Source organism: Embleya sp. NPDC127516, from assembly GCF_044765325.1.
Classification (GTDB): Bacteria; Actinomycetota; Actinomycetes; order Streptomycetales; family Streptomycetaceae; genus Embleya.
The window spans coordinates 1-51,050 of sequence record NZ_JBIWJT010000053.1; the positions used below are offsets into that span (position 1 = coordinate 1).

Consider the following 51,050-nt stretch of genomic DNA (forward strand, 5'->3'; position numbering starts at 1 on the left):
TACATCTTCCCCGGCGGCCTGATCCCCTCCGACGACGCGGTCCGCAAGGCGACTTCGGCCACCCGGCTGCGGGTCGCCGACAGCAGGTCGTACGGTCCGCACTACGCCGAGACGTTGCGGCTGTGGCGCGAGCGCTTCAACCGGCGTGCGGACGAGGTCGATTCGTTGGGCTTCGACCATGTGTTCCGGCGTATGTGGAACCTGTATCTGTCCTGGTCCGAGGCCGGTTTCCGGTCCGGCTACCTGGACGTGCGGCAATACCTGCTGATGGAGGCATGAGCGACTCGGGCGGTAATGGTCGGCAGGCAAGGGCTGTTACTCGACCGACGCGAGAGTCGTTTCGTTTGTCGACCGAGATCGTAGGGTGCCTCGCTCAGCGGTGGGCACTTCTCCGCACGCCTGATCGACCGCGACGACAACGAGCGCGTGGGCAGCCGGTTGGGCAGCACCTTCTACGGCGAACACCGCATGCTCGACGGGGATGCCTTCCTCGTCACCGTCGTTCCCTGACGGAGCTGAACCGTGTGCGAAGGCCCAGGTTCTTCCGGGACTGTCGAGCCCGGCCCTGCTGGACGGGTCCCTTGCTTGCGAACGACGAGATGTTCGGTGAGCGTAGAGGTCGATGGGTCTTCCTGTGCCGAGGGTGTTGATCAGGGTCTGGAGTTCGGTGGGCGGGGGCTTGGTCGACCATGCCCGCCAGTAGCGTTGCAGCGTGGTCCAGGGTGCCAACCAGCCACGGACGGCCCGGATCGCTTGGGGCCGGGAGGCCGTTCGGGGCTGGTGGGACGTGGGAGTTCCCCCTCTCTGGGTGGTGCGGTTCCAACTCCTCGGCATCGACGCACGGGGGCGGGACGGGTTGGCGGCGAGATACCAGGTAGGTGGCCTCGGCCGGCAGTGTCGCCGGGTCGGCGGTGGCCACCACCAGGCGTGTCGTCCCGTCCGGACCCCACCACCCGAGCCTCGCGTCGGCGGCCACCAGGTCTCGGTGTGGCCGTCACGGAAGCGGCGGATCACCGCGTTCCAGTCGCCGGGATCGCCCGGCCCGCCCCAGGTCGGGACGCGGGCGGCGTCGACGGGGGTATGGGCCTGGTCGCCCTGGGTCCGGATCCCGTGGCGCGGCTTCAACGCCGTCACGAACGGCATTCCGGCGTCGACGAGTTCGCTGCGGAAGCCGTCCCGGTCGCCGTGGGCACAGTCTGCGGCGACCGCCTGAAAGGACACCCCGGCCTTGTCGGCCTCGCGGGCCAGGACGGCCCCGATCCGCAGTTTCGTGCGGAAGTCGGGGTCGTTCCCGCCTTGTGGGAAGTGGTGGGCCGGGGTGCAGCGGGTCGGGCGCACGCATCGCCACGACCCTGATCCACCACATGGTCGACCGCGGCATCCGCTACGGGCTCCAGACGATGTGCGAAGGCGGCGGTCAGGCCAACGCCACCATCTTCGAACTCCTGGCATGACACCGGCCGGGCACACCGGCATCGGCCCTGCCCGCACTCGGTTCCGCGGGACCACACGACCTGCGGAACCGCACACCTCAACAACACCGAGCAAGGAGCTGTATCGATGAGTCGTTACGACGGACGGGTCGCTGTTGTCACCGGGGCGGCACGGGGGATCGGGCTGGGCATCGCCACCCGGCTGGCGGCGGAGGGCGCCTCGATCGCGATCATCGACCTCGACGAGGCGGCGGCGAGCCAGGCCGTCAAATCCCTGCCGCTGGCCCCAGCGGCGAAGGCGTATGCGATCGGCGCCGACATCAGCGACGAAGCCGCGGTCGAGGCGGCGGTCGACGGTGTCGTCGACGAGCTGGGTGGCGTCCACGTACTCGTCAACAACGCCGGCATCACCCGCGACGGCCTGGTCTTCAAGCTGACCGAGAACGACTGGGACCTCGTCATGAACGTGCACCTGAAAGGCGCCTTCCTGATGACCAGGGCCGCGCAGAGGCACTTCGTCGCACAGAGGTACGGCAAGATTCTCAACCTCTCCAGCACCTCCGCACTCGGCAAGCGAGGGCAGGCCAACTACGCGACCGCGAAGATGGGGATACAGGGCCTCACCCGCTCCCTGGGCATCGAACTCGGGCCGTTCGGAATCAACGTGAACGCCATCGCGCCAGGATTCATCGTCACCGAGATGACCGACGCGACCGCGGCACGCCTGAAGATGGACGTCCAGGAGTTCCGCAAAATCGGAGCCGAGAAGAACCCGGTCAAGCGCGTCGGCTTCCCCGACGACGTCGCAGCGGCCGCCGCGTTCCTGTGCAGCGACGAAGCGTCGTACATCACCGGCCAAACCCTGTACGTCGACGGCGGCGCCAAGCTGTAGTCACGCCGGCGCGACTACCACCTCCCCTCGCCGAGACCGCCACGGCGACGCCCCCGACAGCCGTTGAAACCAACTTCTCGGCGGGCGGCTACCAGCTCGGCCCGTAGAACGGGGGTGTCCCCGATGCCTGCGGCAAGCCGGTGGGTCAACCCTGACCCCAGTGTGACGCTGGTGGGACGGTCAGCAAACGGGCCTTGTCGCCGGCCGCGATGGCAACACACCCCGGGGCTGGGGCCGTTGCCCTTGCGCCTGGGTCAAAGGCCTGTTCGGCACGATCACCGCCAGATTCTTGGACGCACAGGGCAGGGCAGGGCAGGTGGCACTCACCCGAGTCCAAGCGGCGATTCCGGGAGTGTCGCCGACCGGCGCCACTCGCATTACACGAGCAGACAGGGCCATCCAACGATCCAGCCGACCCCGGCGACCGCGTGGAACCGGGAACGGCGACCCCCCGCAATCAGGAGTGCCGACCGTGACCACAGCCCTCCACCCCGGAAGACAGACTGCCGCACAAGCCCTCGCCGACCACCTGGGCGCAGTCAGCCGCCCGGCCGTCATCATCGAACTCCCCTCAACACCCCAGGGCGGCCACGGCGCCCGAATCGAGGCATGGGCGGACATCGAAGGCGGCGGAGTCGCCGTATCCGTCATGCCCTACGTCAGCGTCGCCCGCAAGCCCGAATCCCACCCGATCGCAGAACTGTTCATGCCCTCCTGGGCGACCCGCGCGGAGATCCTGGGCCCGTTCGTCGAGGGCATCCTCACGCACGGCCCCCGCTTCGGGACCCGGCACGGAGGGACACACAAGGCACTCGGTGACCTCGATCTCCGAAAGGTCGCCGCACGCCTGGGCATCGGAACCACCGCCGCCGGCCTCCACATCGATGCCCCATGGGACGAACCCCTCTTCCTCGTCCAGCCGACCCGATGCCCGACGGCCACCCGGATCCCGTCTCCATCGCCCTCTACGGCTCATGGAACAACGCGTCGCTCACCGCTGCCCTGCGCCCACTCATCCACGCGATCCAGGCCCGGTGACCACACCACAAAGGGACCGCGCACACGCCCCGCCGTCCTCCGCACCTACTGTTGACCGACGGCGGCCGAATCCGAGGGGCGCTGGCCGGCCGGTTGGGAACAAGTCCGTGTCACCCTCGGAACCGCGCGCGGTCTTCGTGGATCCGCAGCAGCATGCCGGTGAGCGGTTCGCTGCCGTCATCGGGAACGAGCACCATCAGCTGCGCCGCGATGTCCCGATCGGCCCGCGCCCGTTCATCGGTCCCGCCGTGCTGCCACGTGACCTTCGGCTCGAACAGAGGACTGATCTCGCCCCAGCCCGGCCCCGGCTCGACCGGCAGTCCGTCCAGAACATGTCGATCTCTTCGAGAACCAACGTTCCGACGTGCGTGTCACCCCGTCTGAGCTGCCACGATCCCGGCGCCAACTCGACCCCCTCGCCATTGCACTGCCGGGAACGCCTGTACGGACGGCAGGACGGGATGCGTCCTTGCAGGGGTGGGCACGTTCCACGGGCGCGGCGCGAAAACATCCGGTATGCGTCCGCCAAGGCGTGCGATCTCGCCACGCAACCAGTCTCCGAGAAAGACGGTGGCGGCCCGGCTCGAGGCAAGGACATGCGCGACTCCTTCGTTGCCGACGTGGATCGTCGGACCCTCGGGCGTGTCTTCAAGCCCCCGTCGGGCTCCGCCTTCCGCGCGGCTTCCTCACGGCACCCGACGCACGCGCCGGCCGCGACGACCCCGTCGCCCGGTGGCCGGTCGACCGGCGACGTGGGCACAGTGGTGCGCCTGCACCTCGCAGAGAGGGAGCCTGACCGGCTCTGTTCGCGTGTCGTGGTTCCGGCTCGAGTTCTGTGTGCCCTATGCGCTCGGCAACTCCGTGTCATGGACGCGGGTTCCGGTGGCCGGCGCGGGCCGCGGACCTCTCGGAGTTTACGGGCGGTGCCTTTGCCCCAGAGCCGGTTGAAGCGACCTGTGTGTGTATCGCCCGTAATGAGGTCACGAGGCAGGTGTCGCCTTCTTGAAGACTTCGAACACGGCCAGGTAGTTCTTGCCGCCATGGCCCTCGGCGATCGCCTGCTCGGCGATCGCCTTCATCAGCCGCGGCTGGTCGGAGTGGATGCCCTGCTCCAAGCAGGTGCGGGTGATGTGGTCGAGCGCGTTGAGGTTCATCTCCATGGTGCCCACGTCGCCGGGGTAGTTGCCCTTGTCCAGGTCGGGAGCCTGCTCGGTGAGGGTTGAGTCCAGTATCGAGGGCATGAACCAGTTGAGTGCGAGATCGGCGAATGTGACCGCCGAGACGTTTGCCGACCCGACCAGCGCGGTGGCATGCAGAAAGCCGTTCATGGTCGCGTACATCATGTCGAGCAGTGCCGCGTTGTACAGCACCGCCAGGCTGGGGTCGGAGCCGAGGTACCGGGGAGCGCCCATGCCCGCCAGCGTCGCCCGATGCTTGTCGAAGACGTCCTGTGAACCGCTGTAGAGGAAGACGGAGTCGGGGTGCCCGACGAGGGGCGGCGGCACCATGATCGCGCCGTCCAGGTAGTCGATGCCTCGCTCGGTTGCCCAACTGACCGCTGCGCGCGCCTCTTTCGGAGTACCGGAGTTGAGGTTCACCAGTACGCGGCCCTTCAAGGCGTCACCAGCGGAGTCGAGGACCGCGTACATGGTCTCGTAGTCCTTCAGGCAGATGATCGTGACAGGGCTCGCGGACACCGCCTCGGCGACGGTCCCCGCGCGGTGGACGCCCCTGGTGACGAGGCTGTCGGCTTTCTCCGGGGTGCGGTTCCAGACGGTCGTGAGGTGGCCGTGCCCCAAAAGCGTCTCGGCGAGGGCGAGGCCCATGGGGCCAAGGCCGATGACGGTAACGGGTGCGTGCTGCGGGCTTGCTGATTCCTGGTTCGTCATGCGGCATAGACTGCTGTCTCACATCGATGTGAGAGTCAACTGAACGTGGTGGTCGTCACATGCGCATGGGAGAGTTCTCCCGGCGAACCGGGGTCAGCCAACGCCTGCTGCGCTATTACGAGGAGCAGGGGCTGCTCAAGCCATCGCGGCGGCCAAGCGGATATCGCGAGTTCACGGAAGCGGACATAGCCACAGTGCGGGGCATCCGCCTGCTGCTCGGCGCCGGTCTCAACACCGCCACGATCGCCGAACTGATGCCCTGCATGGTCGACGATGGGCAGACCCTGACCCCGGCCTGTTCTGGCATGCTGCCCGACCTCAACCGCGAACGTGAACGCATCAACGAGGCCGTGGCCGGCCTGCTGGCCGCACGGGAGACGCTGGACACCGTCATCGCCGCCACGGTGCAGGCCGGAGACGACGATCCGGAAGCCTGCTACGCGGCCGGTGCCGCAAAGCCGCCCGGCGACGCCACTGCGGAACCGCTCGGCATCAGGTCTGACTAGCGCCGGATCAGGCGACGTTCACCCTGTTCACGACGGCGCGGAGGCACCGGCCGTCGGCGCGGCGGTTTCGCCGTTTCCGGCCGCGGGGCCGGCGGTCGGCAGTTCACCGCGCGGTACGACCCGGAGACCGAGACCGCCCGCGCTCTCGCCGCGCTGAGCACCGACCCGGGGAGGCCCCTGGAAATGATCAGCGACGACTGGGACAGGCGGCTGTTCGCACGATCCGACATCGATGTTCCTCAGCCCCCGGTTACCGGAAGCGCTGGGGTAGGTGCCGTCCACGATCCGGCGGCATCTGCGAGCCCTGACCGCTCTGGGTCTGGTCGAACTCGGGGCCGGAACATCGATATCAGATCGTGCGCCAAGCCCGCGTCGGCCCTGGTGACGGGCCGACGCGCCATGCCTGGCCGGTGAGATCGGAGACTGAGGCGCAGCCAATCCCCCACTATCTGCGGCAACTCCGGATGCGAGCTGCGGAGACTGTTCCCGGGGCGGACGCGAAGCGACCCCGTTGTCTGTGGCAGCCGCGCGACGAGGTCATGGCGGAGGCCGTGGCGTTGCCGGTCGCGGCCGGGCCGACGGTGCGGGCGGCGGCGGTCGCGTTCCTCGACGCGCAGCCGAACCCGAACACCGCCCGCGCGTACGCCACCGCCGTCGGCAAGGTCGCCGAGCACCTGGGCGAGACCCAGCCGCTCGCGTCGGTCGCCGATGACGAAGTCTGCCAGGCGCTTGAATTCGAATGGAGCGGCCCCGCGGTCGACACATGGAGCGCGCGCGGCGGCGCTGTCCTGGTTCGCCTGGTGCCGGGAGCGCGTGCACGCGGCACCGTCGATGCCCGCGTGGGCGAAACGGCTGCCGCCGCCAGACTCGGCGACCCCGATGCGGTCGAAGACCGCGATCGACCGGCCACTCGCCCGCCGCGAGGTCGGTCTGCGGGAGAAATCGCTTACCGGATGCTCTACGAGACCGCGGCCCGCGCCGACGAGATCCTCGGGCTCAACGTCGAAGAGCTGAACCTTGCCCAACGTCGCACACCGATAGGGGAAACTCGGTACACGAGGTGGTCACCGGCACCGGGGGTCGGCTGATTGGGCATTTCCGGCGGCTTCATCGAGGCCGATGCCTGATTAAACTTGGCACCCTGCTTAGGGGGTTGCCTCACCCGACCCGCGTGACGACCTTCATCCCGGCCAGCTCCCGGCTGAGCCCGCGCCCGTCGCCGAGGGCGTCGTCCCCGCCCTCCATGTCGAGGCGGTGGACCGTCGGGTCGTCCGTGTCCTGCTCATCCAGGTCGGCGACGTACCAGTGGTAGTCGCCCTTTTGGCCGATGCCGTACCAGGCGCGCCGCTCGCGGAAGTACCCCGCCTCGATCTCCGTGCCATGGAAGTCGACGAGGGCGTCGGAGTAGTCGTCGACGCGGACGTCGCCGGCCGTGAAGACGACGGCGAAGAGCCGCTGCGCCCACTCCGGCACCTGCCGCTTGCCGGCCGGTGTGGCGACGACCCAGTCGATCGGCGCGAACCGATCCGGCATCTGCCCGCCGAGTCGTCCGAGCCGTTCGATGACGTGCTCGCCAGGGCCGCCGGCCGGCGGTGGTGGCACCGCGCCGGCGTCCCACAGCAGCTCCCGCAGCACCCGCTCGCTCTCGGAGTCCCCGTCGACGAGGGACAGCGGCGTCGCCTCGGACGACAGGGAGATGTCGGGGTTCGCGCCGGCTGCCAGCAGCAGCCGGACGCACTCGGTCTGAGCCGTCCTCAGGTCCTCGTCGAAGGTCAGGCACTGGAAGCAGACCCCGAGCGGGGTGTCGTCGCCGGAGTCCACGGCGCCGAGGTCGGCACCGGCGTCGATGAGGAGCCGTACGACGGCGGGGTCCGGGATGCTGCCCATCGTGAGGCTGTCCACGGCGACGTGCAGCGGCGTGGAGCCGGCGAAGACGTCGCCCCAGTCGGCGAACCACCGCCCGGCGGCGACCTCCTCGGTCGTCGCCGCCCTCGGGTCCGCGCCCGCTCCCAGCAATGCCGCGACGACCTCGGCGGACCTGGCCGCCGCCGCCAGATGCAGGGGCGTGACCCCGGAACCGTCGAGCGGCCCGAGCGCGGCCCCGTCCCGCAGCGCCCGGTTCACCGCTGCCGAGTCGCCGGCCGCACAGGCCGCCGCGAAATCCCCCGTGGACATCCAACTTCCCCTTCGTCGACGGATCCGCTCATCACCAGCGGCGACGCGATGGTACCGCCGCGGCGCAAACGCCTGGGTCGGGCGCCCCACCGCTTGAGAAGGCGTCTCATTTGGATGCGGTGACGCTTGTGGAGCGGTTGGTGCCGGACGAGTTGTGGGGGTTGTTCGAGCGGGTGGTGCCGTCGAGGCCGACTCGTCCGCAGGGCGGTGGGCGTCGAAGGTACGGGGATCGTGAGGTGTTGGCCGGGATCGTGTTCGTGGCGACATCCGGTTGTACGTGGCGACAGTTGCCGCCGGTGTTCGGCGCATCCTGGCAGACGATCCACCGCCGGTTCACGGAGTGGAGTCGCGCCCGCGTGTGGGCGAAACTGCATCGGGTCCTGCTGGATGAACTCGGTGCGAGAGGCCCGGTGGACTGGTCGTGGTGTGCGGTCGATTCGGTCAACATGCGGGCCTTGAAAAAGGGGAGTTGACGGGTCCGAATCCTTCTTTGCGGCGTCCGTTCTCTGGCTGGTCACGGGCACGTCGGTGGAGGTCTTCGCGCTCTGGGCGTCCATGACGGAGCCCGTGGGTTCGGGCTTGCGGCCCTCCTTCACACGGGCCGGCACGGTCAGGTCGTAGTTGAGTCGGGCGAAGATTCCCTCGTCGCGCCACGCCGCGTGGTAGGCGTGGGTCGGAAAGTCGTGCGGGAGATATTTCCAGGGAATTCCGGTGCGGTTCACATAGAGAATCGCGTTGAACACGTCGCGGAGCTGGACTCTGGCCGGCCGGTGGGTCTGCGGTCGAGCGGGCTTTTCTCCATGCCGTCAACGTCGGCTCGATCAGCGCCCATCGGGCGTCGGACAGGTCGCTCGGGTACGGCTTCCGCTGGCTCACGGAAGAGCTCCTACACGAACAACGGTGCCGAGGACCGTACTTGGCTGATAGGGAGTTTCCGTGCCATCGACAAGCCAGACGGAATCCGGGTGCGATGAGCGGAGCAAACAGGCATCCAAAGCCGGAGCTTCACGGATGCGAGGATGCATGTATGGCGCAAGTCCTGCCGAACGCCACTGACAGCCGAGCAACTTAACGCCTCAACCTGTAGCTGAATCCCCACTCGGAACGGTGGTGTCCCGGTGCCGGTGACGTGGGCCTGGCGGTCCAGGACATCGTCGGTGGTGAAGCGGGCCGCGTGCCGGCCGTAGCGCAGCACGCGGATCCAGGCCGTGGCGATGCGGTGCATGTCCGATGCGTCGACGGACCACACCTGTCCGCGCCACATCCCGTTCGGGTTGGCTTGCAGGCGTGCCTCCACGGGGACGGTGACGCCGTCGGCCACCACGAGGGCCGGTCCGTCATAGCGGTCGGGACGAGGTTCGCCCCCGCTCACCTGTTGGCTCCACCGATCGGCGTGAGGTGGCCCGCGTCGACGGCGAGGCGGCTTTCGATCTCGAGGTCGGGATCGTGGAGCGCTCGTACGTCTGTCGGGTGTCCATGGTCCGAATCTGCGTTGACCGATTCGGTTTCGCCGGCGACGGACTGCGTGTGACGCAGGCGATGGTCGGCCTCGGGCGCGTCGGTCAGGATCGCCGAGGCCGATTCTCGCGAAGGTCCCTCGTGAGGCACACCGCCGAGGCAGCCCTCGCCCCCCTGGGGTGACGGTCGGATCGGCCGCTCGGGTGGTCAGCTCGCCGGCCGTCGCGACGAATCCGCCGACAGCGGTTTCTGGTCGGCCCCGGGGCTGGGGGGTGTTGCTCCCAGGACGGCAGCCAAAAGCCCCGGGAAGCGGTGCTCGAGCTCGGCTCGACGCAGGTGGCTGGGACGGGAGGTGCCGTCGATGCGGGTCGAGACCACACCGCTCTCGCGCAGGATGCGCACATGGTGTGACGCCGTCGAAACCTTGACCGGTACGTCGAGCGAGCTACATGTGGCCTCGCCCACGATGTCGAGTTCGCGCACGATGCGGAGTCGGATGGGGTCGGAAAGTGCCTGAAGGACGGTGGCGATGTCGACCCGAGCGAGGTCGGGTTGCGGCAGCAGCGTGTGTGTGGGCGTATGCACGTCTTCGACTCCATGGAGATCCGGCCTATTACGATGTTCATCGGAATAGAGTTACGATGCTCGTCGTAGCTTACGTTGGCTGTCGAAGGAGTGCATGTGTCCAGCCCACATACCCCGCACCTGCCGCCGCACGCGACCGCGGCCACAGGGCCCGACGTCCCCGTCACCCGAACGTCCCGACCGAACCCGTCCGCCGACCGGATCGAACCCGACATCGCGCAGGCCCCGGGCAGCGATCACGCCTGGCGTCGGCACGCCGCAGTCCTTGCGATCGGCACGTTCGTGATGGGAACCGACGCATTCGTCATCTCCGGCGTCCTGCCCGATATCGCCGACTCACTCCACGTAGGGATCGGCGCGGCCGGACAACTGGTCACCGTGTTCTCCATCGCCTACGCGCTGCTCACCCCCGTGCTCACCGCGCTGACGACACGCTGGTCGCGACGGACCGTACTCGTGACCGCCCTCATCATCTTCGCGATCGGCAACGTGGCCACGGCCGTCGTACCCGGCTACTGGGCTGTTCTCGTCACACGCGTGGTCGCGGCGGCGGGCGCGGGACTGTTCACCGCGAACGCCAGCGCCACCGCCTCGACTCTCGCCGGACCCGCACATCGCGGCAAGGCCATCTCACTCGTCATGCTCGGCATCACCCTGTCGCTCGTCCTGGGTGCGCCGCTGGGAACCGTGCTGGGCAACGCAATGGGTTGGCGTGCCACGATGTGGTGCGTGGCGGCTCTGGGGCTCCTGGTCGCACCCGTCCTGTTGTTCTGCCTCCCGAACATCGATCGTGTCACCACCCGCACCGGACTGCGGGGCGGCTTCAAGCCGCTGCGTTCGCAAGGTGTACGGCGGCAATTGACCATCACCGTGCTCGCCTTCACCGGCATCTACATCCCGTACACCTACCTGAGCGCCATCTTCGAACCCGCCACCGGCGGCGGAGAGGGCGGCGAACTGGCTCTGCTGGTACTGGCGTTCGGAATCGCGGGGACAATCGGAAACCTGATGGCCGGACATCTCGCGGACCGTCGCGGCGCCCGCCGAGCCGTGCTCGGCGGGCTGTCCGCCATCGTCGCGGTCTTCCTCGTCCTGCCCGCGCTGCGCGGATCGATGGCCCTCGCGGTTCCCGCGGCGGCCCTGACCGGACTGGTCTCCCTCGCGATCACCACGCCGCAACAGCAACAGCTCATCGCCGGATGGTCCGGCCCGACCATGCTCGTCACCTCCCTCTACCAATCGTCGCTGTACGCGGCTGTCGCGCTCGCCGGAGCCGTGGGCGCGGGCGGACTCGCGGTGATCGGCTCCCTCGGCCTGGCCCCGTTCGCCGCCGCCTTCGTACTGCTCGCCGCAGCGTTGTCCTGGCACTGGGGACGCGAACGAAACGCTCCCAAGACGGACGACGATCACACCGCGCACCACGTCGCACCCTCCCACCACGCCGCGTACGCGACCGACCTCCCCCGCACAGGAAGGCAGAAGTCATGACCCGCTACGCCCAAGTCGCCTACACCGAATCCGTCCGACAGGCCCAACGCAGACACGCCAGTCCCGTCGCCGACCGCCACCCGACCGGCCATCCGGACCATCGACCCGATCCGCTCACCGTGTTCGAAGCCGCCTTCATCGGCGAAAGCGACGGCTTCTACCTGGGAAGCGTCGGCGACACAGGATGGCCGTACATCCAGTACCGGGGAGGACCGGCGGGTTTCGTGCACGTCCTCGACACCCACACCCTCGCCTACGCCGACGTTCGGGGAAACCGGCAGTACATCACCACGGGGAACATCGGCGCCGACGATCGCGTGGCGCTGTTCTTCATGGACTATGCCAGCCGCGCACGACTGAAACTGTTCGGCCACGCCACTGCTCACGACCCGACACAAAACCCCGACCTGGCCGCTCGACTCGGCGTGATCCGCACCCCGGGGAGCGTGGAGCGCCTGATCGTCATCGACGTCGAGGGCTTCAACTGGAACTGCTCCCAACACATCACCCCCCGCTGGACCGAGGCTCAACTCGCCGACACGATGCCCCGACCGGACGAAGCCACGGAACCGGCCTGAGCCCGAAGCGTGCGCCCGGGGCGGGCACAGACACACCGATGCTCATCGGCCGGCCCGGGCCCACGCTTGCCACGCCGAAAGTCGCCACCGGCTGCGACCCGCAATCGCCAAGGGTCGCGCTGGTGCGGGAACTGAGCTTCCCCCGTTGTGCAAGAGGTATTGATTAGCTGGTCAGGGCGGCTTGCGGGGGTTCGATGACTGCCTGATTGGCCGTCGCTTGGTTGGGCGTAGTGCTTCTCGTCGTATACCGACGACCTGACCGATGAACAGGGGCAGGGCCGCCAACGGCCACGCCCGCCACCGCCCGCGACCGTCCCGCATCCACACCCATCCCAGCAACGCGATCGGCCCACTCCACCAGAGTGCCAAACCGGTTGCCGCGGGCACCACGGACTTCGGTCGGCGACCTCCTCCGGGCGGGGCCCGAACCGACCCCCGCGGACGCGCTCGCGCGACTCGTCCAGGACCTCGAGCCACTCCGAGATCCTGAGGACACCGGGCGCATCATGATCCACGCCTGGAGCGAATCGTTGCGCGACTCGGGACTGCGCGATGTCCTCGCGCGACTACAAACCGACATGTTGAGTGAACTCACGCAACTGGCACGGTAGTTCGCCGTGAACGGCCATCCTCCTTCCGGCGCCGATCCGACCGCCGCAGGGCGCACTCACCTGTCGATGATCCAGGGCTACGTCGTACGGCACCACGTTTTGGGCGACCTGACACCGGAACGCTATCCGGAGGGTCTGCGTGGGATCTTCCGGTGACCCGCGCCCGCCCCGGGTTGACAAGCACGGCGCCCCGTTTCAGCGGGCCACCCCGGTACCCGTTTTCACTCGCGACGGCCCGACGCCGACGTCGAGCGGGCGACGGGCCGCTCGGGCGCGCGGCCGGGGCCGGAAGGTGCTGCCTCGGCGCGACCGGGGTGTCGAAGGCGCGTCGCCAGAACGAGGCAGGCGCAGACCGCGGACATGGCCGCGGAGACCCACAGTGCGGCGTCGGCCCCCTCGGCCGCGTCCGCGCTCCCGGTTGACACCGTGACGACGATGGCCACACCGAGGGCGGAACCGATGTACCGCGCCGTGTTGTTGGCGCCGGAGCCCATGCTGGTGCGATCCGGCGGCACCGTCGCGACGGCCTGGCCGGCGAGCGTCGCGTTCATCACGCCGCTGCTGATGCCTGCGATGAACAGACCGGGCAACAGACGGGGCCAGGAATCGGCCCCACAGGCCCCCAGCATGGCCAGGGCACCCACCGCGGCCATCACCAACGCGATGGTGATGCGACTGCCCGGTGACACGCGTCCGGCCAAACGTCGAGCGGCGAGCGCGACGACGAAGGAGGTGCCGGCCCACGCCGTGTAGATCTCCGCCGTGTGCAGGGGGCTGAGACCCATCGTGGTCTGGAGCAGGGTCGGCAGGTAGCTCATCAGGGCGATCGTTCCCAATCCGTTCGCGAACGCCCCGGTGGTGGCCGCGACGAAGGCGCGATCGGCGAACAGCGCCATGTCCAGCATCGGCTCGCGTCGGCGGTTCTCCACCACGACGAACAGGGTCAGCATCACCGCGGTGGCCGCGCCGAGCCATCCTGTCTCGGGGCGTGTCCAGCCCTCGCGACCGAACGTCAGCGTCGTGATCAGGAGCGCCACCCCGGCGGTCAACGTGATCATGCCCCAGAGGTCGACCCTGCGTGGCCGTTGCGCTCGTGACTCCGACATGCGGACGACGGCCGCGACCGCCAGGACCGCCGAGCTCGCGGCCAGGCCGACGTAGAACAGTCGCCAGTCGCCGAGTGCCTCGGCCAGGGCGGACGCCAGCGGCCCGAGGGCGATACCCGCACCGAGCATCGCCCCCCAGATACCGGTCGCCCGCGTGCGGGCCCGGGCATCCGGGTGGGCGTTGGCGAGTGCGCCGAGTCCGGCTGCGATGACGGCGGCGGTCGCGGTGCCTTGGGCGAACCTGCCCAGGACGAAGAGTCCCGTCGAAGGAGCTGCGGCGCACACCAGTGACGCCGCGGCCAACGCGACGAGCCCCGCGCTGAAGACCCTACGGCGGCCGAAGTTGTCCGCCAGGCTGCCCGAAGTGAGCAAAGTGGCGGCGAGCCCCACAGCTATGCCGTTGAGGATCCAGGTCTTGCCGGCGGCACTGCTGTCGAAAGACGCCGCCATGTCCGGCAGCACGGCCATCGGAGCGGTGTAGTTCATCAAGGCGAGAAGCGTCGCGGCGCAGGTCACGAACGCGGTGGCGTCGCGGCCTCGCACGTCCGGCCTCACCTCGCGTGATGGCATCGGCACAGTGGCCTCCGGATTCGTTCGTGCGTGGCGAGCGCGGTGGATCCCTCGACTCGCCCGACCCCGAGGGCCGGCCGATGGCGGGCGCGGCCTCGGGACGATCGGGCGTTCAACGCGACGCCATCCCGGCGCGGATGCGTTGCGCTGCGGCGAGGAGCCGTCGCTCCTGGTGGTAGGGGGCCACGAGTTGGACCGAGGAGGGCTGCTCCCCCGGGTTCGCGGCCAGTGGCACGGTGACCGCCGGGTGCCCGGTGTGGTTGAACAGGGAGGTGAGCCGCACCATCGCGGGGGTGACGAGTTGTTCTATCCCGGCGATGGTGACCGTCGCACGGTCTGCCTCGGGCACGTCGATGAGCAGTGTCGGGAGCGCGAGCACGTCCACGTCCTCGAGGAGCCGGTCGATCGCACGGCACAACTCCCCGCGGGCCTCCCGTGCCGCGGTGTAAGCCTCGGTCGAGACGTCGGCGCCGATCTCGCACACCGCGGTCATGCCGTCGCCGTACCGGGACTCCTTGGGGCCGAAGCGTTGCCGGTGGTACCGGGACATCTCGGCGCTGAGGACGGTCATGTGTACGGCGGACACGGCGTCGAGGTTGGGCAGCGACACCTCGCGGACATCGGCTCCCTCGGCGCGTAGGACTTGTGTCAGGTGCTCGTAGTCGCGGCGAACCGCGTCGCTCCGGATGGGCAGTTGCGGGACCACGCCGACGCGCAGGGAGGAGAAGGCCGGCACGTCGGCCGGCACGGCGGGTCCGTCCCCGGGTTGGAGGGCCGCCAGGAACGACGCGGAGTCGCCGAGGGTGCGGGTGAGGATGCCGACGTGGTCGAGCGAATGCGCGAGGGGCACGATGCCGTCGAGTGGCAGCAGGGAATGTGTGGGTTTCAGGCCGACGACTCCGCAGCAGTGGGCGGGGATGCGCACGCTGCCGCCGGTGTCGGTGGCGATGTCCGCGAACGACATTCCGGTTGCTACCGCCACCGCCGCCCCGCCGCTGGAACCCCCAGGGGACAGCGCCGTGTTCAGCGGGTTGCGGGCGGGGCCCGAGGTGGACAGCGCGAACTCGTCGAGGGACGTCTTTCCCAGGATGACCGCTCCCGTCCCGCGCAGAACGCGGACGATCTCGGCGTCGTATGCGGCGACATGGCCCCGCAGCACGGCCGATCCGGCTTCAAGGGGAAGACCCGCCACGGCACAGATGTCCTTGACCGAGACCGGAATTCCGTCCCAGGGCCCGAGAGCCTCGCCGCGTCGGTGCCGCTTCTCGGACTGCGTCGCCGCCTCGAGGGCCTCGGCTGCCGCGACGTGGACGAACGCACGAAGGCGGGGGTTGAGGCGGTTGACGCGATTGAGAGCGGCCTTGGTGAGTTCGACCGGTGAAAGCGCTCTGGTCTTCAACAGTTCGCCTACGTGTTCGACGCTCGCCAGGAGGACCTCGTCGTGGGGAAGGCTGGGGCGGTTGCCCGGGGCTGCGTCCCGGGTGCCGTGGGTTTCGGTCATCAGGACCAGGTCCTTCGGTTGGCTGCGGTTCGTCGAGCGCCCCGGTGGGCGCTCGCGGGCGATATGTGCGGCGCCGTGGCGTGTGGTGTCGGCGCCGCGTCCGGGGGAGCGGGCCGGCGGATGTTCACGAGGACCACACGCGTTGGGCGCCGACCCACGTGGACAGGACGTTCGCTTCGCTGACGCCTTCGGGGCCCGCCGTGATGATGTCGGTGTCCAAGACGGTGAAGTCCGCCAGGTAGCCGGGCGCGAGCCGGCCCTTGTGGTCGCCCTCGCCGCAGGCATGGGCCGATCCCACACTGTAGAGCTCGAGCGCCTCCAGGACGCTGATCCGCTGGTCGGCGCCGATGACCTGGCCCTCGGCGGTCGCCCGGGTGGTCATGGAGGCGATGGCGGTCAGGGGGGCGATAGGGGTCGTCGGGTAGTCGGAGGAGCCCCCGACGACGATGCCGGCGTCGAGGAAGGACCGGTGCGGCAGGATCGTGGCCGCTCGGTCCGCACCATAGAAGCCGACGAGCTGCGGGCCGTGCTGGCGAATGGAACCACTGAACGGCACGGGGGTCACGCCCGCGGCGCGAATGCGTTCCAGCAGCTGATCGTCGACCATGCTGCAGTGTTCGATCCTGTGGTTGAGACCGGCCCCGGGGGAAGCCGCCTGCGCTGCTTCGATGGCGTCGAGCACCTCGGAGATCGCGCGGTCTCCGTTCGCGTGAACCGCGATGCGCATGCCCTTCGCGTGCACCGCCCCGACCAGATCGGCGAAGGCCCGCTCGTCGACCAGTTGGATGCCGTTCCTGCCGTCCGTGGCGCTGGCGTACGGTGTGCTGCACAGGCATGTTCCGCCGCTCAATGCCCCGTCGTACATGGCCTTGATCCCGAGGAAGCGAAGCCGGTCGTCGCCGAATCCGGCGCCCAGGCCCAGTTCCTCGGCCGTGTCGAAGTAGGTGCTCCACAGCAGCATTCCGACGCGGGCCGTCAAGCGACCTGCGTCGCGCGTCGCCTGGTAGGTGCGCCATACCCGGGGCGTGACGATCGCGTCGCAGTACGACGTGATCCCCACAGAGTGGAGGAGGTTGTTCTCCTCGACCAATGCGTCCATCAACGAGTCCTGGTCCGGCTCGGGGACCCACGGGGGACGCCCGGTGCCGGACCAGTACGGCTCCAGGAACGCCTGTTCGTACAACCACCCATCCAGCCTGCCTGCGGTGTCGAATCCCAACTCCCCGCCCACCGGGGCCTCGGACGCGTCCGTGAGGCCCGTCGATTCCAATGCCTTGGAGTTGACGACCGCGATGTGCCAGTTGAACAGGACGACGACGATCGGATGGCGTGTGGAGATTGCGTCCAGGAAATTCCTGTCGATGCGACTCCCGGCGCTTCGGGCCGGGTTGAACCCGGCGGCGAAGATCCATTCGCCCTCGGGCGTGGCGGCCGCACGGGCGCTCAGTACCCGGCGCAGATCCTCGACGTCCTTCACGGCCGCGGGTGACACGTCCAGTCGCAGCCGTGTTTCCGCGGTGACCGAAGGATGACAGTGGGCGTCGTTGAAACCGGGTACGACCAGCCGATCGCCCAAGTCGACGATTTCGGCGAGCGGGAAGCGATAGCGCAGGTCGGCGAGGGTCCCGGTGTCGATGACGCGTTCCCCGAGCGTGGCGAAGGCCTCCGCGTCCCGATCGAAGGTGACGATGCGCCGGGCCCGAAAGATCCGCAGCGCAGGAGTGGGGGAAGGGGTTCGTGGCATTGGTGCTTTCTCCGGGATCTGAGGAGGAGCGACACCTGTCGGTGGCGCGGCGAGCCCCTGAGGAGCCGCGTTGGGGCGTTCGGTCGACGGACCGCGACTTCTGTCGTGCGCGGTGCTTTGGGGGCTATGCCCGACCAGAATTCTTGCCTAATCTTCTAATGAAGAAAGTTCTACTCCCTGGGGAACGCGGGGTCAAGGCATGTCGGGTCCGTCGAATGAGACACCGGAAGTGGGCCGAACACCTCCCGTCTGCGCTCGATCCTCGGCCCGCGTGACAGCCCGACGGTCCCGGCGTCCCTGGCTGTGGCACCTCACGCCGGGAAAGAACAAGGGAACGGAATCGGGTCTTGCCGGGCGGGTCCGGGGCCTGTACGTTCCTGCGTCATCCGTCGGACTCCGTGAACACACGCAGCCAGTCCGATGCCATACGGCGGTCGCCCAGTCCACCTCACGTCCGGTCACTCCTTCCCGGAACCGACGATCGAGGCCACGAACCGCACTCCGCGCCGAGGAGTCGCGAACCGGCCCCGCGCGACCACATTCCCCCCGCCGCTCGATCAACCGGCAGGTCCCCCGCCGCACGCCGTCGCGACCGGTTCACGCTTCGAAGGGGCAAGCCTGCCGCCCCTACTCCGGCGAGGCCGCCCCGGCGACCGACGCAGCTCAACCCGACGCCCGCGTCGGTCGGGTGTATTCACGACCGGCCCGTCAAGGAGAGACACCATGGGCAACGCCCGCCGTACCATCAGGCCACCGCTGACCAGACAGACCCTCACCGGCGTCGTGCCGAATCTGTCGGCTCGATGTGCCGAGCATCCCGCACTCGATTTCCTGACCAACTGTCTGCGCGGCGTCGGCATGGCCGGCTTCCTCGGCAATCCGCTGACCGGCACCATCATGCTCGTCACCGTGTGGTGGGTGTCGCCCTGGTTCGGCGCGCTCGTCTCGGTGGGAGTGGTGGCGTCGACCGCAACAGCCGCCCTGCTGGGCTTCGACCGCGCCGACGCGCGCCTGGGCCTTTACGGGTTCAACGGCGCGTTGACCGGAGCGGGGGCGGGGGTCCTGCTCGCGCCTTCGTGGAGTCCGACCGTGCTGGCCCTGGCAGCGGCCGCCGCCGCGGTGACGGCGCTGACCATGGGGGCGCTCATGTGCTTCATGACGCGCACCTGGGGGGTGCCCCCGCTGGCCCTGCCGATGAACGGCGTGCTGATGATGCTGGTCATCGCGCTCCAGCAGGCCGACGTCACTCACCTGCGCCCCTACGTGACCCCTCCGGATCCCACCCGTCCCCTCTCGGTCGATCCCACCCTGCGAGACACTCCTGCGGCGATCGCGGGCACCGATTCCTTGACGGATCATGTACGCGCGGTGCTGCACGGCATCAGCCAGTTGTTCTTCCTGGAGAGCGTCCCCGCGGCGTTGGTGTTTCTCGTCGCCATAGCCCTGTTCTCGCGACTGCTCGCAGCCCTGGCGCTGTTGGGCTCCGCCGCCGCGGTCGCCACCGCGACTCTGATGGGCTTCGACGGCTTCCTCGTCTACGTCGGGGTCGTGGGCCTCAACGGCGCCCTGGTCTGCATGGCGATCGGGGGAGTGTTCCTGACCCCCTCGGTCAAATCCGCAGTGCTCGGCATTGCCGCCGCCGCCGGCAGTTGCGTCGTCTTCAGCGCCCTCAACGCCGTGATGCGTGTGTGGGGTCTGCCGTCCTCACTCTCCCTGGCCTACTGCCTGATCGTGCCGGTCGTCACCGTGCTCAAATCGAAAGTCGGCGGCGTCGTGGCGGCGGCACCCGCTCCGACGGAGTCGGGCGAGGGACCGATCGAGACCGCCACCCCGCAGGGCACGGAACTCGACCGGGCGGCACGCACCGTCTGAGCTTCCGTCGCGACGTCGCGGCCATGCTCTCTTGCCAGGTCCACGATAGAAGAATATTCTACAAAAAGAGATCCGGAGGAAACAAACAATGACCAACTCGGAACACCTCCCCCAGCCCCTGGGCCCGTACAGTCACGTCCAGACGGCGGGAAACCTGGTCTTTTGCGCCGGGCAACTGGCGCTCGACGCCGACACATCGAAGCCGCTCTCGCACCTGCCGGCCGGTGAGCAGACGGCGATCGTCCTGCGCAACCTCGAACGGGTACTGATCGATTCGGGCTCCTCGCTGGGGCAGGTGCTCAAGACCACCATCTACCTCGCCGACCTCTCGGACTACGCCGAGGTGAACACTGTGTACGCTGCGGTGTTCGGTGACCATCGCCCGGCCAGGGCGACGCTCGAGGTCAGCCGCCTCCTGGGCGACCTGGCGGTGGAGATCGACGCGGTGGCAACATCGGAGTGATCGTGACGAAGGGGCGACAAGCCCAATGGTGAGGATCAAGTGGTAGACGCCAGTTTCGGCGCGTCCGTGCGTCATCGCCGCAGGCAGGCGGGGCTGACCCTGGAGGCCCTCGCCGAGAAGAGCGGGGTGTCGAGGGCGTCGCTGTCCAAGATCGAACGCGGTGAGCGAAGGCCGGGCCTGGGCACCGCGGTCGCCATCGCGGACGCGTTGGCGACGCCCCTGTCCGAGCTGCTGGGGCAACACGTCATCCCACCGGTCCAGATCCTTCGCGGGACGAGCAGCGTCGCGATGGTCGACGAGAACACGGGCGCGGTCCGTGAGTCGCTCTTTCCCGCAATGGACGGCGTCGAGATGGTCCGCTACACCGTCCAGGCGGGCAATACCGCGGGGCCCTTCCCTCCCCACGAACCGGGAACCCGCGAAGTCTTCACCATCTTGAGCGGCGGTGTCACCGTACGAGCGGGCACCCACGAAGTGGCCTTGACACAGGGGGACATGGCCGTTCTACCGGGCGATGTCGCCCACGCCATCTGCAACGCGGGCGACGTCCCCGCCGTACTACTCCTGGTGATCATCCGCCGCAGCTGACACCCCACCGCGGGTGGACCGACCACTGCCACGATCGGTCCACCCGCGGTCGCCCACGCGACTGCCCCGCACCGTCTCCGCCCCGTCGCGACAACTTCACGCCAGGCGGGCGCCGTTCGGTCGCGCGGCCGCCTCGAGTTCGACCGTGCACCCGTCGGGATCCTGAAAGAGAGAAATCGCCTCGATGGGGCGGTTCCGGTACACGACGCGAGGAGAATCCGATGGCCGCGCCCCACCACTGAGTCCCGAGCAGCGCCGGCCGGCCATTCACCGTGAAACCGAACACGGGAGGCGTCTCCCGGTCCAGCCGTGACCCTTCGGGGGCGCGGTCCGACGCCACCCCACGGTGACCGCGACGGCGTGCGCCCGCGGCTCCGGATGACGAGGCCGGGTCCGGGTCCGGGGTACGGGCGGGGATGCCCGCCCTTACGCTCCCCGTCGACGTCGCCCTCGCCACCCGTGTCGACCGGGTCCCCACCGGGTCGGGCTGGGCCCACGAGGCCAAATTGGACGGATGGCGGCGGACGTTGCTCTCCGTCAACCGAGATATGGCCAGCCCTGGCCGGGCTACTGAGGTTTTCGGCTGAGGGTGACTACGGAGCCGCGAGGGTGGCTTTTTTGCTGAGTGCGGGAGCCGTTTCTCGGCGCTGCCCAAGTGACGTCAAAACGAACTGACGCCGCTACCTCAGCTGGAGCGCAATCCGCCGTCGCACCGGGAGGCCGGATGCGGAAGTCGTCAAGGGTCGAAGGGCCGTGTTCGGCACGGCCGGAGGCCTTGCCCAGGAGTTCGGACGCCCACCCGGGTTCCGGATGCCGTTGCCGCCCGTCCCGGTGGGATCGCGCGCCGGTGATCATCCACAAGCCGCACGAGGGTGTTCCTACCACCGTCGTTCCAGTCAGGCGGCGCAACCTGCGGTGCGACCATGGCACCGAGAAAGCGATTCATCGCTGTCACGGGGTGACCGAACTGCTGTCGTGGCGTGCCCAAGAGCGCTAGCACATGCGTGGCCTGGCTGTGGTGGGGATGCACATTCCTGTGTCGGCCGGGTCGAGGGCGGGTGTGCTTGCGCCCATGAACGCGAAGTCGCCTCCGCCGCCGGTGTCTTCGGTCCCGGGCACGTCCCGCACGCCGCCGCTTCCCGCCGCCGGCGCGCGACGGTGAGTCCGTCGTCGAAGGCGGCGTCGGGGTGTGACCACACCATCCCGAGCATGACGAGCGCGCGGGTGCGCCGCTTGTCGAGGCGTCCGGCGGCGTACCGCTTTCGTTGGACGGCGGCCCATTGCCCGACCGGGTATCCGTGGTCGTGCCCGTCGCGCGCATTCAGCGGAATCCTGCGGTGGTTGTGTACGTGCGGGAAGCGGCGTGCGGCGAGGTAGCCGCGGTTCCAGTCGCGTTCGTCCGGGTCGATGACCCGCAGCCGCACGAAGTCCGCCGCCGCCGGATCACGCGGGCTCGAGAACCGCGGGAACGGCCGCGTCTCGACCGCCACGCCCTCACCCGACCCATCGATGCCCGGCAACCCACCCGGACCCTCCAGGGCCCCGCCCACGCCCTCCTCGGTGCCCACATCGCCCGCCGCCGCGCCGCCCTCGGCCGTGTTGTCCGCGTAGCCGTCGGATGCGTCGTCGACGGCTGCCCGGGCTGCGCCGCGTGCCGCTACCCGGGGGACGGCGAGTGCTTCGACGAGTTCCGGGGCGTGCGCGCGCAACGCTTCAAGGGATGGTCACCAGGTACCGGTGTCCGTTGCCTCGTTCGTGTCGATGCCGATGTGCCGGAACACGATGTGGACGAGCAACGGCTCTCCGCGTCGGGCGGCGGCCGCCGTGCGCCCCGGCAGGGGTAGGGGAGGGGTGATGCCCCGGGAGGTTGCGGCCTCGAACCTCGGCCTCCTTCGGTCCGGCTTCACGGTTGAGGTGCGGGACCGGTGCCGGCGGTCGTTGTCGGCCCCGGGAATGCGCGTGCGTACCCTTGACGGCATGAGCGATCGAATCGACTCCCGGGTGGCCGGGAACATCGAGTTCTTCCTGCGAAGGGCCTTGAGGACCGAGGGAAGTTGGAGTCCGGCGAGCCTCGCGGATGCCACTCTCGAAGCCGTCCACCGTGGGGGAGAATCAAACGAAGGCGTCGAGGTTCGCGGACGATTGTTCCGAGGGGGCCACGCCGACGTTCCGTTGCAGCCGGGCGGATGGCCGGATTCCGGGGCGGCGACTCTGGGGCAAGCGCTCGACAACATCTGGGGGCAGGCGGCGGAGTATTTCCCCGAGTGGGTGGCCGCCATCCGCCGGGAGATATTCGGCCTCGTGGTGGTTCGGTTACGAGGTGGGGATCACGTGGCCTACTTCTCGCGTTCTCGTCGTATACCCCGTGGGACGCAAGCCCAAAGGCTGAGCGACATCGATGAGCCGGGGCCCGGCGCCGGCGCGATCAACGTAATGTGGTCCGGCCCCCCGGCCGACCGGCGTTCCGACGACGAGACCATTCCCGTGTCGATCCGCGCTCTGGCGGCAGCGCACCGCTCACTGCACGCCGGTGACACGAGCCTTCGATTCGACTCGCCGGGCACCGAGAATCTGGGCGACCTGTTGCGTGAACGCTACGAAGGGGCCGAACCGGACGAGGAGGAAGAGGACTTCACTCTGGAGGATCTGAACGAGGGTGTCTTCGACGCGTGTTTCTACTTCGGTCATGACAATTCGGCGGCGGAATCATACTTCGTCGATCTCCACGAGCAGAATTCGACCGTAGACCCGCTGGTCGTCACTCTGAGCCCGGACGGTGCGAATCACGGAGACCGTTTCGGGGAGTGGTTCGATCACCAGGCCCGGGCCGCCCTGTTGGGTTTGTGAGCCCGAGGACGTCGAAGCCCTCGTGGAGGTGGCGGTAGCCGGTGGCCTGGGAAGTCCCGGCATCAGGGGCGAGGCAGCGCACGCAACCGCATTCGCGGAACCGGGGGTGCCTCGTCTCGTCGGGGTGGTCGGTTCGGTGCTCAGGTGGGTGTGGGGAGAGCGTGGAGCCGGGTGATGCCGTCGAGGATGTGCAGGGTCCGGGGCCATCACTGAACGACCGAACCCAGAACGACGGAAACGCTCCTGTCCTCGCGCACTGAAGAGGCCAAGACATACGCATCGGCGCCCGCATCGCCCGATCCGCGGCCCACTGCCGTCGCGCCCCGGCCGGCACCTGCCGCATCAGCTTCCTCGGCCGTCCCATCCAACACCTCCGTGATCAAGGTGTTGCGACGACCGGTTGAATCCGCCTTGCGAGCCGGTGTCGCTGTGATGGATCAACTCCCGGTGCAGGACGGGGTGTTGCGTGCGGTCGCGCTGTCACAGGCCCATTTCGAACGCGGAGAGTACGAGGTCGGTCCGCTTGTCGGTGGCGGCCGACCAGCCGACGACGCGGCGGGAGAAGGTGTCCACGACGAACGCGACGTGGACGGTGCCGGCCCATGCGGGGACGTGGGTGAAGTCGGCCACCCACAGGCGGTTCGGCGCCGTCGCGACGAAGTCGCGTCGCAACGGGTCCGGCGCCCGTGTGGCGGTCGGGTCCGGTTCGGTGGTGCGGACCTTCCGGCCGCGGACGGCGCCGGAGAGCCCGGCGTCCTTCATCGGCCGGGCGACGGTGCATCGGGCGACGTCGGTGTGGCCGCGGCGCTTCAACTCGGCCCAGACCTTGCGGACTCCGTGGACGCCGTGGTTGGTTTCGTGGACGTTCGCGATCAGGGCGGTCAGTTCCGCGTCGCGAAGGGATCGTGCCGAGGGGGTGTGCTTCTTGTGCGCGTGGTAGGTGCTCGGGTGGATGCCGCAGTCGTGTGCGGTGAGCACGGTGCAGATCGGCTCGACTCCGCCGAAGCGGTCCCGGTGCTCGTCGATGGAGGCTACGAGCGCGTGTGTGGCCGGTCGAGCTCGGCCGTGAAGAAAGACGCCGCGGCCTTGAGGATTTCGTTCGCGCGCTTGAGTTCGGCGTTCTCCTTTTTCAACGCCTTGAGTTGCGCGGATTCCTCTGTTGTGGTCCCGGGCCGGTGACCGGCGTCGACCTCCGCCCGGCGTACCCAATGGCGCAGCGACTCGGGTCCCACGTCGAGCTTGGCGGCGATCGATCGGATCGCCGCGTGCTCGGACTTGTACCGGTCACGGGACTCCAGCACCAGGCGTACGGCCCGCTCCTTGAGGTCCCTTGGATGGTGCTTCGGCATGATTCGTCCGATTCTCTCAAGAGCCAGAGTCTCGATCAAACTCGGAGCGGTTCACCTGGGGCGGGCCGGGTCGATAAGCGAAGACCTCGTGGACGTGCGGCCCCCGGCCCTGTCCACCGCCCTGCGCCTGGAATCGGCCCTGCTCAACGAGGAAACCGGAATCCGCGGATACGGGCTCACCGGCATCCCGGAGTTCGTGACCCCCTTTCGGCAGGGACTACTCGAGCAGGAAGCGGACACCGCGCAGCTGACGGAGCTGTTGCGCGGCGACCCCGCTGGCCTGCGTGATCTCGTGGCGGTGCGGGACGCGGTGGGGAGGTGGCAGGAAAGGATCGCCCGCCGCCGCGCCGCCCGGCGCGCCGTCGTCCCTGGCCACCGAACGGGCAGCAGAGGGCAAGGTGCTTTCGACCAGGTGCGCGCCGCCTCGAGCAGCCGGCGGGAACGGCGGCGTGCGGACCGCGCCCGGGCCAGGGACGACCTGATGGCCACGACGGCCCTGCGGAACTGGGTCTTCGGCGCGATCGCGGTGCTCATCGCGGTCCTGGCGGCCCTGGTCTTCGAGGGTTGCGCCGCGGTATCCGCACGCCGCTGGAACGCCTCGAGACCGATGCCGCACCATCGCCGGCGGTGACTTCGACCACCCCATCACCGCGACGGCCCCGCCGACATGCGGCGCCTCAGCGGCGAGATCGACTTCATGCGCCGGCGCCTGGTGCGCGAACTCGCCTACACCGAGGAGGCACGCCTGCACCTGGACTCGCGGGCGGCCGACCTCCAGCGATCCAACGCCGAGTTGGAACACGTTCGCCTACGTGGCCTCCCACGACCTGCAGGAGCCGCTGCACAAGGTCTCCAGCTTCACCCAGTTGCTCAAACGGCGCTACGGAGGGCAACTCGACGAGCGGGCGGACCAGTACATCGACTTCGCGGTCGACGGTGCGAACCGCATGCAGGGCCTGATCAACTACCTGCTCGAGTTCTCCCGCGTGGGAAGGTTCCACAACGCCCTGCGGAGCGTCCCCTGGACGATGTGCTGGAGGAGACCCTGTCCGCGCCGAGCGTCGGTGTCGAGGAGGCCGGGGCGACGATCACCCACGACCCGCTGCCGACCCTGGTCGCCGACCCCACGCAGATGGGCATGCTCTGGCAGAACCTGTCCCGGACGGTCACCGCCACGGCCCGGTCGATGGTATGGCCCGGTGCAGGCGCCGATCGCGGTGAGCGCGGCATGGCCGGCGTCGTATGGCGGCGCGCCGGTCAACGCATGGAGAGTAGGGCGATCCCGGGTCCGAAGGCGATGGCGAGGCGGCCGTCGGGGAGCAGAGCGAGGGCGCCGATTTCCTCCGGGACGGTGAGGGTTGTGCCCACCTGTCGGCATGTTGTGGCGTTCCACAGTCGGATGGTTCGCCGGTCGCCGGTTGTGACCACCAGCGGGTGTCCGTCGATCTCGGTGGCGGATATCGCGCGTACCCTGTCGCCCGTGTCGACGGACCCCACGTGCTCTCCGGTTTCGGGATCCCGGACGTGGAGTGTGTTGTGGAGGGCGGTGATCACGAGCGGGCGCACGGGTGAGGCGATGACGGTCAGATGCTCGACCTTGTGCTCGTACCGGAGGGTACGTGTCGTCTCGCCGGACTCCGGATCCTGGATCCGCACGGTGGCACCGTCGTCTACCGCGACCACGCGTCGCCCGCCGACCGTCATGGGCAGGGCGGCCCTGATGTACTCGGCGTGTCCGGTCAACGGGGGCAGGCCGGCCGGGGTGCCGTCGTCCAGGTTCCATCCGAGCACGCGGCCGTCGTTTCCGGCGGTGAGGGCCACCGGGCGGCCGTTGTGTTCGGTGGTGGACACGTTCAGCACCCGGTGGCCGGACCCACGGCGGTTCACGCGTACGGTGCGCGTGAGTTCGCCGGTGGACGGATCCCAGACCCGCAGCCTGGCTCCGTCGGACGTCACGACTGCGGGCCGATCGTCGAGAATCGTCGTGGCGACGCTGTCGACACGGATCAAGTGCCCGATGAGCGGCGGGCACAGCTCGGTGCCGTCGGCAAGGTCCCACACGCGCGCACTGCCGTCACCACCGCCGGTGACCAGATACGCCCCCGAATCCGTCTCACCTGCCGCGACGTCGAGGATCTCCCGGTCGTGCCCCCGGCGAGGCCCCGCGACGGGGGTGGAATCGGCGCCCAGGTCCACCACGAACGTGTGCCGGTGCGTGCCGACCAGCGCGACCACACGCCCGGATACGACCGCTGTGGTCACCCTGTCGACGAATCCGCGCGAGTCCGCCGAGACCGAGACGGGCCTGCCGACGGCATGCCGGTCACTCGCGTCCCACACACTGACGACACCCCCGGAGTGGGCGGTCACGATGACGCTCCGGCCGTCGATCTCGGCGAGGGCGGACTTGACGCAGCCGTCGCCGAGGGCGTCGCCGAGTTGCTCCCCGGTCTGCGGGTCCCACAGGCGTACCTCGTCGTCGCCGCTGGTCACCACGGTCGGTCGGCCGTCTATGGACGCGATGGCGGCGCTGGAGATCCAGGCGTCCACGCGGTCGGGGTCGTCGGTGGTCAGGGCCGGGCCGAGGGTTCCGCCGCTTTCGAGGTCCCACACCAGGCCGGTGCCGTCCTGGGCTCCGGTGACCGCGATGGGTCGGCCGGCCGCCTCGCCGACGGCGATCGCGGTGATCGCGCCGGGCTCGTCGATCTCCGGCCGCTCCGCCGTGGGGGTGCCGAGCGGGGCACCCGTACGCAGGTCCCACATGCGCAGTACGCGGTCGCCGCCCCCGCTGACGATCACCTGCTCACCGGCCACACGGGCCACCGCCACCGCCTTCGTGCTGCCCAGGTGCCCGGTGAGCGGATCGCCGATCGCGGTGCCATCGGTCAGGTTCCAACGCTGGACGAGCCCGCCACACCTGCCGCCGCATCCGTTGCGGTCACACCAACCGGTGCATTCGGCGCCGGTGACGACGATCCAGCGGCCGTCCGACTCGGTGACAGCGAGGGCTTGGAATTCCTGCGTCGACTTCAATTCGGCCTCGACCACGGCCGCGCCCGTGGCCAGGTCGTGCACGTGCAACGTCGCCCCGCTCAGCGTGACCAGGACCGGCCTGTCCTGGACCACGGCGGTCACCTGGCTGCCGCCGACGTCGAACCGTGCGCGCACACGCGAGTCGAGCCGGGCGCCGCACGCCCATTCGACGGTCCAGGTCTCCGCGGGCGCGTCGGGGATCGGGACGGCCGCGATGGCGCGGGCGAGGTCGTTCGCGCCCCAGCGCGCGGCGTCCATGGTCAGGAGTTGGCGGCGGGTCACGAGGCCGGCGGCGCGGTGGCGGTCGGCGGACGTGCGGTAGACGTCGGCGGCCAGTCGGGTCTCGACCGAGGTGACGTGATCCAGAAGAGGCAGCAGATCGTTCGGGTCGGCGTGGACAAGCGTGTGCGCGTCCACTACGGGCTCATCCCCCGGGACCCCGGGATCGGCATCCGCGTCGGGGAAGACCAAATGCGCGCTCAGCGGCCGTAGTTCGCCAAGCAGCGTGGAGAGCCGGCGGCCCGCCCCAACCCGGTCTCCACCCTCGTGGTCCACCCGGTGAACACGGAAATCACCGTCCGCCTCGGCCTCGGCGAGATCGACGAGGAGATACCACTGCCCGTCGTCGTGGCCGATCGCATACCAGGCCCGGGGAATCTCCTCGGCGACCAGTCCGGCTTCGACTTCGCACTCTGCGGGCAGGTGAACCTCCCACCCGAACTCGTCGTCGGTGGCGAGGCGTTGCCACGACGGCCACACCACTGCGAGCACCACCTGCACCGCGGGCGGCACGGGGTGCTCGCCCGCAGGCGTGCGTACAACCCGGTCACGTGGCCGAAATTCCTCGGGGATCCGGCCATTCAAGCGGGCGATCCGGGCGAGGACATCCTGGCCGAGGGCATCAGTGGGTACGCCAGGCACGATCGACAAGGCAGCCGCCTTCTGGAGGGGACATGGTTCGAGCCATGATGCCGGCCGCCGGCGACACCCGGACCCTGTGCACTTCCGGCGCCCGATCGGGTTCTGGCTCATCTTCGGTTTGCGCCGTGAGGCGCTGTTGGTTCGAGTGGAGGTGGAAGACCTGCACCAATCCCCTGTCGCAGCAGTGGGGTTGAAGCTGAGGGCAGCCTGATCCGGGTGATGCCGGGGGGCGGGAGCGGCCCTGACAAAGCCGAGACGTATCCAGCACTGCCAGATGGGGCGGGTCCGGCGAGCGTGACGGAGAGGAGTACGCGAGGAACCGGCGTTTTACGTCTCCCAAAGCGACACCGGCTCGAACCTGGCGGATCAGGGCCGGAAGCGGTGCGCATCCGGGGTATTTCTTCGAGACTCCGGAGAACTCCCTCGGGCGGTATACAAAAGCTGCCCGGGAGGTCACGAGGAAAGCCTGCGGCGTACTCGTGGCGATGCCGCAGGGACACAGTCGGGCTCCTACTTCGTCGAGCGAACCACAGTGAACACGGGAACCGTTCCGGATCTCGCCTCGCCGTCTGCTTCCGGCAGCCGGCCGGAGCCGGGCGCATCGACCGCCGATCGGTTCGGGACGGGGCGGAGCCGCCGTAGTACTCCGAGGCCGGGAAAGCCGGTCACATGGGAAAGGGCGGCAGCGGTATCGAGAAAGGGAGGACGCTGCAACGCCGGAGGACGCCTTGCTGAACAGCGGGGCTCCGGGTCCTCGGGCCCGGGTACTGGAGATGCAGACCAAGCTTCACCGTCGGGCGGTGGCCGATCCCGGCCGCCGGTTCGACGACCTGCTCAACCTCGTGCACGACCCGGCGACGCTGTTGACGGCGTTCGACCGGGTCGCGGGCAACCGGGGAGCCCGAACGCCCGGCGTCGACGGCCTGACGGCCGCCGATGTCGAGACGTTCATCGGCGTCCCCGGATTCCTGAACGCCCTGCGGACCGCGCTCAAGGACGGCTCGTTCCGTCCGTTGCCGGTGCGGGAACGCAGTATCCCCAAGCCGGGAGGCTCGGGGAAAGTCCGCAGACTCGGAATTCCGACGATTGCGGACCGAGTCGTTCAGGCGGCGCTGAAGCTGGTGCTGGAACCGATCTTCGAGGCCGATTTCATGCCGGTCTCCTACGGTTTCCGGCCCCGACGGCGGGCCCAGGACGCGATCGCCGAGATCCACTGTTTCGGCACCCGGGGATATCGCTGGGTGCCGGACGCGGACATCGAGGCATGCTTCGACTCGATCGACCACACCGCCCTGATGGACCGAGTGCGACACCGGGTGAAGGACAAGCGCGTCCTGATATTGGTCAAAGCCTTCCTCAAGGCCGGGATTCTCACGGAACTCGGCGAGAACAAGGCGACGTTGACCGGCACTCCGCAAGGCGGAATCCTCTCCCCGCTGCTGGCGAACATCGCTTTGTCCGTGCTCGACGAGCACCTTCACGAGCCGTGGGAGCCGGGCGGGACGATGTCCACCGAAGGCAAACGCGCCTACCGGCGCCGCAAGGGTCGGCCGACGTGGCGGGTCACGACGTCTTGGGTCGCAGCCGTCGGCATCGGACGAGTCCGACTTTCCTCGTCTCAACCCTTCCGGCCGGCGGGCGGCGGACAGCGAGTTCGCTCAAGGGGACGGACGGGCCGCCTAAGTCACGCTCGATACGTCCAGCGCAAGGGGAATACGGGATGGCCTAAGGGGCGCGAGCCCTATGGCTACGGAGGGGTCGTAGCAGTCGTCGGAGTAACGCCCGACCGAGGAGGACGGGAAAGCCGTCCGCACGGGCGAAGGGCCCCAGGTGTCAACTGATCGTCCATGTCGGTGAGGTATGCGAAATGCATAGCGCCGAATCCTTACTGAGGATCATCCGTGAACGCGGCAGAAAGGGATTGCCACTGGAACGTCTCTACCGGTGCTTGTTCAACCGGGATCTGTACCTGCTCGCCTATGGGCGGATCTACCGCAACGACGGTGCGATGACGCCCGGCATCACGGCCGAGACCGTGGACGGCATGCGCCTGGCCAAGATCGAGGCGATCATCGACGCGCTCCGAAGCGAGCGCTACCGGTGGTCGCCAACGCGTCGCGTCCACATCGAGAAGAAGGGAAGTGCGAAGAAGCGGCGCGGGTTGGGTCTGCCGACGTGGTCGGAAAAACTGTTGCAAGAAGTGATGCGCCTGCTGCTTGAGGCGTACTACGAGCCGCAGTTCTCCGATCATTCCCACGGGTTTCGGCCCGGTCGGGGCTGTCACACCGCCTTGCAGAAGATCTATCCGGGCTGGCGGGGCACGACGTGGTTTGTCGAGGGTGATATCAAAGCCTGCTTCGACAGCTTGGATCACAGTGTCCTGCGGTCGATCCTGGCCGAGAGGATTCATGACAACCGCTTTTTGCGGTTGATCGATGGACTGCTCCGGTCTGGATATCTGGAACAGTGGCGTTATCACGCAACGTTGAGCGGTTCGCCGCAAGGCGGCGTGATCTCGCCGATCCTGTCCAACATCTACCTGGACCGGCTGGACAAGTACATCGAGACGAACCTGCTGCCCGCCTACAACCGGGGAGCCCGTCGGAAGTCCAATCGGCCGTATATGCGGCTGTGGCAACGCGCCTTCAGGCTGGAGGAGCAAGGAGAGTTGGAGGCGGGTCGGACGCTTCGCAAGCAGATGAAGACCATGCCCTCTCGTGATCCGAGTGATCCGGGCTACAGGCGGCTGAACTACTGTCGCTATGCGGACGATTGGCTGTTGGGTTTCACCGGGCCGAAGCGGGAGGCCGAGGAGATCAAGGCCGAGATCGGCCGGTTCCTGCACGACGAGCTCAGGTTGGAACTGTCCGAGGAAAAGACCGTGATCACTCATGGGCGGACACAGGCCGCCCGATTCCTCGGCTACGAGATCGTGACCTTCGAGACGCGGACGCGATACTTCCGCGCCAGCCTCTTGGTCAGCGAGCGCTCCATCACGTACTTTAACCGTCCGAGGCGGTGGAGGTTGAACGCGAGCTGGTAGTAACCGGCGATCCCGCGGAACTCCGCCTGGTACTGGGCGACGATGGAGAAGTCGCTGTTGACCGTACGTTCGGTCCGTCGGATCGGTCGGCCGTGGTGCATGTAGGGACGGCACTTGGCGCGGATGACGTCAGCAGGCACTTTCAAACCGATCTGCGCGTTGATGCTGCGCTGACCGCGATGGTCGTGCTTGGTGTCGTTGTCCAGGATACCGACGCTACCGGACCGTGCTGAAGACCGACCAGGGCCCGCGTCGCGGGCTCCGGGTCACCGTCGAACGCGGAGAAGGAAAAGCGCCGTTGGTGGCGCTGTGGGGCGGAATCCCACTGAAGCGAAAGACCAGGATCGGGAATCTCGACGACCATCCGAAACAGGTGTGGAACAGCTCGCGCAACGAGATCGTGAAGCGCCTGCTCGCCGATACCTGCGAGATGTGCGGGTCTCATGACGGTGTCGAAGTGCACCACATTCGGCATCTGAAAGACCTGAACATTCGGGGACGGGCCGCCAAGCCCGTCTGGGCTCAGATGATGGCCGCGCGTCATCGGAAGACCCTGGTCGTCTGCCGTGTCTGCCACGAAGGAATCCACTACAGCGGACGTCCCTCGCGGCAGAACTCATGAGAAGAAAAGGCACTGGAGAGCCGGATGCGATTAACGTCGCACGTCCGGTTCGGGAAGGGGCCGTCGGAAAAGGACCCGCACCACGGGCACCTCGCCGGCGGCCTACTTCACTGCCCGCCGGGTTCGGGAAGCGGTCCGGGGAAACGGTCCGGTCGAAAGACCGGAACCGCGCCCCGGGCCGACTTTCACCGACCGTCCCCGGACGAGGCCGAGCAGGTGATCGACCACCTGCGCGACAAAGGCCTCGGGGTCGATCCCGTATGCCGGGTGCCGGACCTGTCACCGTCGACGTACTTCGCGCGCAAGAAGCGCCCGAAGTCGGCGCGGCGGCTGCGCGACGAGCAACTCGTGCGGCTGATCGAAGCCGAGCACGTGGAATCCGGTGGCACCTACGGCGCCCGCAGGATCACCCGTGCCCTGGCCCGCAAGGGCCACCCGGTCGCCCGCTGCACGGTCGAGCGTCTGATGCGCGAGCTGGGGATCGAGGGCGTCATCCGCGGCCGCCGTCGCCGCACCACCGTCACGGAGCCGGCCGCGCCGCGGCCGCCGGACCCGGTCGACCGCGTCTTCGCCGCGGACGGCCCGGACCGGCTCTGGGTCGCCGACCTGACGTATGTGCGGACGTGGTCCGGCTGGGCGTATGTCGCGTTCGTCCTGGACGCGTACTCGCGGATGATCGTCGGTTGGCGGATCGCCGAGCACCTGCGCACCGAACTCCCGCTCGACGCCTTGGAAATGGCGTTGTGGCGACGGCGGATCAAGAAGGACTCGGGCCTGATCCATCACAGCGACCGCGGGTCGCAGTACGTGTCTATTCGCTACACGGAGCGACTGGCCGACGTCGGTGCCGCCGCGTCCGTGGGCTCGGTGGCGGATTCGTACGACAACGCGATGGCCGAGGCGCTGAACGGCACCTTCAAAGCCGAACTCATCGAAATGCAGGGACCCTGGCGGGCCTTCGCCCAGGTCGAGCACGCCGTGGTGCACTGGGTCGGCTGGTACAACGACGAGCGCCTGCACTCGGCGTTGGACTACGTGCCACCGGTCGAGTACGAGCAGCAATACTGGGCGAGCCAGGAGCAAGTCACGCAGTCCGCGTGAACAACCGCAAACGGACTCCACAAAACTCGGGTCAGCTCAGTTCGCCGAGTCCCTGCGGGCCCCACCTCACCGGCGCGTGGCACGCGTGCCACGTGACGGCGGACCGCCACGAGGTCGGCGGGGCGGGTCTCGACGTTCACGAATTCTGCATTTCGAGCAGACCCTGATCCGGGCCACGGTCCCGACCGCCGCGTCGGTGTATTCGCGGTAGCCGCTGGCGCCACGGCACGGTTCGAGCAGGCCTTGGGCCTCGTAGTAACGCAGCAGATGCGCGCCGACTCCGGTGCGGCGGCTCAGTTCTCCGATCAACACGCGTGTTCCTGCTTGACCTTCATATCGGTGTGAAGGTTGAGGATTCTCCCATGACCGAGTCCTTCGGTCGGTCGACAACGGCAGCGTGTATCGAACGGGAGCACCTCATGCCCACATCTGACACCGGCCCCACCCCGGTAACCGTCCTCGGCCTGGGGTTGATGGGCCAGGCGCCGGCCGCGGCGTTCCACGCCGAGGGACACTCCACCACCGTGTGGAATCGATCGGCGGCCAAGGCCGAACCGCTCGTTGCCCGTGGTGCGATCCTCGCGGACTCGCCCCGCGACGCCGTCGCGGCGAGCCCGCTGGTGATCGTGTGCGTCACCGACTACGCCGCCGCGCGCGAACTCCTGGATCCGCTGGAGGACGTGCTCGCGGGCCGGGTCCTGGTGAACCTGACCTCGGGCACCTCGGCGCAGGCCCGTGAGACCGCCGCGTGGGCGAGCGCGCGGGGGGTCACCTACCTCGACGGCGTGATCCTGGCCAACCCCCAAGCCATCGGCACCATCGACGCGGTCCTCCTCTACAGCGGGCCGCACGCGGCCTTCGACACACACGAGTCCACCCTGAGGAGCCTGGGGGCGGCCACCACGCACCTGGGCGACGATCACGGCTTGTCCGCGCTGTACGACATGGCGACGCTCACCATCATGTGGAGCGTCCTGAATGGATTCCTGCACGGCGCCGCACTGCTGGGCACGGCACAGGTGGGTGCCGCGACGTCGATGCCGTTCCTGCGGCAGGGCATCGAGACCGTGAGCGGATGGCTGGCCGAGATGGCGGACCAGATCGACAGTGGCAACTACCCTGGCGGCGATGCCACCATCGACACCCACCTGGCGGCGATGGACCACCTCATCCACGAGAGCGAGTCTCTCGGCGTCGACGCCGAACTGCCCAGGTTCGTCAAGACGCCGGCCGATCGCGCGGTCGCCGGAGGCCACGGCGGCGCAGGGTACGCGGCCGTGATCGAGCAGTTCCGCAAGCCGTCGGCGGCCCGGCCGTGACCGCCGCACCGTTCGATCCGCACTCGCTGCTCGCGGTGAGCCGCCTCGGCGTCCTGGCGACGATCAGAACGGACGGTCGTCCCCAACTGTCGCCCGTCCAGCCGTTCTTCGATCGGAGGGCCGGAGTCGTCCACGTGTCGACGTCCCAGGGAACCGCCAAGGTCGCGAATCTGCGGCGGGACCCACGCGCCACCCTGGAGGTGACCGGCCCGGACGGCCTGTCGTGGGCCACCGTCGAGGGCACGGCCACCCTCACCGGGCCGGGAACCGACCCCGATGGTCCCGAGGTTGCCGCGTTGGTGGACTACTACCGCATCGCCGCCGGCGAGCACCCGGACTGGGACGAGTACCGGTCGGTCATGGTGGCCGAACGAAGGGTGCTCCTGACGATGACGGTCGACCACGCGTACGGCGCCAGGATCGGCTGACCGTGCGGCGCGGCCTCCTACCCAGGGGGTGTGGTCCGGTGCGCCGAGCCTGCCACGCCCCCATCCGAGGCCGGCGCCGGGAGCCGTCCCGCCGCACGGGTGATTCGGCCGGGCCGTGCGCCGTGTGAGAGCCGGGCATGGGTTGGACCGAAGCGGCAACCGATGGTCCCCGACACCGGCACAGTCATTCGGCCCGTCGTTTCGAGTCTGAACCCCGTGTCGCGCGACACCACGCCCGAATCGAGCACGCTGAGGGAATCGGTTCGGGTGTTCGCCCGCAGCGCCTGCTCAAGGCCCTGCCGCTGCGGCACTGCCTCACCGTCACCCGCGTCCTGCGACGCGCGACCGCCCGCCGCCCGGCGAGTCGCGACGAGACGCTGCGCCACCGCGTCGCCGCACGCCTGCACCCCGGCCGCGTCGCCTGCCTGGAGACCGCGCTGGCCACCCCGCTTGCCGCAGTCGCACACGGGCACCACACCCACCTCGTCCTGGGCGCGCGCTTCGACCCCCTCGAACTCCACGCCTGGACCACCACCCGCGGAGCGATCATCGGCGAACAAGCCGAACTCGATCGCGAACTGCACCGAGTCCACACCCTCTGAACCGGCGAACCGCACCGATCCGAGCACGAGTTGCGCGACGGCCGTAGCCTGCGACTCCGGCCGCGCCAGGATTCGCCACCCCCGAACGAGGTTACTCGTTCGGGGGAATTTCATTCTCAGGCCGTGACCGAAAGCCAAACCCGCCCCGGGGACATCCTCGTCCCCGACCCCGAACCCCCCGACCGCTCCCACGACAACGCCTTCGCCGACACCTCCCTGCGCCGCATCGCCGCTCGCGTCCCCGCCGATCTGGCCCTGACCGCACGCCTGGCCTGGCACACCGACCCCCGCACCCTGCTTGTGATGACCGCAGCCCAACTCGGGGCCACCGCCGCGACCGCGTTCGGACTCCTGGCCACCGCCGACGTCTCACCCCCTGCTCGCCCTCAACGACCGCCCCTGTGAAACCACCGTCCGCGCCGCCGCACCAGCCCTGACGCTCCTGGTCGCCGCCGCGAGCGTGCGCGCGATCCCGCAGGCCGTCATCTCCGCCGCCTCCGCCCCGCCTGGGCGAAACTCGTGCCCGGATCCCGGATTCGACGGCGCTGAAGGCACGCGGGGCGGACATGGGTCTTCGACGCGGGCGGTGGCCCGGTCGCTCGTGGGACTGCGGCGAACGGCCCCGGAGGCCGACGCCGTCGCACCCGCAGACCTGCCCCTCAACTGCGGCCCCGATCCCCACCCGTCCGAGGGAATCGCGCCCTGCACCTGCGGCATGTGGTGCTCCGTCGCGCGGGACCGCCCGTCCGCCTTCTGTGGAGCAGTCGTCGGTGGGCAGTGTCATGAGGGGTGTCGGACGCGCAGGCGGAAGCTGCGCGACAGCAGGAGCGGCGACAGGACACAGCCGCGCGTTCCTCGAGACGTGGCGGACGCACCGAGCGTGATATTTTCCGCCAACCGGGCGCTGCCGCCATGGGGTCGGGTGGGAGGCGAGCTTGGTCACGGGTGGTCCGTTCGCACGCATCGGTTCCTGGATGCGCCAACAAGGCGCGGGTGTTCGCCAGGCGAACGAGGAGATCGTCAACCCGTGGCTGCGGGATGCCGGCAGCGCACCCCAGGTCGACGTTCCTCCCATGCCGACGACCGCACCGCTCCTGGGTGGAGCGCAGGCCCCCGTCGGGGATGTCGGGTTCGAAGCACCGGGCATGACCCCCGAAGACCCGCTGTACCAACAAATCAAGAACGCCAGGTCGACGGAGGAGATACAAGCCTGCCTCAGCGGCGGCTTGGAGGGAGCACTCGGTCGGCCCGTGGGAGTCGACCTGACGGGGGCCCACTTGTACGCCGCGAAGGAGGCCGCCGTGGCGCTCCTCCACGTCGCGCGCATCCATCCGGAGAGTGCGCTCACGGCAGTGAGCGTGGCAAAGCGTCTGGTCAACCGAGGAGCCAGCGCGGAAGCCAATCACGACGGCCACATGGTGCTCAATATCGCGGCATTCGGAAAGAAGAATCGCAAGGTCCTGGAGGCGAAGAATCCATTTACGCGTCTGTCTCGAGGAGATGTCCCGATGACATGGGCGGCGGAAGTGGTCATTCACGAGATGGGGCACATGGACGGCTTTCGAATTGGCCAGGATCAGATGCACTCCTTCATGTATCCCCTTTATCGTGTCGACAAAGAAAAGGAACGGTCACACTGGAAGAAGCCATCTCCGCCGCGCAGATCGGGTATTCTTACCCCCGAGCTGATCACCAGTGAGATCAGTGCTTATGCGGCCACGAACGAGCGCGAATTGTACGCGGAGGCCTTCACCGACGTCATTGTCAACGGGAAGAACGCCGGCGAGCTGAGCCAGGGCATCTACCGGCGGGGGCAGATGCTGCGCAATCGTGATCCAGTCGACTCCGCCGACAATTTGCGGCGCACGTTGGCCGACCTCCGGGCCTCGACGTACAAGAACGGTATGCCCAAGCCCCCAGAGGCGGGGCGGTATGCAGGCGTCCTGGAAAAGGGATTCCATTCGCTGAGGGGCCGCACCGGCGTCGGAAAGAATGAGCGGGCGGGGGGAAAATCCCACGGCGCCGCTCCGGGTCTGGCCCCCGGAGCGGCGCGAAATGCGCAACGAAAGCAAGGCCGCGAAAGATAACCGTCCCGCGCGTACAGAGGGCAACGACACTCCGATCGTCCCCCGCCGTTAAGTCGTGCCGCGATGTGTGGACCTGGGGCGGACACATCTCCGACTGATGTGCGCACGCGGCCGGCGTCGGCGGCCCGTCACCGTCCACCGCCGGCGAGTGATGCGCGGCCGTCCGTGCCGCAAGTCGGCACAAAAATCGCGGAGTTAACCATGGGGGTTAAGTCGTGCGGAGATATGTAAGCCCAGTACGACACATCCATCAGAGATATGTCGTAGCCGTCACGACATCCCGTTTCGCAAAGCCACAGGTCAGACCCCGAATTCGCCGGTTTGTCTCTCAAAGAAGCCGACCCGGGCGCGACGTAACGTTCGCGTTCCGCTGACGACCCGCGTTCGCCGAAACGACACAACGCCGTCCACGAGGCGGTTCGCGTCTTGGGCGACCGTTCATCCACACCCCCCAGCGCCTGCGGCGGCCGTCGTTCCGTATGGCCTGCCGGTGCCATGGCAAGCGGAGCGCGCCATCGGGGGCCGTTCCGCCGCCCGCCGACCTCCCCAGGCGGTTCGTGCCGTCCCGCAGGACTCCCGTTCCCGCCCGAGTCGTGCGCCGCCGGTCGAGGCTCGCGCTTCACGCGCCCACGTTCGATCGGGCAGGAACGGGTCTGGGTCGAACGGCGAAACTTGCGGATGCCCGGAAGGACCTTGCGTCCAGCCGTGTCAACGGCCAGTTTTATCTGGGTCTTCGGCGATTTTCGTGAAGCGTGTCAATCCGCGAGGAGTATTCGGCGGCGTAGAAGCCCGAAGCTGGCGCGGCCGTAGGTCTGGCGTTTGAGCATCTTCGTCCGGTTCACGTGCCCTTCCACCGCTCCCGAGCTCCAGGGGAGCGTCAAGCCGGCCGTGACGGCGTCGAGGTCTTTGCGCAGGCCCTGGGCGAACGTGCGCAGTTCCTTGATCTCGGAGACGTCCGTCTGGGCGAGCCATTCGGGAAGCCGGTGGCCGTGTCGTTTCCGCAGAAGCGTCGCGAAGCTGCGAGCGAGTCGGTTGATCTCCGCGAAGTGGGGGCAGTGCTCGCACAGTTCCTTCAGTTGCCGGCGGGCGGCTTCGCTCTGCCGCTCGGGTCGGCCGACAATCCACCGGACCACCTCCCGGACGGGCGGCGGAGGAGGTGGCTTTATGGGCGAAAGCTCTTGCTCGGCAGGGCTGTTGAGGAAGCGGCGGACGGTTTTGCGGCCTCCGGTGTACCCGCGGGCGGCGATCTCGTCGCGGAGCGTCCGGGCGTTGTTGCAGCCTTCGGCCCACCGCGCGGCGAGGTAGGGCATGTGGGGTGCGAGAGCGCTGCCGCGGCGCGGTCGGACGGTGATCGGCTCGTCGGCGGTGGCGGCGTGCGCGTAGCGGCGGACGGTCTTGCGGTCCAGCCCGGTCTGCTCGCTGATCGCGGTGACGGTCAGGCCCCGCTCATGGAGGGTGCGGATCTCGGTCCAGCGGGCGCGTATCTGCTGCCGGGCGGGGCTCTCCTCGGGGTCGGGGGCGCTCTCGGGGACGCCGTGTTCCGGCAGCGGCGGGTTCAGGCAGGCACGGTGTTTCCGGACGGCCTTCTCCACCGCGGTGGCGAGATTGTCGAGCAAATGCCGGCGGTCCGCGACCTGTGGAACACCGGGCAGCGCACGTTCGGCGGCCTCGGCGAACGCGCCGCCACGGTCGCGGCAGACCATGCGGACCTCGGGGTGCTCGCGTAACCAGGCGGCGAAGGTATCCGCGGTGTGGTCCGGCAACACGTCGACGGGCCGGTGGGACTCCATGTCGACCAGGATCGTCCCGAAGACGCGCCCGCGCCGCAGCGAGAACTCGTCCACACCCAGCACCTCCACCTTCGGCGGCGCGGGGACGTCGAGCCGGTGGATCGTCCGCAGCAGCGTCGACCCGCTTGTCGGGACGGCAATGTGCGTCGTCAGCCGCCCGCCGGCCCGGCCGCCGAGCGCCGGCGCGACGCGCTCCAGCAGCCGCTGCGCGGTCGGGGTTCGCCGACCGTACCGGACGGTGAGACCGTCCACCTGCTCGGCGAACGTCCCCGTCCCGCATGCGACTTCGTCGCAGAAGAACCGACGAACATGCAGTTCGATCCCGACTGGGCGGCCTGAGACCGCGGTGTCCGCGAGCATTCGCGCGTACCGGCTGTGGACCCGCCGGGACGGCGACCCGCACCCCGGGCACTCAGCCTCCAGACCGGTACAACGCGCCTTGATCCGCACCGACCTCCCGACAGCGGCGACCGCCTCGACCGCCACCCGCGCCAGATGCGGAAACAGGACTCTCAACAGTTCAGCGACTTGACCCCCGAGCGCCCAGCACGATTACCACACCATGATCCGCTTCACGAAAATCGCCGAAGACCCAGCTTTCCACGACCACCGTCAGACCCGATGGGCGTCGACGCCCCCACCGTTGCCCTGCACCTCTGGTCCTGGCCGAGAAGGCCCTGCCGACCGCGATGATCCGCGACCTCGAACGCACCCACCCCACCTGACGAACCGCCCATCCCGCGCACCCGGGCGACCCACATCCGACGCGACCACCGCGGCCCTCTGCGGTCTCCGCCCGACCCGCTGCGGCTCGCGGCGACTGCGCGCCCCCTGACGAGCGCTCCCGCTCCGCACGCGCGCCCGTTTCGCCGCGGCCACCCCGAAATCACCCCCGCGGGAGGGCGGTTCACTCCACGGAGTACCGGCGGTCCTGCCGGCGGGGCCCCTAGAGCGTGTATCGGGTCGTGATCAATCTGTGGGATTCGTCGTCAAGGCGCGGTCCTAGTCTGGTAGATCGTCTTGTTGTGACGAGAGAGCAACTGACGGACGTGGAGTGGGAGTTCATCGGGCCGTACCTGCCGATCGGTGCGTACGGTCCGTATCCCGAGCGGCTGCGGCAGCAGTTCGAGGGCGTGATCTGGAAGTTCCGGACGGGTGCGCAGTGGCGTGAGATGCCGGAGCGGTTCGGTGCGTGGCCGACCGTGCACAACCGTTTTCGGCAGTGGCGTGACGCCGGTGTCTTCGAGGCCCTGTTGGAGGGTCTGATCGCGGAGGCCGCGAAACGGGGCGAGGTGGACCTGTCGCTGGTGAGCGTGGACTCGACCACCGTCCGGGCGCATCACGACGCCGCCGGGATGCATCTCGACCCCGCCACGCTCACCGCCCTGGAGAAGGCCGCCGCCGAGGAGGAGAAGGCCCGGAAAAAGGGGGCAGCCCGGAGGAACAAGACGGGAACGGAGCCGGAATCGACCCGAAGCGGGAGGAACGACGACGTGTCCGGCGCCGACACAAGGTCCGACTGAGGGTTGCTCTGCTCGGGCGATCGAGGGGCGGGCAGACCTCCAAGATCCACCTCGCCTGCGACCGGAACTGCCGCCCGTTGGCGTTCGTCCTGACCGCGGGACAGGCCGCCGACAGCCCGCAGTTCGTCCCCGTCCTCGGGAGGATACGGGTCCGCGGGCCCGTCGGGCGTCCCCGCACCCGACCCGACGCGGTCGCCGGGGACAAGGCCTACTCGTCCCGCGCCAACCGCGCCCACCTGCGGAAATGCCGCATCAAGGCGGTCATCCCGGAGAAGAGCGACCAGGTTCCGTCACGCCCAACGAAGCCGCCGGCGCACCGTTGACACCCTCGCGCACGTCCATCACCGCTTCCTCATCCGCCGATCCGCACGCCTCGAAGGGAGGCGCCGCGCCGCCGTGCAACGCCATATGCAATTGCACGGGCCGATTGGGACGATGCTAGGCACGGAATCGGGGGAGCGAAGTCCCCCGAAAGGGTGGCGACTTCCCCACCGGCGAACGGTGCCTGTGACGCGGTGGAAACGATCATGGGCCACTGGGACAGCGGGTGCCGGGCCTTGCCGACCGGGACCCCATCACCCGCCGGGGCCGGCTGTCCCACCCGCGCGCCGGGCACCTGTTCAGGACCGGGTTTGCCCCGCCGCGACCTGCAGGGCATGGGGTGGACCCCCGGCAAGGCCCGGGGGATACGGGAGTCGTCGTGTCATGGCGGCGCGGGCACGGACCGGTGACGTGGTCGCCGAACGGAACGAACGGAGTCTCCCGGTCACGGTGCGACGGCCGCATGGTCCGGACGACACCGAAGATGAACTTGGTCGACGGGAGGAACTGTTCGCCGAGCGGCTGCACGTCGGACGGCTACGGACCCTGCCCGGTGGCGCCCGGACGCGGCACGTTCGTGTCGGTGGCGACCGATAGCGTCCCGACGCCGCCGGAAACCTTGTTCCCGGGTGGAGGCTGGCTGCTTGCGGTCCTTCGTCCGTGCTTGTGCGTCCTCCCCGGGGCGAGTGGGTGTCGATATGTGGGCGTTCGTGCGGGGGCGCGGGCGACCGCAGGGCTGCGTTGCGGTGTCCGGCGTGGTCGGGCTGGCGATCGGTGCCGGAACGTTGGGCGTGGGGGCTGCGGTGGTGATCGGGACGAGCCTTGGGGACGGGTGCGGATGAACGAGGATGTCGACGTCGAGGCGTTGCACGAGGCCTGGACCGATTCGTTGCGGGAGGCCTGGGCCGGTGAGTCTTCGCAGGAGGCCTCGATCGGTGGGCCGTTGCCGGAAACCTGGTCACAGGAGTGGCGGGGGACCGAGCGGGACGTGCGCGTGGTGATGGCGCGGATGCCGGTCGAGGTGTGGGACGGGTTCGAGTTCGATCGGGTGCCGTGGTCGCGATTTCCGCACGTGTTTGGGCCCGGCGAGGAAATCGCCGAGGAGTTGGGGCGGCTTCGGTTGGCGGATGCCCCGACCGTGCTTTCGGTCATCCGCGGCTTGTGGGGTTGCGTGTGTCATGCGGGGCAGCCGTCCGCGCCGGGGGCGCTGGCGGTGCCGTTCCTGCTGCGCATCGCCGCCGATCCCTCGACGCATCACCGGTCCGAGGTGTTGTGGTTGGTCGGCGGAGTGGCCCGCCGCATCCACAACCACGGCTTCGGGCGCGAGGATCTGCTCGTGGTCGGCTACGCGGACGACGAGTGGGCGTTCCCCGCCTGCGGCTACCTGCAGAACTGGTCGATCGCCGCGGCACGGGATGCGATCACCGCGGACGCGGGGATCGTGACGGCGTTGCTCGACGACCCCGACCCCGAGGTGCGCTGCGTGGCGGCCTACGTCCTCGCCGCGGCCTCCGGCGAAATCGGTGGCGTTCTCGCGGCGTTGCACGGTCGCCTGCGCGTGGAGGAGGTCGCGCCGGTGCGGGCGTGTCTGGTCCTGGCGATTGCCCAACTGGCCCGGGAACACCCTGACGAGGAGGCCGTCGCATGGATGCGGACGTGCTGGGCGGACTCGGGACGGCCGGCGGAGGTGCGGGTGAGCGCGGCTTTGGGATGGCTGTGCCTGGTGGACGACCCGATACCCGACGAACTACGCGCGGCCCTCGAGGCGACCGTGACCGACGAACTTGCCCGCGTCATGGCGCCCGTTCCGTGGATGCACATGATCGACTCCGAGGCCGGGTTGCCGCGTTGTGTGGAACATCTGCTCGCTCCCGAGGCCTCTCGCGTCGCCGCCCGCAGCCCCGGGGCCTGAGCGGTCGGGTCGGCCTTCGTCGCCGTCGCGTCACGGACGCCGACGGATCGCTCATCACCGTTGAAATTTTGCATCCGGGGCCAAGGGTTAGGGCGGCGACCTCGGTGGTCGGCGCGCTGCTCGCCCGCCGTGTGTGCCGGTCGACGGTCGAGTTCCTCGTGCCGAGCCCTCCCGTAGCGGACGTCGTCGTCACGTTCCTTGAGGCCGCCGCCGCGCCCGTGAGCCACCCACCTGTGTCCGGGCCGGGTGTGCGGGGGCGTCGCGGGAACGGAGCGCGCGGGCGGGGACGATCCTCAAGGGCATGAGCCGCGTCCGCCGGCATGAGTTGGAGCATGCGTACGGATCTGCGGCCGCCGTTCCCGGTGCGCTGTCGCGAGGGGCGCGGGGCGATGCCGGGACGAGCGTGAGTGCTCCGGGCGATGGGCCCCGGCCGTGTGTTGCGCGGATGCCTTCTCCGGCGACGTCGTGGCCGCCGCGATAATCGACCGCCCGGTCCACCACGCCGAGGTCCCACCCTCGACGGCGACTCCCACCGCGCCCGCCGACGCCGTGAACTCCTCGCGAAGGAGCACCGTGTGTCGGCGTACATGTGAATGCGGCTCTGGCAAGATTTTCGTAGCCGGAGATCATCCCGAGATGATGGTCGGCGCGGTCGTCGGCGGGAAACCTCTGACTGTGTTCTATCGAACTGTCGCAATTGATACCGAACTTGGCCGACGTGCTGGTGACCTCGACTGATCCCACGGGTCCCGTGATCGGGATCCGGGCCCGTACGAACTCCCCTGCTGCGGTGGCCTGTACGGGGTGCGGTGTGCCGAGCGAGTGGAGTCACAGCCGCTACGTGCGGCACCTCGCGGACGCTGGGGTCGGGGGTCGGCCCGTGCGGATCGACCTGAGTGTGCGCCGTTTGTACTGCGAGAATCCGGCCTGCCCGAAGGTGACCTTCGCCGAGCAGGTGCCGGGGTTGACCGTGCGCTATCAACGGCGCACTCCGCTGTTGCAGCGTGTGGTCGAGGAGGTCGGCGTCCTCCTGGCGGGCCGCGGTGGGGCCCGGATGCTGCGGGTCGTCGATGTCGCACTCTCGCGGAGCACCGTGCTCGCCCAGTTGATGCGCATACCGCTGCCCCCGCTCGTCACTCCCCGAGTACTGGGGGTGGACGACTTCGCGCTGTACGGCGACACCTACGGCACCCTCCTGGTGGACGCCACGACCCGCCTTCCGCTCACGCTCTGGGAAGGCCGGGACGCCGAGCAGCTCGGCCGATGGCTGCGTGAACACCCCGGCGTCGAGGTCGCCTGCCGCGACGGGTCGCTCGCCTATCGGCAGGGCATCGCCACGGGCGCCCCCGACGCCCTCCAGGTCAGCGACCGTTTTCACCTCTGGCAGGGCCTGTCCCGGCGCGTGAAGGACGTCGCCTCCGCCCACCGCGACTGCCTGCCCGCCGCGCTGCCCGAACCTCAGGACACCACCCCCGAGCGCGACGGGGCGGCAACGGCGGACACGCGCGCCGATCGCCACGCACGGCGGCTGTTCGAGGCCGTGCACGCGGCCACCCACACCGGTCGCTCCCACAGCAGCGTGGCCCGCGAACTCGGCCTGGACCGCCGCACGGTCCGCAAGTACGCTCGCGCCCGCACCTGGCAGGAGGTCGTGCGCCGACCGCCCCGCCGACCGTCCACGTTGGACCCCTACCTCGACTACCTGCAACAACGCTGGGACGAAGGCGAGCACAGCGCCACCGTCCTTCACCAGGAGCTCTCGACCAAGGGCTACTCGGGCCACTACCAGCGCGTGAAGATGGCTGTCGCGCCGCTGCGGCGTGGCCTGCCCCTGGACGAGCCTCGCGAACGGCCGCCGTCCCCACGCGAGGTCGCACGCTGGATCGTCACCGCTCCCCACAAGCACACTCCGCATACCGCCGAGCGCCTGCACCGGCTCCTCGAACACTGTCCGGAACTCCACCGCACCCACGGCCTGGTACGGCAGTTGTCCGCCATGCTCGACTCCCACGACGCCGCACCGCTACCCGACTGGCTCGACGGGCTCACCAACAGCGGACTGGCGCCTCTCGTCGGGGTCGCAGCAGCCCTGCGCGAGGACCGGAACGCCGTCGTCCAGGGGATCACCACCCGCTATAACTCCGGCGTCAACGAAGGTCGCATCACCGACGTGAAACTCCAGAAACGCATCATGGCCGGACGCGCCGGCGTCCCCCTCCTCCGCCACCGCGTCGTCCTCATCGCCCACCTACGCCGCCGATATCCGGAGGGTGCGGCTCGTTTCGAGTGAAGCTTGCGATCAAGGGGTGGTAGGCGCTCTTGGATCGCCAGAAAATCCGGCGCGGGTGGCGTGAACTGCGGTTACTGTGCTGCCGTGATTCTGACTGACGCCGAGATAGGTGACTTGCTCGCCTCCGCCGGGCTCCGACTCGTCGAACGAGTCCGACAGGAGGTCCGACTGCCGCTACCGAAGTACGCGTCGCCTGCGAGCGCCGGGCCTGAGCACGGACGCTTCGACTCCGACCCGGAAGAGGTCGCCGACCTGGACGCTTCGGACTTCGCCGACAAGGTCAACACGGGCTGGCATCGAATGGCCGCGGAGTTCGGGCTCCTCGACGAGAAGCGCGAGTTTCTGCTCGCGCTCGGCCGAGCCCGCCTCGGGGACGATTCGGACCATGAGCCGTACGAGGTGTGGTTCCGTGTCCAACTGCTCGACGAGTGGGACCTGGTGAGAAGTGAGGTGGACTTGCTGCGGAGCGGCTTCGCGACCCTCTTCACTGATCGTTTCGTTCCGGAGTTCACGGTGGCGTCCCTGGACGGTCAGATGATGATGAGCACCACCATCTGGGGTAACGGCACGCTCAGCACCATCGCCATCCGCCCGTAACCGGCGCTCCCGCACGGAAGTTCGCGCTCACTGGATGATCAGTGTCGGTCCTCGAAACGAACCGCACCCACATCCGGATCGGCAGACCACCGTCTCGGGATGATCTCCGGCTACGAAAATCTTGCCAGAGCCGTGAATGCGCTCAGCCATGTACGGGTGAACGTCCTCGCCGTGGCGAAGGCGGCCAGGCGGCGGGAGGCACCGGGAGGGGTCCACAAATTCGGGTGACACGGCTCGATTTCGTCGGGATCATCGGTCGGTTGTTCCGCCACGTCCGACTTCGGGGGTACACCACGTCCATCCACCAAGAACTTCGAGCCTGGGCGCTGCCGTGGTCCGCCGCCGACCCTCGCCGGAACGCCTTCGAATGGGACGACGACGAGAGGGCCCGACTCACAGCACTAATCGCCTCGATGACACCTCCGGCCGATGTCGACGGGACGGAGGAGTTCGACTTCACACGCGAGGTGACCGCGTTGCTGGTGTCGCGCTACGGCCGCTGGGCCTGCCGCTGGGACTGGACGATCTACCACGGTGGACCTGTTGCCGCCTGGTACTACCGTGCGCATTCGGCCGGAGAGGCGGAGGAGGTCGCCGCGCGGGTCGTGGCTTCGTTGTTGGAGTGGCGTGACTGGCTGGAGGACATGGCCGAGCGGTTCGAGGGGCTCGCCCCGCCTCCCGACTCGGATGCCGGGGACCGCAGCTGGCATCTGGAGCGCGCGGTGACCCGCCTGGTCACCACGGTCGTGGACCGCACACAGGCCGAGTCGGGCTGGCACGGGCTCTGCTACACGACGTTGACCTGGTTCCTGTCCTCCACCGGCCTGGGGCCGGAGGAGGCGGAGGAGGCGGTCGAGGCGGCGATCGGCGGCCGGTTCAAGAGCTGGGTCGAGCCCGCCCCGACGCTGGTCGACGCGGTGGGCGAGGACCTGGCGATCGACCTCACCGGTCGCGGGTTCTACCGTGAGCGATGACGCGCCGGCCACGTGGCGCCGGGTCAGGGAGCAGGTCGACTGGTCCTCGGCCGCGACGGCGGCCCCGGTTCCCCTGCTCCCGGTCGTCGACGGACTCGCCGCCTGGTTCGACGGCCCGGTGCGCCACCGCGATCCCGACCGTGCCGATCGGCTGATCGCCGCGATGACCCTTTCCCGCGCCGCGGCCGGGCGGGGAGAACCACTCACTCCGGCCCTGCTCGACGACTGGCAGAAGCTGGTCCTCGGCACACTCGACGTGCGCCTGCGTCAGGGCGACGCCTTCGCCAAGGGCGGCCGGGAACGGTACGGGCTGACGCCGCACACCTGGCGCGACTTCGCCGCCTGCCTGCACCAGAGCGGCGCTCCATCGGTCCCCCTGTCCGCCCGCGCGGCCAGGGCGTATCTCGACATCGCCTTCTTCCACCCCTACCCGGACGGCAACGCCCGCCTGGCGCTGTTGGTCCTCGCCTACGTCCTGGAGGTGGAGGGAGTCCGCCTGGACGAAGTGGGGCCGTTGCAGACCACCCGCTATGCGGACGACCCGGCCGGCGCCGTCGACCTCGCGGCTCTGGTCTCCGTACTGATCCATACCACCCACCGGCGGGCAACCGCAGCCGCGCAATGACAAAAGTCGTCGTCACCGCCACCGCGGACAGGTGAGCGCGTTCGGCTGTACGCGGCTGAGCGTCCCGTGTACGCCGACACCGTGCCGGCCGTGACCCAACCGCCGACGCCCTATGTCGCGGCAGCGTTGTGCCGCCACCAGGAGGAGTCCCGCTCGAGTTCTTCCAGGGCTTCGAGTCTGCGCTCGATGTGACCGAGGAACTCGGTCGGCAACCTCACACCGTGGTCGAGGACGTAGTGGGCCAGTCCTTCCGGCCAGAGGTAGTGGCCGTCGGTGAGATCACGGGAACCGTTGGAGCACGCACACAGCCTGCACCTCGATGCGCCCATCCAGGAGCCGGCGACCTGCCCGTGGTTCAGGTAGTCCGCGACCCACTGCCGTTGCGACTCCTCCCACGCGGCGTCGACGAGATCGGCGGGGTTCGGCAGGGACCGGTTCTCGGGCGTCCCCCAGAAGCCCAGCAGCCGGACCGGACGGTCGGCAGATTTCCGCGGTTCAGGCATGCCCCGAGATTTTCACAGCGAGGGACCCGCGGGCCGGACTCGACGCCCATGGAGGATGTGATCGCTCGGCTGGTCGGTGAGCTGGACGCGGATTCGGGTGAGGTGGCCGAGGACGCGCAGCATGCACTGATCGCCCTGGGGCCGCGAGTGCTGGACCCGTTGATCGCGGCAGCACCGGGGTTGGGCTCGTTCGGGCAGCTGTGCGCCATCGAGGTCTTCACCGCGCTGGGCGATCCGCGTCCCGGGGACGCCCTCACGCGCATGCCGGGCAGCGACAACAGCGTGGTCCGGCAGTGGGCCGCCGAAGCCCTGGCCGATCTCGGCATCCACCGTGCCGTGCCGTGTCTGTCGCAGGCCTATGAAGCCTTCCGGCGGCGGGGCGAGGATCCCGACGACTGTGAAGGCGGAGCGCTGCGTCGGGCGCTCACCGAACTCGGTGCCCGCGACGTCGTGCTTCCGGCCCGCGCCGCCGCGCTGCGGCATCCGGTTCCGGGGTTGGGTTCCGCATGGCCGACGGCCCGCCTCGCCGACGCCATCGAGGATCTCGCCGACCACGGGCAGGCGGTGCTCTCCTTCAAGGTCTGGCAGATCGGGGCGGACGGCGGAGTGTACGGAGGTCACGGGCCCGACATCGACTGGAGCATCGACCGCGGCAGGCCCTGGCCGCAGATCGTCGCCGAATGCCGGGAGTGGGCCCTGCTCGCGGCCGAAGCCACCGACACGGCCCGAAACCTGGTGGCGACGATCTGCTGGATCGACGCCGCCGATCTGTGATCGATCCGCGGCCGCGACTCCGGAAACAAACCACAGCGAGGGAGCCACGCCGGCCGGTGCACACCACCGCCGGCACCGACCACACCACCACCTGGCTCGACCACGCCAACCCGAACTCGACGACGCGCTGCGCCGCCTCGGCGAGGCGCGTCGCACTGCGGCCTGACCTCTGGCATGCCGGGGCCTGCGGGTGCGATTCGCGCGACGCGCACTACCTCGACCACCCCGACGGCCCAGGCCGCGGCCACGTTCGGAAGCCGAGACCGCGTTCGTGGGCATCGGCCCCGGGGCGGGGCGCCGGCTGAAGGAAGCCGGACCCGCCTGCGCGGTCCGCACCGCGCCGAGACGGCCGCGCGGTCGAACTCGCGACCGTCATGGGCTACGACTGCCATGATCGCAAGGGTGACCCCGAAGCCGCCCTGCACTCGCGGATTGCCGGAAGCTGCCCGCTTGTGAGCGGGCCGGTCGGGAACGAGTTCGCGTCACCCTCGGAACCGCGCGCGGTCTTCACGGTCCGCAGCAGCATGCCGGTGAGCGGTTCGCTGCCGTCATCGGGAGCGAGCACCATTTGCTGTGCCGCGATGTCACGGCAGCGAACGTATCCTCGCGGGGCTGGTTCGACGTCGGGGCAGGCTTCTGGGGAGGCGTGGCGGTATAGCCGACAGGACACGGGGCACCGTTTTCACGGAGTACGGGAGCTTCTATCTCGTGCCCGGGTTGGAGTTCCCTCGGGGGGACTGGCCGCAGTCCTTGACGACGGGGTTGGTCTCGGCACGTGGGCAGGAGGTGCGCATCACCACCGGGACACAAACCGGTGAGGTGCCGCTGGCCACCGAGATCCTCGACCGGGAGCCGCCTCTGGAGCCCGGTTGGGAGGACGTCGCGGAGGTCTCCGTCGCAGTTCCCTCGGGAGGACTGCGTGTGCTCGAGTCCCGGCATCCGTTCCTGTTCGGCGACCTCGCCGCGTTCGGCCCCGGGGACTACCGGGTGCGGGTGTACGCGCACAGCCGCAGCGACGAACGCGCCGGCCGCGGAAGCGGGGACTCCTATCTCGTCCAGCTCTGGCCGGCCACCTGGGCCGAGGAGAGACTCGTCCGCCTGTGCGAGGAGTCACGACGCGAACTCGAATCCGCGAGGAGGTTCGTCCGCCACCCCCTTCCCGACGAATTTCCGCGGCCGCCCCGGAGCGATCCCCGACCCGAACCCCGCCCCGTGTCCGCACCCGGCGGTCCCCGCGTCGCACACCTGCGGGGCGTGCTGCCGGAGCCCGCGACACCCCCGGCCGACAACGACGGACAACGACCGACCGGGACGCACCACCACCGGTGAACATCACCGACACCGGGCGGGTCCGGCCGCCGGGCCGTCGACGGCGTTTCGACATCGCCGTCAATCAGCCGTGGTCACATCCGGGACGTGCGCGAGCATCGCCAACCCCCGCACCCCCCGCTCGAGCCGAGTTCGGGTGCGCACGGGTCGACGGCCTGGGAGTACCGCACCCGGTGGCCGTGTGCGGTGAGGTGGTCGCAGAAGGCGTCCTCCAGGCGGGACGGCGTGCGTCCGACCAGGGGGATGTCGTCGAGGTGCACCTGCGGGCCCCGCCGGGCGTCGATCGCGATCGCGGCCGGCCCGATCGACTCGTCGTAGTACAGGTTCACAGCCGCATCGGAGATCCTCTTCACCGCCGCATCGGAGGTCCTCGAGCCTCCGGGACCGCGCACGGGCCACAGATCGGCCTGTGTCACCCGTCCCCGGCCGTCCCCGCTCGTTCCGACCGCCCTCAGGACTCCGTCCAGCGCGGCCATCGCCCGATCGTGGGTCATGCCGAACCTCAACGGGCCCACCCGCTCGAACGGCGCGAACGACCACACCGCGCGCTGCGACTCCTCCAC

At 69.0% G+C, this 51,050-nt stretch carries 42 protein-coding genes and 7 pseudogenes; 32 read left to right on the top strand and 17 right to left on the bottom strand.

The window, feature by feature from the left end; genetic code table 11:
• The 3 genes and pseudogenes from ACIRL2_RS48845 to ACIRL2_RS48855 all read left to right on the top strand — a co-directional run.
• The coding region (locus ACIRL2_RS48845; protein WP_402241840.1) for a class I SAM-dependent methyltransferase at positions 1-279 on the top strand (279 nt) is incomplete at its 5' end.
• 1,031 nt (positions 280-1,310) lie between these two features.
• Positions 1,311-1,454: pseudogene (locus tag ACIRL2_RS48850) on the top strand (acetyl-CoA C-acetyltransferase); the annotation flags it as partial.
• 106 nt (positions 1,455-1,560) lie between these two features.
• Positions 1,561-2,325, top strand: a complete 765-nt coding sequence (locus tag ACIRL2_RS48855) for an SDR family NAD(P)-dependent oxidoreductase (RefSeq protein ID WP_402241843.1) — start codon at positions 1,561-1,563, stop codon at positions 2,323-2,325.
• 2,018 nt (positions 2,326-4,343) lie between these two features.
• On the opposite strand, the gene ACIRL2_RS48860 is transcribed toward ACIRL2_RS48855, so the two are convergent.
• Positions 4,344-5,252: an NAD(P)-dependent oxidoreductase gene (locus tag ACIRL2_RS48860; RefSeq protein WP_395874145.1), complete on the bottom strand. Its 909-nt coding sequence runs from the start codon at positions 5,250-5,252 to the stop codon at positions 4,344-4,346.
• 59 nt (positions 5,253-5,311) lie between these two features.
• On the opposite strand from ACIRL2_RS48860, the gene ACIRL2_RS48865 reads away from it, so the two are divergent.
• Positions 5,312-5,758, top strand: a complete 447-nt coding sequence (locus ACIRL2_RS48865) for a MerR family transcriptional regulator (RefSeq protein WP_395874143.1) — start codon at positions 5,312-5,314, stop codon at positions 5,756-5,758.
• Positions 5,759-6,297: 539 nt separating this feature from the next.
• Positions 6,298-6,846, top strand: a complete 549-nt coding sequence (locus tag ACIRL2_RS48870; RefSeq protein ID WP_402241846.1) for a hypothetical protein — start codon at positions 6,298-6,300, stop codon at positions 6,844-6,846.
• A gap of 70 nt (positions 6,847-6,916) precedes the next feature.
• Here the strand turns inward: ACIRL2_RS48870 and ACIRL2_RS48875 are convergent, their stop codons facing one another.
• The gene (locus tag ACIRL2_RS48875) at positions 6,917-7,933 is read right to left on the bottom strand and encodes an ankyrin repeat domain-containing protein (protein WP_402241849.1); all 1,017 of its coding nucleotides are present in this window, start codon (positions 7,931-7,933) and stop codon (positions 6,917-6,919) included.
• A gap of 119 nt (positions 7,934-8,052) precedes the next feature.
• Here ACIRL2_RS48875 and ACIRL2_RS48880 point away from each other — a divergent pair.
• A pseudogene (locus tag ACIRL2_RS48880) lies at positions 8,053-8,429 on the top strand (transposase); the annotation flags it as partial.
• Here ACIRL2_RS48880 and ACIRL2_RS48885 read toward each other — a convergent pair.
• The 3 genes and pseudogenes from ACIRL2_RS48885 to ACIRL2_RS48895 form a co-directional block, all read right to left on the bottom strand.
• A pseudogene (locus ACIRL2_RS48885) lies at positions 8,419-8,809 on the bottom strand (transposase); the annotation flags it as partial. The pseudogenes ACIRL2_RS48880 and ACIRL2_RS48885 sit on opposite strands and share 11 nt — an antisense overlap.
• Before the next feature lie 10 nt (positions 8,810-8,819).
• Positions 8,820-9,305, bottom strand: coding sequence for a DUF4873 domain-containing protein (locus tag ACIRL2_RS48890; protein WP_402241851.1), 486 nt, complete (start codon positions 9,303-9,305; stop codon positions 8,820-8,822).
• Positions 9,306-9,598: 293 nt separating this feature from the next.
• Positions 9,599-9,976 (bottom strand): ArsR/SmtB family transcription factor, encoded by a 378-nt coding sequence (locus ACIRL2_RS48895; RefSeq protein ID WP_395874137.1) that lies wholly within the window; start codon positions 9,974-9,976, stop codon positions 9,599-9,601.
• A gap of 96 nt (positions 9,977-10,072) precedes the next feature.
• On the opposite strand from ACIRL2_RS48895, the gene ACIRL2_RS48900 reads away from it, so the two are divergent.
• The 3 genes from ACIRL2_RS48900 to ACIRL2_RS48910 all read left to right on the top strand — a co-directional run bounded on the left by ACIRL2_RS48900 (position 10,073) and on the right by ACIRL2_RS48910 (position 12,809).
• Positions 10,073-11,464 carry an MFS transporter gene (locus tag ACIRL2_RS48900; protein WP_402241854.1) on the top strand — a complete coding sequence of 464 codons (1,392 nt, stop codon included), beginning with the start codon at positions 10,073-10,075 and terminating at the stop codon, positions 11,462-11,464.
• Complete coding sequence (locus ACIRL2_RS48905; protein WP_395874134.1) at positions 11,461-12,042, top strand: pyridoxamine 5'-phosphate oxidase family protein; 582 nt, start codon at positions 11,461-11,463, stop codon at positions 12,040-12,042. The genes ACIRL2_RS48900 and ACIRL2_RS48905 overlap by 4 nt, the downstream gene beginning before the upstream one ends.
• A 617-nt stretch (positions 12,043-12,659) precedes the next feature.
• Complete coding sequence (locus ACIRL2_RS48910; protein WP_402241858.1) at positions 12,660-12,809, top strand: hypothetical protein; 150 nt, start codon at positions 12,660-12,662, stop codon at positions 12,807-12,809.
• A 65-nt stretch (positions 12,810-12,874) separates the two neighbouring features.
• On the opposite strand, the gene ACIRL2_RS48915 is transcribed toward ACIRL2_RS48910, so the two are convergent.
• From ACIRL2_RS48915 to ACIRL2_RS48925, 3 genes are all read right to left on the bottom strand, one after another.
• Positions 12,875-14,302 (bottom strand): MFS transporter, encoded by a 1,428-nt coding sequence (locus tag ACIRL2_RS48915; protein WP_402241861.1) that lies wholly within the window; start codon positions 14,300-14,302, stop codon positions 12,875-12,877.
• A 139-nt stretch (positions 14,303-14,441) separates the two neighbouring features.
• Positions 14,442-15,830, bottom strand: coding sequence for an amidase (locus ACIRL2_RS48920; protein WP_402241864.1), 1,389 nt, complete (start codon positions 15,828-15,830; stop codon positions 14,442-14,444).
• A gap of 124 nt (positions 15,831-15,954) precedes the next feature.
• On the bottom strand, positions 15,955-17,574 hold the full coding sequence (locus ACIRL2_RS48925) for an amidohydrolase (RefSeq protein WP_402241867.1): 1,620 nt from the start codon (positions 17,572-17,574) through the stop codon (positions 15,955-15,957).
• 723 nt (positions 17,575-18,297) lie between these two features.
• On the opposite strand from ACIRL2_RS48925, the gene ACIRL2_RS48930 reads away from it, so the two are divergent.
• The 3 genes from ACIRL2_RS48930 to ACIRL2_RS48940 all read left to right on the top strand — a co-directional run bounded on the left by ACIRL2_RS48930 (position 18,298) and on the right by ACIRL2_RS48940 (position 20,497).
• The gene (locus ACIRL2_RS48930) at positions 18,298-19,446 is read left to right on the top strand and encodes an urea transporter (RefSeq protein ID WP_402241870.1); all 1,149 of its coding nucleotides are present in this window, start codon (positions 18,298-18,300) and stop codon (positions 19,444-19,446) included.
• An 88-nt stretch (positions 19,447-19,534) separates the two neighbouring features.
• A complete protein-coding gene (locus ACIRL2_RS48935) occupies positions 19,535-19,909 on the top strand; it encodes a RidA family protein (RefSeq protein WP_395874123.1) in 375 nt (124 codons plus the stop codon).
• A 39-nt stretch (positions 19,910-19,948) separates the two neighbouring features.
• Positions 19,949-20,497, top strand: coding sequence for a helix-turn-helix domain-containing protein (locus ACIRL2_RS48940; protein WP_395874121.1), 549 nt, complete (start codon positions 19,949-19,951; stop codon positions 20,495-20,497).
• Between the two features lie 896 nt (positions 20,498-21,393).
• Here the strand turns inward: ACIRL2_RS48940 and ACIRL2_RS48945 are convergent.
• On the bottom strand, positions 21,394-22,065 hold the full coding sequence (locus tag ACIRL2_RS48945; protein WP_402241920.1) for a helicase associated domain-containing protein: 672 nt from the start codon (positions 22,063-22,065) through the stop codon (positions 21,394-21,396).
• 409 nt (positions 22,066-22,474) lie between these two features.
• On the opposite strand from ACIRL2_RS48945, the gene ACIRL2_RS48950 reads away from it, so the two are divergent.
• Positions 22,475-23,344 carry a hypothetical protein gene (locus tag ACIRL2_RS48950; protein WP_402241873.1) on the top strand — a complete coding sequence of 290 codons (870 nt, stop codon included), beginning with the start codon at positions 22,475-22,477 and terminating at the stop codon, positions 23,342-23,344.
• Positions 23,345-23,824: 480 nt separating this feature from the next.
• Here the strand turns inward: ACIRL2_RS48950 and ACIRL2_RS48955 are convergent, their stop codons facing one another.
• Both ACIRL2_RS48955 and ACIRL2_RS48960 read right to left on the bottom strand, forming a co-directional pair.
• The gene (locus tag ACIRL2_RS48955; protein ID WP_402241876.1) at positions 23,825-24,322 is read right to left on the bottom strand and encodes an IS3 family transposase; all 498 of its coding nucleotides are present in this window, start codon (positions 24,320-24,322) and stop codon (positions 23,825-23,827) included.
• 53 nt (positions 24,323-24,375) lie between these two features.
• Positions 24,376-24,732 carry a transposase gene (locus tag ACIRL2_RS48960; protein ID WP_402241878.1) on the bottom strand — a complete coding sequence of 119 codons (357 nt, stop codon included), beginning with the start codon at positions 24,730-24,732 and terminating at the stop codon, positions 24,376-24,378.
• Between the two features lie 49 nt (positions 24,733-24,781).
• Here ACIRL2_RS48960 and ACIRL2_RS48965 point away from each other — a divergent pair, with 49 nt between their 5' ends.
• On the top strand, positions 24,782-25,324 hold the full coding sequence (locus ACIRL2_RS48965; RefSeq protein WP_402241879.1) for a CHASE3 domain-containing protein: 543 nt from the start codon (positions 24,782-24,784) through the stop codon (positions 25,322-25,324).
• Positions 25,325-25,505: 181 nt separating this feature from the next.
• Positions 25,506-26,048 carry a histidine kinase dimerization/phospho-acceptor domain-containing protein gene (locus ACIRL2_RS48970; protein ID WP_402241881.1) on the top strand — a complete coding sequence of 181 codons (543 nt, stop codon included), beginning with the start codon at positions 25,506-25,508 and terminating at the stop codon, positions 26,046-26,048.
• Here the strand turns inward: ACIRL2_RS48970 and ACIRL2_RS48975 are convergent.
• Entirely contained in the window at positions 25,951-28,518 is a 2,568-nt protein-coding gene (locus tag ACIRL2_RS48975) for a WD40 repeat domain-containing protein (RefSeq protein ID WP_402241882.1), read from the bottom strand. The two genes, ACIRL2_RS48970 and ACIRL2_RS48975, sit on opposite strands and share 98 nt — an antisense overlap.
• 902 nt (positions 28,519-29,420) lie before the next feature.
• Between ACIRL2_RS48975 and ACIRL2_RS48980 the strand changes: the two are divergent.
• Positions 29,421-30,212 (top strand): annotated as a pseudogene (locus ACIRL2_RS48980) (reverse transcriptase domain-containing protein); the annotation flags it as partial.
• 479 nt (positions 30,213-30,691) lie between these two features.
• Entirely contained in the window at positions 30,692-31,690 is a 999-nt protein-coding gene (locus tag ACIRL2_RS48985) for a reverse transcriptase/maturase family protein (RefSeq protein ID WP_402241923.1), read from the top strand.
• Here ACIRL2_RS48985 and ACIRL2_RS48990 read toward each other — a convergent pair.
• A pseudogene (locus ACIRL2_RS48990) lies at positions 31,642-31,791 on the bottom strand (group II intron reverse transcriptase/maturase); the annotation flags it as partial. The gene ACIRL2_RS48985 and the pseudogene ACIRL2_RS48990 sit on opposite strands and share 49 nt — an antisense overlap.
• Before the next feature lie 125 nt (positions 31,792-31,916).
• Between ACIRL2_RS48990 and ACIRL2_RS48995 the strand changes: the two are divergent.
• Together ACIRL2_RS48995 and ACIRL2_RS49000 are read left to right on the top strand one after the other, a co-directional pair.
• On the top strand, positions 31,917-32,312 hold the full coding sequence (locus ACIRL2_RS48995; RefSeq protein ID WP_402241884.1) for a hypothetical protein: 396 nt from the start codon (positions 31,917-31,919) through the stop codon (positions 32,310-32,312).
• Between the two features lie 24 nt (positions 32,313-32,336).
• Entirely contained in the window at positions 32,337-33,413 is a 1,077-nt protein-coding gene (locus tag ACIRL2_RS49000) for an IS3 family transposase (protein WP_402241886.1), read from the top strand.
• A 162-nt stretch (positions 33,414-33,575) separates the two neighbouring features.
• Here the strand turns inward: ACIRL2_RS49000 and ACIRL2_RS49005 are convergent.
• Positions 33,576-33,725 (bottom strand): annotated as a pseudogene (locus ACIRL2_RS49005) (MerR family transcriptional regulator); the annotation flags it as partial.
• Between the two features lie 107 nt (positions 33,726-33,832).
• Between ACIRL2_RS49005 and ACIRL2_RS49010 the strand changes: the two are divergent.
• From ACIRL2_RS49010 to ACIRL2_RS49030, 5 genes are all read left to right on the top strand, one after another.
• Positions 33,833-34,732, top strand: a complete 900-nt coding sequence (locus tag ACIRL2_RS49010; RefSeq protein ID WP_402241888.1) for an NAD(P)-dependent oxidoreductase — start codon at positions 33,833-33,835, stop codon at positions 34,730-34,732.
• Complete coding sequence (locus ACIRL2_RS49015) at positions 34,729-35,160, top strand: PPOX class F420-dependent oxidoreductase (RefSeq protein ID WP_402241890.1); 432 nt, start codon at positions 34,729-34,731, stop codon at positions 35,158-35,160. Before ACIRL2_RS49010 ends, ACIRL2_RS49015 begins: the two co-directional genes overlap by 4 nt.
• Positions 35,161-35,297: 137 nt before the next feature.
• A complete protein-coding gene (locus ACIRL2_RS49020; RefSeq protein WP_402241892.1) occupies positions 35,298-35,762 on the top strand; it encodes a lasso peptide biosynthesis B2 protein in 465 nt (154 codons plus the stop codon).
• Positions 35,763-35,885: 123 nt separating this feature from the next.
• Entirely contained in the window at positions 35,886-36,167 is a 282-nt protein-coding gene (locus tag ACIRL2_RS49025) for a hypothetical protein (RefSeq protein WP_402241894.1), read from the top strand.
• 530 nt (positions 36,168-36,697) lie between these two features.
• Entirely contained in the window at positions 36,698-37,849 is a 1,152-nt protein-coding gene (locus ACIRL2_RS49030; RefSeq protein WP_402241896.1) for a hypothetical protein, read from the top strand.
• A gap of 755 nt (positions 37,850-38,604) precedes the next feature.
• On the opposite strand, the gene ACIRL2_RS49035 is transcribed toward ACIRL2_RS49030, so the two are convergent.
• The gene (locus tag ACIRL2_RS49035; protein WP_402241926.1) at positions 38,605-40,125 is read right to left on the bottom strand and encodes an ISL3 family transposase; all 1,521 of its coding nucleotides are present in this window, start codon (positions 40,123-40,125) and stop codon (positions 38,605-38,607) included.
• 539 nt (positions 40,126-40,664) lie between these two features.
• On the opposite strand from ACIRL2_RS49035, the pseudogene ACIRL2_RS49040 reads away from it, so the two are divergent.
• The 6 genes and pseudogenes from ACIRL2_RS49040 to ACIRL2_RS49065 all read left to right on the top strand — a co-directional run.
• Positions 40,665-41,467: pseudogene (locus ACIRL2_RS49040) on the top strand (transposase); the annotation flags it as partial.
• Between the two features lie 854 nt (positions 41,468-42,321).
• The gene (locus ACIRL2_RS49045) at positions 42,322-43,395 is read left to right on the top strand and encodes a hypothetical protein (protein ID WP_402241898.1); all 1,074 of its coding nucleotides are present in this window, start codon (positions 42,322-42,324) and stop codon (positions 43,393-43,395) included.
• A gap of 724 nt (positions 43,396-44,119) precedes the next feature.
• Positions 44,120-45,685: an ISL3 family transposase gene (locus ACIRL2_RS49050; RefSeq protein WP_402241928.1), complete on the top strand. Its 1,566-nt coding sequence runs from the start codon at positions 44,120-44,122 to the stop codon at positions 45,683-45,685.
• A gap of 84 nt (positions 45,686-45,769) precedes the next feature.
• Positions 45,770-46,282, top strand: coding sequence for a hypothetical protein (locus tag ACIRL2_RS49055; protein ID WP_402241900.1), 513 nt, complete (start codon positions 45,770-45,772; stop codon positions 46,280-46,282).
• Between the two features lie 224 nt (positions 46,283-46,506).
• Entirely contained in the window at positions 46,507-47,256 is a 750-nt protein-coding gene (locus tag ACIRL2_RS49060) for a hypothetical protein (protein WP_402241903.1), read from the top strand.
• Positions 47,246-47,881, top strand: coding sequence for a Fic family protein (locus ACIRL2_RS49065; protein WP_402241906.1), 636 nt, complete (start codon positions 47,246-47,248; stop codon positions 47,879-47,881). Before ACIRL2_RS49060 ends, ACIRL2_RS49065 begins: the two co-directional genes overlap by 11 nt.
• 110 nt (positions 47,882-47,991) lie before the next feature.
• Here the strand turns inward: ACIRL2_RS49065 and ACIRL2_RS49070 are convergent, their stop codons facing one another.
• The gene (locus ACIRL2_RS49070; RefSeq protein WP_402241909.1) at positions 47,992-48,384 is read right to left on the bottom strand and encodes a hypothetical protein; all 393 of its coding nucleotides are present in this window, start codon (positions 48,382-48,384) and stop codon (positions 47,992-47,994) included.
• A gap of 48 nt (positions 48,385-48,432) precedes the next feature.
• Between ACIRL2_RS49070 and ACIRL2_RS49075 the strand changes: the two genes are divergently transcribed.
• Both ACIRL2_RS49075 and ACIRL2_RS49080 read left to right on the top strand, forming a co-directional pair.
• Complete coding sequence (locus ACIRL2_RS49075) at positions 48,433-49,158, top strand: HEAT repeat domain-containing protein (RefSeq protein WP_402241911.1); 726 nt, start codon at positions 48,433-48,435, stop codon at positions 49,156-49,158.
• A gap of 786 nt (positions 49,159-49,944) precedes the next feature.
• On the top strand, positions 49,945-50,487 hold the full coding sequence (locus tag ACIRL2_RS49080) for a hypothetical protein (RefSeq protein ID WP_402241914.1): 543 nt from the start codon (positions 49,945-49,947) through the stop codon (positions 50,485-50,487).
• A gap of 74 nt (positions 50,488-50,561) precedes the next feature.
• Here ACIRL2_RS49080 and ACIRL2_RS49085 read toward each other — a convergent pair.
• Positions 50,562-51,050: hypothetical protein (locus tag ACIRL2_RS49085; protein WP_402241917.1), on the bottom strand; the 489-nt coding region annotated here is incomplete at its 5' end.

Excerpts from the sequence above, each read along its gene's own strand:
- ACIRL2_RS48855 (WP_402241843.1), top strand. The coding sequence starts at position 1,561 with ATGAGTCGTTACGACGGACGGGTCGCTGTTGTCACCGGGGCGGCACGG.
- ACIRL2_RS48935 (WP_395874123.1), top strand. The coding sequence starts at position 19,535 with ATGACCAACTCGGAACACCTCCCCCAGCCCCTGGGCCCGTACAGTCAC.
- ACIRL2_RS48905 (WP_395874134.1), top strand. The coding sequence starts at position 11,461 with ATGACCCGCTACGCCCAAGTCGCCTACACCGAATCCGTCCGACAGGCC.
- ACIRL2_RS49020 (WP_402241892.1), top strand. The coding sequence starts at position 35,298 with ATGGGTTGGACCGAAGCGGCAACCGATGGTCCCCGACACCGGCACAGT.
- ACIRL2_RS48920 (WP_402241864.1), bottom strand. The coding sequence starts at position 15,830 with ATGACCGAAACCCACGGCACCCGGGACGCAGCCCCGGGCAACCGCCCC.
- ACIRL2_RS49000 (WP_402241886.1), top strand. The coding sequence starts at position 32,337 with ATGCGATTAACGTCGCACGTCCGGTTCGGGAAGGGGCCGTCGGAAAAG.
- ACIRL2_RS49045 (WP_402241898.1), top strand. The coding sequence starts at position 42,322 with ATGAACGAGGATGTCGACGTCGAGGCGTTGCACGAGGCCTGGACCGAT.
- ACIRL2_RS49075 (WP_402241911.1), top strand. The coding sequence starts at position 48,433 with ATGGAGGATGTGATCGCTCGGCTGGTCGGTGAGCTGGACGCGGATTCG.
- ACIRL2_RS48985 (WP_402241923.1), top strand. The coding sequence starts at position 30,692 with ATGCGCCTGGCCAAGATCGAGGCGATCATCGACGCGCTCCGAAGCGAG.
- ACIRL2_RS48925 (WP_402241867.1), bottom strand. The coding sequence starts at position 17,574 with ATGCCACGAACCCCTTCCCCCACTCCTGCGCTGCGGATCTTTCGGGCC.
- ACIRL2_RS48930 (WP_402241870.1), top strand. The coding sequence starts at position 18,298 with ATGGGCAACGCCCGCCGTACCATCAGGCCACCGCTGACCAGACAGACC.
- ACIRL2_RS48865 (WP_395874143.1), top strand. The coding sequence starts at position 5,312 with ATGCGCATGGGAGAGTTCTCCCGGCGAACCGGGGTCAGCCAACGCCTG.
- ACIRL2_RS48860 (WP_395874145.1), bottom strand. The coding sequence starts at position 5,252 with ATGACGAACCAGGAATCAGCAAGCCCGCAGCACGCACCCGTTACCGTC.
- ACIRL2_RS49070 (WP_402241909.1), bottom strand. The coding sequence starts at position 48,384 with ATGCCTGAACCGCGGAAATCTGCCGACCGTCCGGTCCGGCTGCTGGGC.
- ACIRL2_RS48870 (WP_402241846.1), top strand. The coding sequence starts at position 6,298 with ATGGCGGAGGCCGTGGCGTTGCCGGTCGCGGCCGGGCCGACGGTGCGG.
- ACIRL2_RS48950 (WP_402241873.1), top strand. The coding sequence starts at position 22,475 with ATGAGCGATCGAATCGACTCCCGGGTGGCCGGGAACATCGAGTTCTTC.
- ACIRL2_RS48875 (WP_402241849.1), bottom strand. The coding sequence starts at position 7,933 with ATGTCCACGGGGGATTTCGCGGCGGCCTGTGCGGCCGGCGACTCGGCA.
- ACIRL2_RS49010 (WP_402241888.1), top strand. The coding sequence starts at position 33,833 with ATGCCCACATCTGACACCGGCCCCACCCCGGTAACCGTCCTCGGCCTG.